Annotated in this window: 58 protein-coding genes and 1 riboswitch (2 of these 59 cut by a window edge); of the genes, 30 read left to right on the top strand and 28 right to left on the bottom strand. The window is 66.0% G+C overall.

Translation table 11 applies throughout. The annotated features are described in order from the left end of the window. The 4 genes in view from scnC to HYG77_RS12205 are tightly spaced (at most 23 nt apart) and all read right to left on the bottom strand, a layout consistent with a single transcriptional unit that may run on beyond the window. Positions 1-549, bottom strand: partial view of a thiocyanate hydrolase subunit gamma gene (gene scnC / locus HYG77_RS12220; RefSeq protein ID WP_109326480.1) — the 5' portion only. 135 nt of this gene lie to the left of the window's left edge; 549 of the gene's 684 nt are visible here — the first part of the coding sequence; it begins with the start codon at positions 547-549; its stop codon lies off the left edge, out of view. Continuing rightward, positions 546-845: an SH3-like domain-containing protein gene (locus tag HYG77_RS40665; protein ID WP_109326481.1), complete on the bottom strand. Its 300-nt coding sequence runs from the start codon at positions 843-845 to the stop codon at positions 546-548. Before HYG77_RS40665 ends, scnC begins: the two co-directional genes overlap by 4 nt. Then, complete coding sequence (locus HYG77_RS40660; protein WP_109326484.1) at positions 842-1,285, bottom strand: SH3-like domain-containing protein; 444 nt, start codon at positions 1,283-1,285, stop codon at positions 842-844. Before HYG77_RS40660 ends, HYG77_RS40665 begins: the two co-directional genes overlap by 4 nt. 23 nt (positions 1,286-1,308) lie before the next feature. Continuing rightward, positions 1,309-1,503 carry a CbtB-domain containing protein gene (locus tag HYG77_RS12205; protein WP_109326485.1) on the bottom strand — a complete coding sequence of 65 codons (195 nt, stop codon included), beginning with the start codon at positions 1,501-1,503 and terminating at the stop codon, positions 1,309-1,311. 243 nt (positions 1,504-1,746) lie between these two features. Between HYG77_RS12205 and HYG77_RS12200 the strand changes: the two genes are divergently transcribed. Continuing rightward, positions 1,747-2,427 carry a DsbA family oxidoreductase gene (locus tag HYG77_RS12200; RefSeq protein ID WP_109326486.1) on the top strand — a complete coding sequence of 227 codons (681 nt, stop codon included), beginning with the start codon at positions 1,747-1,749 and terminating at the stop codon, positions 2,425-2,427. 115 nt (positions 2,428-2,542) lie between these two features. Continuing rightward, the gene (locus HYG77_RS12195; RefSeq protein WP_109326487.1) at positions 2,543-3,484 is read left to right on the top strand and encodes a DUF5996 family protein; all 942 of its coding nucleotides are present in this window, start codon (positions 2,543-2,545) and stop codon (positions 3,482-3,484) included. A 16-nt stretch (positions 3,485-3,500) separates the two neighbouring features. Here HYG77_RS12195 and HYG77_RS12190 read toward each other — a convergent pair whose 3' ends face one another. The 3 genes from HYG77_RS12190 to mhuD form a co-directional block, all read right to left on the bottom strand. After that, positions 3,501-4,280, bottom strand: a complete 780-nt coding sequence (locus HYG77_RS12190; RefSeq protein WP_109326488.1) for a CbtA family protein — start codon at positions 4,278-4,280, stop codon at positions 3,501-3,503. 17 nt (positions 4,281-4,297) lie between these two features. Beyond that, entirely contained in the window at positions 4,298-4,492 is a 195-nt protein-coding gene (locus tag HYG77_RS12185; protein ID WP_109326489.1) for a CbtB domain-containing protein, read from the bottom strand. Between the two features lie 22 nt (positions 4,493-4,514). Further along, positions 4,515-4,667: riboswitch (cobalamin riboswitch) on the bottom strand. 61 nt (positions 4,668-4,728) lie between these two features. After that, positions 4,729-5,043, bottom strand: coding sequence for a mycobilin-forming heme oxygenase MhuD (mhuD, locus tag HYG77_RS12180; RefSeq protein WP_109326490.1), 315 nt, complete (start codon positions 5,041-5,043; stop codon positions 4,729-4,731). 33 nt (positions 5,044-5,076) lie between these two features. Here mhuD and HYG77_RS12175 point away from each other — a divergent pair, with 33 nt between their 5' ends. Next, a complete protein-coding gene (locus HYG77_RS12175) occupies positions 5,077-5,832 on the top strand; it encodes an alpha/beta hydrolase (RefSeq protein WP_244461292.1) in 756 nt (251 codons plus the stop codon). A gap of 92 nt (positions 5,833-5,924) precedes the next feature. Here the strand turns inward: HYG77_RS12175 and HYG77_RS12170 are convergent, their stop codons facing one another. Beyond that, positions 5,925-6,803: an A/G-specific adenine glycosylase gene (locus tag HYG77_RS12170; RefSeq protein ID WP_109326497.1), complete on the bottom strand. Its 879-nt coding sequence runs from the start codon at positions 6,801-6,803 to the stop codon at positions 5,925-5,927. Positions 6,804-6,902: 99 nt separating this feature from the next. Here HYG77_RS12170 and HYG77_RS12165 point away from each other — a divergent pair, with 99 nt between their 5' ends. Further along, on the top strand, positions 6,903-7,529 hold the full coding sequence (locus tag HYG77_RS12165; protein WP_109334835.1) for a carbonic anhydrase: 627 nt from the start codon (positions 6,903-6,905) through the stop codon (positions 7,527-7,529). Positions 7,530-7,588: 59 nt separating this feature from the next. Next, a complete protein-coding gene (locus HYG77_RS12160; protein ID WP_109326500.1) occupies positions 7,589-8,359 on the top strand; it encodes a hypothetical protein in 771 nt (256 codons plus the stop codon). A gap of 5 nt (positions 8,360-8,364) precedes the next feature. On the opposite strand, the gene HYG77_RS12155 is transcribed toward HYG77_RS12160, so the two are convergent. Genes HYG77_RS12155 through HYG77_RS12145 form a run of 3 tightly spaced genes read right to left on the bottom strand, consistent with a single transcriptional unit; the run spans position 8,365 to position 12,245 of the window. Then, complete coding sequence (locus tag HYG77_RS12155) at positions 8,365-9,312, bottom strand: asparaginase (protein ID WP_109326501.1); 948 nt, start codon at positions 9,310-9,312, stop codon at positions 8,365-8,367. Continuing rightward, positions 9,313-10,803, bottom strand: coding sequence for an amino acid permease (locus HYG77_RS12150; protein WP_208962790.1), 1,491 nt, complete (start codon positions 10,801-10,803; stop codon positions 9,313-9,315). Next, positions 10,800-12,245: an aspartate ammonia-lyase gene (locus HYG77_RS12145; protein ID WP_109326504.1), complete on the bottom strand. Its 1,446-nt coding sequence runs from the start codon at positions 12,243-12,245 to the stop codon at positions 10,800-10,802. Before HYG77_RS12145 ends, HYG77_RS12150 begins: the two co-directional genes overlap by 4 nt. Before the next feature lie 194 nt (positions 12,246-12,439). Between HYG77_RS12145 and HYG77_RS12140 the strand changes: the two genes are divergently transcribed. Further along, complete coding sequence (locus HYG77_RS12140) at positions 12,440-13,159, top strand: FadR/GntR family transcriptional regulator (protein ID WP_208962789.1); 720 nt, start codon at positions 12,440-12,442, stop codon at positions 13,157-13,159. A gap of 37 nt (positions 13,160-13,196) precedes the next feature. On the opposite strand, the gene disA is transcribed toward HYG77_RS12140, so the two are convergent. Next, entirely contained in the window at positions 13,197-14,282 is a 1,086-nt protein-coding gene (disA, locus tag HYG77_RS12135) for a DNA integrity scanning diadenylate cyclase DisA (RefSeq protein WP_109326508.1), read from the bottom strand. An 87-nt stretch (positions 14,283-14,369) separates the two neighbouring features. Here disA and HYG77_RS12130 point away from each other — a divergent pair, with 87 nt between their 5' ends. Beyond that, positions 14,370-14,933 (top strand): PaaI family thioesterase, encoded by a 564-nt coding sequence (locus HYG77_RS12130; protein WP_208962788.1) that lies wholly within the window; start codon positions 14,370-14,372, stop codon positions 14,931-14,933. A gap of 4 nt (positions 14,934-14,937) precedes the next feature. Here the strand turns inward: HYG77_RS12130 and radA are convergent, their stop codons facing one another. Then, positions 14,938-16,323, bottom strand: a complete 1,386-nt coding sequence (gene radA / locus HYG77_RS12125; protein ID WP_208962787.1) for a DNA repair protein RadA — start codon at positions 16,321-16,323, stop codon at positions 14,938-14,940. Positions 16,324-16,370: 47 nt separating this feature from the next. Further along, positions 16,371-17,006 carry a copper chaperone PCu(A)C gene (locus HYG77_RS12120; protein ID WP_109326515.1) on the bottom strand — a complete coding sequence of 212 codons (636 nt, stop codon included), beginning with the start codon at positions 17,004-17,006 and terminating at the stop codon, positions 16,371-16,373. A 263-nt stretch (positions 17,007-17,269) separates the two neighbouring features. Here HYG77_RS12120 and carD point away from each other — a divergent pair, with 263 nt between their 5' ends. Genes carD through rlmB form a run of 5 tightly spaced genes read left to right on the top strand, consistent with a single transcriptional unit; the run spans position 17,270 to position 21,309 of the window. Continuing rightward, positions 17,270-17,758, top strand: coding sequence for an RNA polymerase-binding transcription factor CarD (carD, locus tag HYG77_RS12115; protein WP_109326516.1), 489 nt, complete (start codon positions 17,270-17,272; stop codon positions 17,756-17,758). 17 nt (positions 17,759-17,775) lie between these two features. Next, entirely contained in the window at positions 17,776-18,456 is a 681-nt protein-coding gene (ispD, locus tag HYG77_RS12110; protein ID WP_109326517.1) for a 2-C-methyl-D-erythritol 4-phosphate cytidylyltransferase, read from the top strand. Continuing rightward, a complete protein-coding gene (ispF, locus tag HYG77_RS12105) occupies positions 18,456-18,932 on the top strand; it encodes a 2-C-methyl-D-erythritol 2,4-cyclodiphosphate synthase (protein ID WP_109326518.1) in 477 nt (158 codons plus the stop codon). The genes ispD and ispF overlap by 1 nt, the downstream gene beginning before the upstream one ends. Before the next feature lie 11 nt (positions 18,933-18,943). Further along, complete coding sequence (gene cysS, locus HYG77_RS12100) at positions 18,944-20,338, top strand: cysteine--tRNA ligase (RefSeq protein WP_109326519.1); 1,395 nt, start codon at positions 18,944-18,946, stop codon at positions 20,336-20,338. A 2-nt stretch (positions 20,339-20,340) separates the two neighbouring features. Next, positions 20,341-21,309, top strand: a complete 969-nt coding sequence (gene rlmB / locus HYG77_RS12095; protein ID WP_109326520.1) for a 23S rRNA (guanosine(2251)-2'-O)-methyltransferase RlmB — start codon at positions 20,341-20,343, stop codon at positions 21,307-21,309. A 64-nt stretch (positions 21,310-21,373) separates the two neighbouring features. Here rlmB and HYG77_RS12090 read toward each other — a convergent pair whose 3' ends face one another. The 3 genes from HYG77_RS12090 to HYG77_RS12080 are packed head-to-tail and all read right to left on the bottom strand — an operon-like array spanning position 21,374 to position 23,688. Next, positions 21,374-22,255, bottom strand: a complete 882-nt coding sequence (locus tag HYG77_RS12090; protein ID WP_208962786.1) for a biotin-dependent carboxyltransferase family protein — start codon at positions 22,253-22,255, stop codon at positions 21,374-21,376. Between the two features lie 54 nt (positions 22,256-22,309). Then, a complete protein-coding gene (locus tag HYG77_RS12085) occupies positions 22,310-22,930 on the bottom strand; it encodes an allophanate hydrolase subunit 1 (RefSeq protein WP_208962785.1) in 621 nt (206 codons plus the stop codon). After that, positions 22,930-23,688 (bottom strand): 5-oxoprolinase subunit PxpA, encoded by a 759-nt coding sequence (locus HYG77_RS12080; RefSeq protein WP_208962784.1) that lies wholly within the window; start codon positions 23,686-23,688, stop codon positions 22,930-22,932. The genes HYG77_RS12085 and HYG77_RS12080 overlap by 1 nt, the downstream gene beginning before the upstream one ends. Before the next feature lie 128 nt (positions 23,689-23,816). On the opposite strand from HYG77_RS12080, the gene HYG77_RS12075 reads away from it, so the two are divergent. The 4 genes from HYG77_RS12075 to HYG77_RS12060 are packed head-to-tail and all read left to right on the top strand — an operon-like array spanning position 23,817 to position 26,725. After that, the gene (locus tag HYG77_RS12075) at positions 23,817-24,974 is read left to right on the top strand and encodes a hypothetical protein (RefSeq protein ID WP_208962783.1); all 1,158 of its coding nucleotides are present in this window, start codon (positions 23,817-23,819) and stop codon (positions 24,972-24,974) included. A 2-nt stretch (positions 24,975-24,976) separates the two neighbouring features. Continuing rightward, positions 24,977-25,729, top strand: coding sequence for an ESX secretion-associated protein EspG (locus tag HYG77_RS12070; RefSeq protein ID WP_244461291.1), 753 nt, complete (start codon positions 24,977-24,979; stop codon positions 25,727-25,729). A gap of 49 nt (positions 25,730-25,778) precedes the next feature. Continuing rightward, positions 25,779-26,192: a hypothetical protein gene (locus HYG77_RS12065; protein ID WP_109326525.1), complete on the top strand. Its 414-nt coding sequence runs from the start codon at positions 25,779-25,781 to the stop codon at positions 26,190-26,192. Positions 26,193-26,215: 23 nt separating this feature from the next. Further along, positions 26,216-26,725, top strand: coding sequence for a DUF3558 family protein (locus HYG77_RS12060; RefSeq protein ID WP_204164871.1), 510 nt, complete (start codon positions 26,216-26,218; stop codon positions 26,723-26,725). A gap of 74 nt (positions 26,726-26,799) precedes the next feature. Here HYG77_RS12060 and HYG77_RS12055 read toward each other — a convergent pair whose 3' ends face one another. Genes HYG77_RS12055 through HYG77_RS12045 form a run of 3 tightly spaced genes read right to left on the bottom strand, consistent with a single transcriptional unit; the run spans position 26,800 to position 29,559 of the window. Next, positions 26,800-27,684 carry a metal ABC transporter permease gene (locus HYG77_RS12055; protein ID WP_109326527.1) on the bottom strand — a complete coding sequence of 295 codons (885 nt, stop codon included), beginning with the start codon at positions 27,682-27,684 and terminating at the stop codon, positions 26,800-26,802. Beyond that, positions 27,681-28,562 (bottom strand): metal ABC transporter ATP-binding protein, encoded by an 882-nt coding sequence (locus HYG77_RS12050; protein ID WP_208962781.1) that lies wholly within the window; start codon positions 28,560-28,562, stop codon positions 27,681-27,683. Before HYG77_RS12050 ends, HYG77_RS12055 begins: the two co-directional genes overlap by 4 nt. 13 nt (positions 28,563-28,575) lie before the next feature. Beyond that, the gene (locus tag HYG77_RS12045; RefSeq protein ID WP_208962780.1) at positions 28,576-29,559 is read right to left on the bottom strand and encodes a zinc ABC transporter substrate-binding protein; all 984 of its coding nucleotides are present in this window, start codon (positions 29,557-29,559) and stop codon (positions 28,576-28,578) included. A gap of 137 nt (positions 29,560-29,696) precedes the next feature. Between HYG77_RS12045 and HYG77_RS12040 the strand changes: the two genes are divergently transcribed. Further along, the gene (locus HYG77_RS12040) at positions 29,697-30,785 is read left to right on the top strand and encodes a substrate-binding domain-containing protein (RefSeq protein WP_208962779.1); all 1,089 of its coding nucleotides are present in this window, start codon (positions 29,697-29,699) and stop codon (positions 30,783-30,785) included. A gap of 18 nt (positions 30,786-30,803) precedes the next feature. Here HYG77_RS12040 and otsB read toward each other — a convergent pair whose 3' ends face one another. Beyond that, on the bottom strand, positions 30,804-33,344 hold the full coding sequence (gene otsB / locus HYG77_RS12035) for a trehalose-phosphatase (RefSeq protein WP_109326537.1): 2,541 nt from the start codon (positions 33,342-33,344) through the stop codon (positions 30,804-30,806). 68 nt (positions 33,345-33,412) lie between these two features. Then, complete coding sequence (gene kstR / locus HYG77_RS12030) at positions 33,413-34,051, bottom strand: cholesterol catabolism transcriptional regulator KstR (RefSeq protein WP_109326538.1); 639 nt, start codon at positions 34,049-34,051, stop codon at positions 33,413-33,415. Positions 34,052-34,144: 93 nt separating this feature from the next. Between kstR and HYG77_RS12025 the strand changes: the two genes are divergently transcribed. From HYG77_RS12025 to HYG77_RS12000, 6 genes are all read left to right on the top strand, one after another. Beyond that, positions 34,145-36,307 carry an acyl-CoA dehydrogenase gene (locus HYG77_RS12025; RefSeq protein WP_208962778.1) on the top strand — a complete coding sequence of 721 codons (2,163 nt, stop codon included), beginning with the start codon at positions 34,145-34,147 and terminating at the stop codon, positions 36,305-36,307. 82 nt (positions 36,308-36,389) lie between these two features. Next, positions 36,390-37,430, top strand: coding sequence for an acyl-CoA dehydrogenase family protein (locus HYG77_RS12020; RefSeq protein WP_208962777.1), 1,041 nt, complete (start codon positions 36,390-36,392; stop codon positions 37,428-37,430). Then, positions 37,415-38,566: an acyl-CoA dehydrogenase family protein gene (locus tag HYG77_RS12015; RefSeq protein ID WP_208962776.1), complete on the top strand. Its 1,152-nt coding sequence runs from the start codon at positions 37,415-37,417 to the stop codon at positions 38,564-38,566. Before HYG77_RS12020 ends, HYG77_RS12015 begins: the two co-directional genes overlap by 16 nt. 14 nt (positions 38,567-38,580) lie before the next feature. Next, on the top strand, positions 38,581-39,588 hold the full coding sequence (locus HYG77_RS12010; RefSeq protein ID WP_208962775.1) for a bifunctional MaoC family dehydratase N-terminal/OB-fold nucleic acid binding domain-containing protein: 1,008 nt from the start codon (positions 38,581-38,583) through the stop codon (positions 39,586-39,588). Next, the gene (locus HYG77_RS12005) at positions 39,588-40,010 is read left to right on the top strand and encodes a MaoC family dehydratase (RefSeq protein WP_208962774.1); all 423 of its coding nucleotides are present in this window, start codon (positions 39,588-39,590) and stop codon (positions 40,008-40,010) included. The genes HYG77_RS12010 and HYG77_RS12005 overlap by 1 nt, the downstream gene beginning before the upstream one ends. Then, entirely contained in the window at positions 40,007-41,176 is a 1,170-nt protein-coding gene (locus tag HYG77_RS12000) for a lipid-transfer protein (protein ID WP_208962773.1), read from the top strand. The genes HYG77_RS12005 and HYG77_RS12000 overlap by 4 nt, the downstream gene beginning before the upstream one ends. Here the strand turns inward: HYG77_RS12000 and HYG77_RS11995 are convergent. Together HYG77_RS11995 and HYG77_RS11990 are read right to left on the bottom strand one after the other, a co-directional pair. Beyond that, complete coding sequence (locus HYG77_RS11995; protein ID WP_208962772.1) at positions 41,127-42,257, bottom strand: NAD(P)-binding domain-containing protein; 1,131 nt, start codon at positions 42,255-42,257, stop codon at positions 41,127-41,129. The two genes, HYG77_RS12000 and HYG77_RS11995, sit on opposite strands and share 50 nt — an antisense overlap. 112 nt (positions 42,258-42,369) lie before the next feature. After that, positions 42,370-44,016: a helix-turn-helix transcriptional regulator gene (locus HYG77_RS11990; protein WP_208962771.1), complete on the bottom strand. Its 1,647-nt coding sequence runs from the start codon at positions 44,014-44,016 to the stop codon at positions 42,370-42,372. Positions 44,017-44,238: 222 nt separating this feature from the next. Between HYG77_RS11990 and HYG77_RS11985 the strand changes: the two genes are divergently transcribed. Then, on the top strand, positions 44,239-45,195 hold the full coding sequence (locus tag HYG77_RS11985) for an ATP-binding cassette domain-containing protein (RefSeq protein WP_208962770.1): 957 nt from the start codon (positions 44,239-44,241) through the stop codon (positions 45,193-45,195). Positions 45,196-45,218: 23 nt separating this feature from the next. Continuing rightward, a complete protein-coding gene (locus tag HYG77_RS11980; protein ID WP_109334838.1) occupies positions 45,219-46,013 on the top strand; it encodes an ABC transporter permease in 795 nt (264 codons plus the stop codon). A gap of 122 nt (positions 46,014-46,135) precedes the next feature. Here HYG77_RS11980 and HYG77_RS11975 read toward each other — a convergent pair whose 3' ends face one another. Next, positions 46,136-46,708 carry a nucleotidyltransferase family protein gene (locus HYG77_RS11975; RefSeq protein ID WP_208962769.1) on the bottom strand — a complete coding sequence of 191 codons (573 nt, stop codon included), beginning with the start codon at positions 46,706-46,708 and terminating at the stop codon, positions 46,136-46,138. A 218-nt stretch (positions 46,709-46,926) separates the two neighbouring features. Here HYG77_RS11975 and HYG77_RS11970 point away from each other — a divergent pair, with 218 nt between their 5' ends. The 4 genes from HYG77_RS11970 to HYG77_RS11955 all read left to right on the top strand — a co-directional run bounded on the left by HYG77_RS11970 (position 46,927) and on the right by HYG77_RS11955 (position 50,174). Further along, positions 46,927-47,868, top strand: coding sequence for an alpha/beta fold hydrolase (locus HYG77_RS11970; protein WP_109326577.1), 942 nt, complete (start codon positions 46,927-46,929; stop codon positions 47,866-47,868). Positions 47,869-47,962: 94 nt separating this feature from the next. Further along, complete coding sequence (locus tag HYG77_RS11965) at positions 47,963-48,436, top strand: Rrf2 family transcriptional regulator (protein ID WP_109326599.1); 474 nt, start codon at positions 47,963-47,965, stop codon at positions 48,434-48,436. A 1-nt stretch (position 48,437) separates the two neighbouring features. Continuing rightward, the gene (locus HYG77_RS11960; RefSeq protein ID WP_208962768.1) at positions 48,438-49,661 is read left to right on the top strand and encodes a globin domain-containing protein; all 1,224 of its coding nucleotides are present in this window, start codon (positions 48,438-48,440) and stop codon (positions 49,659-49,661) included. 87 nt (positions 49,662-49,748) lie between these two features. Next, positions 49,749-50,174 carry a hypothetical protein gene (locus HYG77_RS11955; RefSeq protein WP_208962767.1) on the top strand — a complete coding sequence of 142 codons (426 nt, stop codon included), beginning with the start codon at positions 49,749-49,751 and terminating at the stop codon, positions 50,172-50,174. 22 nt (positions 50,175-50,196) lie between these two features. Here the strand turns inward: HYG77_RS11955 and HYG77_RS11950 are convergent, their stop codons facing one another. Continuing rightward, a complete protein-coding gene (locus tag HYG77_RS11950) occupies positions 50,197-51,114 on the bottom strand; it encodes a LysR family transcriptional regulator (protein WP_208962766.1) in 918 nt (305 codons plus the stop codon). A 152-nt stretch (positions 51,115-51,266) separates the two neighbouring features. On the opposite strand from HYG77_RS11950, the gene HYG77_RS11945 reads away from it, so the two are divergent. After that, positions 51,267-52,565 carry an NAD(P)/FAD-dependent oxidoreductase gene (locus tag HYG77_RS11945; RefSeq protein WP_109326606.1) on the top strand — a complete coding sequence of 433 codons (1,299 nt, stop codon included), beginning with the start codon at positions 51,267-51,269 and terminating at the stop codon, positions 52,563-52,565. Positions 52,566-52,568: 3 nt separating this feature from the next. On the opposite strand, the gene HYG77_RS11940 is transcribed toward HYG77_RS11945, so the two are convergent. Further along, a complete protein-coding gene (locus HYG77_RS11940; protein ID WP_109326607.1) occupies positions 52,569-53,975 on the bottom strand; it encodes a guanine deaminase in 1,407 nt (468 codons plus the stop codon). Between the two features lie 121 nt (positions 53,976-54,096). Then, positions 54,097-56,162, bottom strand: the 3' portion of a protein-coding gene (locus HYG77_RS11935) for a molybdopterin cofactor-binding domain-containing protein (RefSeq protein ID WP_208962765.1). It continues 670 nt past the right edge of the window; only the last 2,066 of its 2,736 coding nucleotides appear in the window; its start codon lies beyond the right edge, outside the window; its stop codon occupies positions 54,097-54,099.

The following is a 56,162-nucleotide window of genomic DNA, read 5'->3' as shown; positions in this document are numbered from 1 at the left end:
CATCGGCATCACCATGAACCGGGACTTCTGATTCGAGTCGTGGACGCGCACTTCCACATCGGGCGGAAAGTGCAAGCCGAACTCTGCTATGACTTCCCGGGGCCAGCGGACCATCCGGCGCCGGTAGTTGGGCGTGCGGTACCAATCGGGTGACATGCCCAGAACGGGCCGCGGGTAGCAGGAACACAGCGTGCAAACGATGACGTTGTGCACCTTCGGCGTGTTTTCCAGCACATAGAAGTAGGTGTAGTCGCTCGGTGTCCCGGACCCGGTCGGATCGCGCCAGTCGATTCCGACTTCCTTGCACGTCTCGGTTCCGTCGGCCAACAGCCGCTTCTTGAATTCCGGGTCGACCCATGCCTTGGCGACGAGCTTGGACCCTCCGGAGGGCCCGACGGATTCGGCCCACTCCGAGAATCTGCGATGGTCCTCATGGGAGAACAGGCCGTGCTCGATGGACAGTTCGCGGATCGCCGTTTCGAGGATCTCGAATTCGCTGATCTCTTCCGACGCTTGGATCGGGGTGTGGTCGTCGTGCGAATGCGTCATGTCTCAGCCTCCCCTGCAAGCTCGAGCCAGCGCTCGGAGCATTCGGTTTCCAAAGTGTCGACGTCGAAGCCGGTGTAGCGAGGCCACAGGTCGGTCTGCTTGAAACGCACTACATAGAACGGTTCCGTTCGTCCGTCGTCCACCCTTCCCCACGCCTCGTCTTCGGGTATCACCCATTCCGGTCGATATTCGACGATCACGCCGGTGTGCCCGCGGATGAACGCTTGAGTTCTGGTGTGGAACATCGACGTCGCGTCCCGGACGGTGACCCGATCGCCGATCCGGAACTTACTCACGACGGACTCCCACCTGCTCGTTGGTCACTCGACCGCCGGCGAACCTCGTCGATCTTCGCGGAGAGTTCGTCAGGGGTGATGAGGCCTTTGTTGATCAGTGTCTTGGCCGCCACCGTGATCCACCGGGCGTAGTACGGCAGACCGAAATAGAGCGTTGCACCCAGGTCGTTCTCGGCACGACGGCGCTCTTCCGAATTCCACACACCCCGCCATCCGAGGCATTCACAAGTGACGTAGGTGCGCATCTCCCAGTCTTCTTCCACCTTCTCCTCGTACGGAACGGGAAGAGCGGGCTGGCCGCCGACATCGTGTAGAACATGCCGTAACGCGTCGAAGGCAGCGTTGGAAAGGTAATAGGGCGAATCCATTTCGGCGTGGTGGACTGGTGTGAATTCGGCTACGCGATTGGCCTGTGCTTCGAATTCCGCTCTAGGGTTCATCTCCGGCTCCGGTCCTGGTGGAACTAGTGGCAGGGAAGTCCCAGTAGGTGGCGTCCGTCGTGCATCAGTTCGTGCAGGTACATGCCACTTCGAGAGATCACGCCCTGGTCGAACCCGACCAGGTAGAGCATGAGGAGGGAAAGAAGGACGACTCCGACGGTCATCGACACGACTCCGAGAGTTTCGACAGTCCTGCCCGGCGAAGCGACGTACACCATGATTTCCCCTGAATGAGTGCGGGTTCGAGAACTACGTCCACTGCCGATCATCCGGGCATTGCGGCGAGCGCCCCTCGATCAGCGGCACGACCGTTTCGACGTTACTCCCGGTACCGAAGACCGACTACTGTCCCGGCGGGCCGAATCCCGGGTGCGCAAATGCGGCGCGGCGGACCAAGACAAACCCAACTTCTGAGGTCGACGTCACGGAACAGAAAGCGGCTTCGAACTGTTTTCCGAACTGTGACGACACAACTCGACGACTCCGCTCGTACCATCGAGATCGAAATCTGGTCGGACGTGGCGTGCCCGTGGTGTTACATCGGCAGGCACCGCTTCCTCGATGCCCTCTCGGACTTCGAGGAGCGTGAGCGGGTGCGGGTGCGGGTGCGGGTGACGTGGCGGGCGTATCAGCTGTCGCCGGAAACACCGGCAGGGGAGCGTCGCAGCGAGCTCGACGCCCTCGTACAGAGCAAAGGTCTGCCCGCAGAACAGGTGCGTCAGATGTTCGAACACGTGTCGCGTACTGCCGCAGAGGAAGGGCTCAGGCTTGACTTCGACACCGTGATCGCCGCCAACACGTTCGACGCGCACCGTCTGATTCACCTCGCGGGCGACTCGCGCGACGCGGTGGTGGAGGCGCTGTTCCGCGCGCACTTCCGTGAGGGCGCGGTGATCGACGATCGGGCGGTTCTGGTCGACATCGCATCGAGTACCGGTCTCGACCCTGATGTCGTGCGGAAGCAGCTGGACTCCGACGTCGGCGCGGATGCCGTACGCGCCGACCTCGACACTGCACGACAGTTGCAGGTATCGGCGGTGCCGTTCTTCGTCGCAGACCGCCGAATCGCGGTGTCGGGTGCTCAACCGAAAGATGTGTTTCTTCAGCTGCTGACACAGGCGAGCGCAGCGTCGGTGGACTGACGACTCCGGTGTCCGCGCAGTGGGGTCCGCCCCTACCCGGGTGTCGGTGCGACGCGCTTGCCATCGCCTTGGCCGAAGAGCACATTGAAATGCACGTCATCGGCAGGGAGGCACTGTGCGCGAGCAGACACGATCCAGAGACACATGGGCTGCGTTGAAAGTGGAGGACTGGACCTCGACACGGGACACCCTGCACATGTGGACGCAGATAGTCGGGAAGATCCGCTTGGCCCACGCACCGTTGATCAACCACTGGTGGCAGGTCCCGCTGTACGTCAGCCCCCGCGGTCTCACGACGTCGACAGTCCCGTACGGCACCGACTGCTTCGATATCGAATTCGACTTCGCCGACCATCGACTGGTGATCCGCACGAGCACGGGCGGCAGCGGGACGGTTGCCCTCGAACCGAAGTCGGTGGCCGACTTCTACACAGAGACGATGGACACGCTGGCCGAACTGGGTGTGGCGACCACCATTCGGGCCCGGCCCAACGAGGTGAACCCAGCCGTCCCGTTCGCGGAGGACACCCAACACTGCTCGTACGACGGTGAGTCGGTGTACCGGTTTTGGCGACAGCTCGTGCAGGCGGACCGGGTGTTGCACGAGTTCCGTTCGCATTTCATCGGTAAGGTCAGTCCCGTGCACTTTTTTTGGGGTGCGCTCGACCTGGCCTGCACCCGGTTCTCCGGGAAAACCGCGCCCACTCACCCTGGGGGAGCGCCGAACTGCGGAGACTGGGTGATGGTCGAGGGCTACTCGCACGAGCTGAGCAGCTGCGGTTTCTGGCCCGGTGGTGGCGCCGAAGGCGCGTTCTATGCGTACGCCTACCCGGAACCGGATGGCTTCGCCGACTACCCGGTCGGGCCCGACGGAGCCCTCTACAGCGGAGAGTTCCGGCAATTCTTGCTGCCGTATGAGGCCGTGCGAACTGCAGACGATCCGGATCTGGCACTGCTGACGTTCCTGCACAGCACCTACGACGCGGCTGCCGAACTGGGTGGCTGGGACCGGGCCGCCCTGGAGGCGGACCCGGCCCGATGGGACAAATTCCGTTGACGCCCTGAAAGGCGGGTCAGCCGGCGTTCGCCGACGCGGGCGCCTGCGCCCGGCTGGCACGCTCGGTGAGGAAGGCGAACACGAGACCGAGAGCGAGCCAGAGGGTTGCCTGGGTGGCGAGGGATGCGAGGCGGAAATCCCACAGCAGGCCGGCCGGGAAGTCGTCGCCCACCTCGTCGACGGTAGGCAGAATCAGATATCCGACCGTGACCACGACCAGGAATGCGGCCACCGGGGCCGCGATGCGCGTCGACAGGAATTCCTGAGCAGCTACCGCCTTCGCCGCGAATACCGACGCGACCACGGCGAGCAGACCCAGCACCACCACGGCGAGCCACAGCCAGGTGCGACTGGTGATGGTCTCGGGATCGCCGACGGCCGGCGGATTGGCCGGGTACTTGAAGAACGGAACGGCTTCGATCGCCAGCCACCCGAGTGACGCGAGCACCATACCGAGCACCGGACCCGAAAGCGTGGTCACCCTGCGCGCGTAGTGCGCGACGACGGCAAATATCGCCCCGAGCGCCAGTCCGGCGAGTGACGTCGCGAGGAACAGACCGAACCGCTGTCCGTTGCGACTGACCAGGGCTTCTTCCTCGTCGTGCGAATGGCCAGCCGGTGCACTCGATTCCGCCCCGTGCGAGTGGTCGGCGCTGCCCGCTTCCTCGATCGCGATGGCGGCGTCGATGTGCGATTCGCCGAGGACGAATGCCACGCCGCCGGCGAGGATTCCGGCAATCAACCCTGCAAGCAGACCGCGAATCAGTAACTTCCCGAAGGACTCGCTCAGTGTCATGTTCGCGGACGACTCGTTCAGTGGCACGGCAGGCCCAGCAGGTGGCGCCCGTCATGCATCAGTTCGTGCATGTACATGCCACTGCGCGAAATCGCGCCCTGGTCGAATCCCACGAGGTAGAGAGCAAGCATCGCGAAAAGTACGATCGCGAACGAGATGACGGCGAGCCGGGTCGAATCGACCGATGCGCCGGGTGCGTAGACGAGTGCCATGGTTCCTCCTGGGATGTCGCGTCCCCTAGGTTCATGCGATGGCCGCAGTATCTGGCTGTCGAGGTGGTTCCCGCATCTTGCCGTGGCCTAGCTGAGGGACTACTCCGATTTACAGTGGCGCGACCGCTCCGGTTTTGCACCGGATTCCTGCCGAACCATCGCTTTGTCTTGCGAACTTTCGCACCCGGCGGGCCGCCGTGTCAATGTTCGCCTCGAGGTTCGTGTCGAGCAGGTCCTCAGCGGTCGGCCGCTGCCGAGACGTCGAGAACCACCTCGAACTCGAGCAGAGACGCGCCGGACGCCACCGGCTTCTGCCGCTCACCAGCGTGCGCTTCCCGTGCAGGGCCGTCGCGCCACGCCTCGAATGCCTCTTCGCTCTCCCACTGGGTGACGACGAAGTAGCGGTTCTCGCCCTTGACCGGGCGCAGAAGCTGGAACCCGAGAAAGCCTGGGGAATTCTCGACGGCATGCGCGCGTCCTGCGAAGCGCTTCTCCAGTTCGGGGCCCGCACCCTCGGGAACTTCGATTGCATTGATCTTCACCACTGCCATGCTTGGGGAGGGTACTCCGCTAGCGTCGCAGTCGTGGTGGGTGAGAGTGCGTTGCACGACGAGGGCGGCACCGGACGACCGATTCTGCTGCTGCACGGGTTGATGGGCAGTGCGCGGACGTGGCGCAGGCAGGTTCCGTGGCTGCGCGAACACGGCCACGTCTACACGTTCGACGCTGCAGGCCACGGCCGTCCCGCCCCGCGCGTGCTGTCGACGGAAGCATTCGTCGAAGACCTGGCGGCGACATTGAGTCCGGTCGCCGAGCCGCTGGTCGTCATCGGGCATTCGATGGGCGCCTTGCACGCGTGGTGCCTGGCCGCCGAGTTCCCGGAGAAGGTCGCCGCTCTCGTTCTCGAAGACATGGCGCCTGATTTTCGTGGCCGTACCGCCGACGACTGGGCGGCGATGATCTCGAACTGGCCGCAACCGTTCGAGACGCGAGAGGCGCTCGTCGAGTATTTCGGACCTGTCGCGGGTCAGTACTTCCTCGACTCGTTCGAGCAGCGAGACGACGGCTGGTACCTGCACGGCGAGGTCGAGACGTTCCGCGACATCTCCGCCGAGTGGGGTGACCGGCACTTCTGGGCTCAGTGGGCCTCGATCACGGTGCCGGCGCTGCTGATCGAGGGCGAGTACACCATCACCCCCGAGGGGCAGATGCGGAAGATGGCAGAGCGGCATCCCCACGCCGAATACGTCCGCATCGAGGAAGCCGGGCACCTCGTCCACGACGATCAGCCGGAGCAGTACCGGAAAGTGGTCGAGGAATTCCTGCACGAACTGACCTGAGCGCACGGTTGCGCAGAGGTTTGTCAGCTGCGGACGTAATCGTGGAGGTTTCCAGCAATCTTCTCAGCGTCTGTGCCCGATCGTGAGGGCACCTAGCTTCCCTCACCCGCGAGGGCGAAGAGGCCGTCGTCGGTCTGCTCCACCAAGCCGTCGAGCAGTAACGAGTGCAGAGCACGATCACGCTGACCGGGGTCGTCGAGCCACACCTGGTCGAGGCGAACCCGCTCGACCGGACGCGAACTGTCGCGCAACACCGCCATGAGCTTGCCGCGAACCTGACGGTCCGTGCCCGCAAACTTCTGCACCTTCCTGCGTTCACCGGTGTGCGCTGGTCGCCCAGCGTCCATCCAGGCGCAACTCGGCAGCGGACACCGCGAGCATTCGGGGGAGCGTGCGGTGCAGATCGTCGCACCGAGTTCCATGAGTGCCGCAGAGAACGTGGCGGCGCGGGCGCGGGTCCGGGGCAGCAGCGCGGACACGTCCGCCAGGTCGCGCACCGTCGACGGGTTGCCGGGCTCCGCGTTGCCGTGCACAGCGCGCGCCACCACCCGTCGAACATTGGTGTCGACGACGGGGACACGCTGCCCGTAGGCGAAGCACGCCACTGCGCGAGCGGTGTACGCGCCGATCCCGGGAAGCCCGAGGAGGGTGTCGACGTCGCTCGGGACCACGTCACCGTGCTGGGTGGCCAGCACTTCGGAACACTGGTGCAGTCGCAGCGCTCGCCGCGGATAACCGAGCTTTCCCCACGCGCGCAAGACGTCGGCCTGGCTCGACGCCGCCATCAGGGACGGGACGGGCCAGCGCTGCACCCATTGCTCCCAGATGGGAGCAACGCGGACGACGGGTGTCTGCTGCAGCATGATCTCGCTCATCAGAATGTGCCAGGCGGTCACACCCTCGCGACGCCACGGCAAATCCCTGGCCTCGGCGTCGTACCACCTGATCAGCGCAGACGAGTCCACGGTCACTTCTTCTCACAAGTCCCTTCGCCGCAGTGCCAACCGGAATTTCCGTCGACGTAATGCTCCCGCAGAGCCGGTGCAACAGGAGGGGTGCACAATATGCTCATGCCTAACTCCAACCCGGTTTCTGCATGGAAGTCCCTACGCCAGGGTAACGAGCGGTTCGTCAACGGCACCTCGCTCCATCCCAGCCAGGGCGTCGCCGATCGCGCGAAGCTCGTCGGCGGCCAGCACCCCACGGCCGTCCTGTTCGGATGCGGAGACTCCCGCGTCGCCGCCGAGATCATCTTCGACCAGGGGCTCGGCGACATGTTCGTCGTCCGCACCGCAGGCCACGTCCTCGACGACGCGGTTCTCGGGTCGATCGAGTATGCCGTCGGGGTGCTCAACGTGCCGCTCATCGTCGTGCTCGGTCACGACAGCTGTGGCGCCGTCAAGGCGACGCTCGACGCCCTCGACGACGGCAACATCCCCCCCGGATTCATCCGCAGCATCGTCGAACGTGTGGCGCCGTCGATCCTGAAGGGACGCCGCGAGGGCCTCAGTACCGTCGACGAACTCGAAGGTCGCCATGTGGTGGAGACCGGTGCGCTGCTCATGCAGCGGTCGCGCATCATCGCGGAGAAGGTGGAGAGCGGCGCGTGCGCCATCGCCGGTGTCACGTACAAGCTGTCCGACGGCCGCACCCACCTGCAGGGCGCCGTCGGAGACATCGGTGAGCTCACGGACTGACCGCGACACGCCGCACCCGCTGAGCCGTACCCGCACGCTGCCGAACTACCGTTGACGTCGTGCTGGAACCGAATGGACCGTTGCCCCCCGAGATTTACTGGCGCCGCAGGGCGCTGGCGATCGGCGGCGCCATCGTCGTGCTGCTCTTGGTGGTCTGGTTGATCAGTTCCCTCCGCGGTGGGGACGATTCCGAGACCGACCCCGCGGCAGCCAGCTCGTCGTTGACCACGCCGGTGTCGATTTCACCGACTGCCTCGGGTTCGCCGTCGAGTGGTGGTTCCGGCGGCTCGGGTGGGGGCGGCGGAGCTGCCGCGGCCGGCGATGAAGGGTCCGGCACGGCAAGTGCCTCGGGCTCCTCGACCAGTGGAGCATCGAGCAGTGCCGGGTCGACGAGTGCAGCGGTCAGCGGTCAGACTGTTGCAGCCGGCCAGTGCCCGGACCAATCCCTGGCCATCAAAGTCGCTGCCGACAAGCCGACATACCTTCCTGGGGAAGAGCCGAGTTTCACGACGGTCATCACCAACATCGGCACCACGTCGTGCCAGCGCGACCTCGGTAGCAGCCTGCAGCAGGTGCTGGTGTACACGATCGACGGCAGCGTCCGGCTGTGGTCCAACATCGACTGCTTCCCGCAGTCCGCGGCCGACCTGCGCACCCTCGCCCCCGGCGAGCAGGCTCAGTTCACGGTGAAGTGGTCTGCCAAGACATCCGCACCGGATTGCCTCACCCAACCGGAACCGCAGCGCGATCCGGTGGGTCCCGGCGCATACACCGTGGTGGGGCAGCTGGGACAGCTGCGTAGTGCGCCGGAACCGTTCAACCTGAGCTGACCGGACTACAGCTCGATCCGGGACCGGCGATCGAATTCCTTCTCCAGGCCGGTCTGGTCAGGGTCGGCGAGCAGTGCCGCGAGAAGAATGCGGGCCTGTCCGGCTCTGAGGTCGGTCGAGAAGAGGGCCCCGGCCGCGATGAGATCGGAGCCGCCTCCACCTCCGCCGTAAGTGGGGGAGATCGACCCGAACGGAACGCGGGTGGATACGGCGACCGGCACACCCGCCGCGACGGATTCGCGTACCGCCTCGACGATTCCGGGGTTCGCGTTGCCGGATCCGAGCGCATCGAGAACCAAGCCGTGCGCGCCGGTGCTCCGGCACGCGTCGAACTGCACACGATCCGTGCCAGGGTAGATCGCGACGACGTCGACACGGACGCCGGAGATCGGACGCCAGGGCAGTGGCTCGGGCCGGTGGCGGTGCATCGGGGTGCGGACGGACCGGAACGCATCGAGCGCGGTCGTGTCCGCCTTGCGGACCCCCGGAACCGGATGAAGCTTTCCGCCGAAGGAAATCAACACTCCCAGTCCACGCATGGCCGGATCGGTGGCGGCCGACAATGCGGCCGAGAGGTTGGCCTGCGCGTCCGACTCGGGATGATCGAAGGTGCGTTGTGCCCCGGTGAAGACGACCGGCCGGGGATCGGCGTGATGCAGATCCACCAGAAACGCGGTTTCCTCCATGGTGTCGGTTCCGTGGAGAACGACCACCCCGGCGACAGTGGGGTCGCGGAGTTCCGCTGCGATTGCCTCGCGTACCCGATCCATGTCGGCGAAGGTCATACACGAGCTGTCCTTCGACAGGACATCGGTGACGCGGACCTCGGTGGCCGCCCGCTCGGCTCCGGTCGCGAGCAGATCCGGGCCGGTGACGACGGGACGGCTCACACCGTCCTCGCCGCGTCGGCTCGCGATGGTGCCCCCGGTGGTGACGACGGCGACTGTAGGCACTTACTGTCCTCCCTGCGAGGCGGTCGGGTAGTCATCGGTGGACATGCTGTCATCTCGTGCGGCGGCCAGGTCGCGGATGCGGTTTCTGCAGGCGTACCAGCCGATCACCAGGAGCGGGGCGATGATGGCGATCGATCCGACGGTCCACGTTCCGACGGGGTGGTCGAAAGCCATCAGCACGACTACGCCGACGAGGAACGCCAACGTCAGAAGGCCGGTGTAGGGGGCGCCGAACATCCGGAAACTCGGCCGTACGAGGCGCCCCTCCTTCGCGAACTTCCAGAGTTTCAACTGGCACAACACGATCACGGCCCAGGCGCTGATGATCCCGAGGGCGGCCAGGTTGAGGACGATCTCGAACGCCTGAGTGGGAACGATCGCATTGAGTCCGACACCGAGCAGGATGACGAATCCCGTGAGAGCGATGCCGCCGTAGGGGACGCCCGCCTTGTTCATCCTCGCCGCGAACGCGGGCGCCGACCCCGCCATGGCCATCGAGTGCAGTATTCGTCCGGTCGAATACAGTCCGGCATTGAGTGAGGACAATGCGGCGGTGAGTACGACGAGATTCATGATCGCGTCTGCGCCTTCGACGTTGATCGTTCCGAAGAAGGTAACGAACGGGCTTTCGCCGGCGTGATATTCCATGTAGGGGAGAAGCAGCGCCAGTAACAGGACGGATCCGACGTAGAAAACGAGAATCCGGAGGATCACCGTGTTGATCGCCTTGGGGATTACCTTCTCCGGATTCTTGGTTTCCCCGGCCGTGGTACCGACCAATTCGATGGATGCGTAGGCGAATACGACGCCCTGAATCACCACGATTGCGGGCAGGATGCCGTTGGGGAACCACCCGCCGTTGTCGGAGATCATGCTGAAGCCGGAGGTGTGGCCCTCGATGGGGGTACCGAACAAGACGAAGTAGACCCCGAAGCAGAGGAATGCGGCCAGCGCCACGACTTTGATGAGCGCGAACCAGAATTCCAATTCACCGAACACGCGTACCGACACCATGTTCAGTGTCAAAACGAGCGCTACTGCCGCCAAGGCGAATACCCATTGGTCGACGTCCCCCAGCGGCGCCCAGTATTTCTTGAAGAAGTTCATGTAGAGCGCTACTGCAGTGACGTCGACGACCGCGGTCATCGCCCAGTTCAGCCAGTAGAGCCAGCCGGCGGCGAACGCCATCTTCTCGCCGAAAAATTCGCGCGAGTACGAGACGAACGAACCCGACGTGGGACGGTGCATCACCAGCTCGCCCAGTGCCCGCAGAATCAGGAAGGCGAAAAATCCGCAGAGGGCGTAGACGAGAACAAGGGCGGGTCCTGCTTGATGAAGGCGTCCACCGGCGCCCATGAACAGACCGGTGCCGATCGCACCACCGATGGCGATCATCTGAATCTGTCGAGGGCCGAGGGCCTTTCGATACCCCAGATCTTCCTCGACGAAGATGTCGTGTGTCTGACTCGGGCCGTCTTTTTCGATCGTCATGACACCACTCCAGCGGTCGTCGGAACGGGAGCCTGAGTTGCCGTACCAGCCCTCAGGTTGGCGAGGTGCTCCGGACTGAGTAGTCGATCGAGTTCGTCTCGGTCGAGCAGTCCCGCATCGATCACGAGGTCGGCGACCCTACGACCGGACACCAGCGCTTCCTGCGCGATACGGGTCGACGCGGTATAGCCGATGTACGGATTGAGCGCGGTGACGAGTCCGATCGAGTCTTCGACCCGGGCACGCAGAAGTTCGGTGTTGGCGGTGATCCCGAGAACGCACTTGTCGGCCAGGATGCGGCAGGCGGCGGCCAGATGCCGCATTCCGTCCGACAGCGAATGCACGATGATCGGTTCGAAGGCGTTGAGTTGCAGCTGGCCGGATTCGGCGGCCATCGTGATGGTGACGTCATGACCGATGACCTCGTAGGCCACCTGGTTGAGCACTTCCGGAATCACGGGATTGACCTTGCCGGGCATGATCGAAGATCCCGCCTGCACCGGCGGCAGATTGATCTCGTTGAGTCCCGCCCGCGGACCGGAGGACAGGAGACGAAGGTCGTTGCAGACCTTCGACAACTTCACCGCGATCCTCTTCAGGACGCCGGACAGGTGCACGAACTGGCCCACATCCTGGGTAGCCTCCACCAGGTCGGTGGCGAGAACGAGGGGAAGCCCGGTGAGTTCGCGCAGCTTGTCGCACGCGGCCTCGGCGTACCCGGCGGGGGCGTTGAGACCGGTCCCGATTGCGGTGGCTCCGAGATTGATCTCGTGGACCAGAAGCGCTGCTTCCCCGAGTCGTGCGCGGTCCTCGTCGATCATCACCGAGTAGGTGGCGAATTCCTGTCCGAGTGTCATCGGGACCGCATCCTGAAGTTGGGTGCGGCCCATCTTCACCGTGCCGGCGAACTCGACGGCCTTCGAACCGAATGCCTCCTGCAGGACCCGCAGGGCGTCGAGCAGATCCTCGATCGTCAGGATCGTGGCGATGTTGACTGCCGTGGGATAGACGTCGTTGGTCGATTGGCTGAGGTTGACGTGCTCGTTGGGGTGCAGGTGCTGGTACTCGCCGCGATCGTAACCGAGAATTTCGAGCGCCCGGTTGGCAATGACCTCGTTGGCGTTCATGTTGGTCGACGTCCCGGCGCCACCCTGGATCACATCGACGACGAACTGCTCGTGCCAGCGGCCCTCGACAATTTCGCGGCAGGCCTGGCCGATCGCCTCGGCGCGGCGGTGGTCGAGAATGCCCAGCTTCTCGTTGGCGCTCGATGCCGCCCATTTGACGAAGGCGAGTCCGCGAATCAACGAGGGGTTCGTCGAGATCGGCCGACCGGTGATCGGGAAGTTCTCCACCGCACGGAGCGTGTGAATCCCCCAGTACGACTCTGCGGGCACCTGGCGGTCCCCGAGTAGGTCGTGTTCTGTTCTCGTTTCGAGCACTTGACTTCATTCCTCACGTGGATTCGCGCTAGCAGTGGTCCCGCGGCGCTCGGAGAGGCAGTCGGTAGACCTGACCACCTACCTGCCTGCCAGGCTGTCAGACAGGTGACATTGTTACGTGGCTCACTTGCGGTCGTCAACCCCTCGATTCGCGCAGGTTGACGCATTTGCCTGGTCGTGAGAAGAATATTGCCATGAACCTGTCAGACAGCTGGGCAGCCAAGCGTCCCGTGACCGCGCGGGTCAGCGCCGCCGAAGCTGTTCTCGCGGACCTGCGCGCCGCAATCACCTCGGGTGAGTTGGCGGTCGGGGAGCGGCTCCCGTCGGAAGCGTCGTTGGCGACGCGGCACGGGGTCAGTCGTTCGGTCATCCGCGAGGCCCTGCGGTCGTGTCATGCGCTGGGTCTGACCGAGACCAAATCGGGTCTGGGCACGTTCGTCATCAGTGATTCGATCGCGCGCGACCTCGACTTCGGGAACTACGCCGCCAACGAGCTCGTCGAGGCGCGCCCTCATGTGGAGATCCCCGCTGCCGGATGGGCGGCGCAGCGGCACTCTGCCGAGGATCTTGCCGCATTGCGCGGCTTGGCCGGTCAGATGCGCGACGAGGACGACCCCTTGGTGTGGGTGTCCCTGGACGCCCAGTTCCACGCGCTGATCGCCCGGACCAGTCGCAATCGTGTGTTCGAGTCGGTCGTCGTCGATATTCGTGAAGCGCTGACCCGGCAGTCGGAAACGCTCAACCTGGTCGCCGGCCGGCAGCGGAGGTCGAACGACGAGCACGACCGGATAGTCGACGGGATCGAGTCCAGGAGCTACGACGTGGCCGCCAAGGCCATGGCGGAACACCTCGATGCCGTGCGTGTCGCACTGGAATCCGTTGTCGGCGAGGCCTATTCGGCGGATCGATCGTAGGAGGTAGTTCGGCTCGTACGTTCCGGTCGGGCGAAAACTAGTCGTAGGGACCGGAAATCGACGTTTCGGCGAGCCTGGACAGGCCCTCCCTGATGTGTCGAGCCCACAAGCCGCCGATCCCCTCCACCGACTGCAGGTCGGCGGCCGTTGCGGCAAGCAGCGACTGCAGAGTCCCGAACGAGCCGACGAGCCGGTGAATTTGGTTGAACTGCAAGCGGGGAACTCGGGTGAGAACGCGATAACCACGTGGACTCATGGGAGCCTCGAGCGCTTCGATCGTTCCCGGGTATCCGAACGCGCGAGCCAGAGTCGTCAGGTCCAGCAGGTCGGCGTCGGTGATCTTGTCGAGGGCAGTCAACGACTTCTCGACATCGGGTGCAGGGGCGGGTCCCGAACCGGCGAGATAGTCGCGGACGATCAATTCCCGTGCCACATCGTTGTCGCCGACGAGCTCTTCGAGTTGGAGGGCGAGCTGTCGGCCGTCGGTGCCCAGTTCGAGTACATCCTGCTCGATCTCCACAGACACGCGGCGCACCATCTCGAGCCGCTGCACCACGGTGAGCGCGTCGCGGAGGGTGACGAAATCCTCGATCTCGACGACCGACAACTGACGGGTGACCTCGTCGAGGCGCGCCTTGTACCGCTCGAGGGTGGCCACCGCCTGATTGGCCCGGGACAAGATGGTGGCAGACCCGTCGATGACGTGGCGTATTCCGCCGACGTACACGCTGACGATGCTCATCGACTGGCTCACCGACACCACGGGATATCCCGTCTGCATCGCCGTGCGTTCGGCGGCGCGGTGCCGGGTGCCGGACTCGACGGTGGGAATCTTGTGGTCGGGAACCAGCTGGACGTTGGCGCGGACGATGCGCGAACCGTCCGTGGACAGGACCACGGCGCCGTCCATCTTCGACAGCTCACGCAGCCGGGTGGGAGCGAACTCGACGTCGAGCTCGAAGCCGCCGTCGCAGATTTCTTCCATCTGCTCGTCGTAACCGAGGACGATCAGTGCGCCCGTGCGGCCACGGAGAATACGTTCGAGGCCGTCCCGAAGCGCCGTTCCAGGAGCCAGTCGGGCAATGGTTTCGCGCAGCGCAGACGACGACTCTGCATCGTTCATCGCGAAACACTCCCCGCTGAGGTAGACGTCACTTTGTACAGGGCCGTCGGGGAATAGGGCCCGGACCCGCGTTTAGATTACCTATCCATGAGTAGTACCTGGACTTTGCCCGACGACCTGACCCTGCCGGAACCGGTCGGCACCTTCCCCGCTGCAGGTCAGCCCGTGCCGCATCACTGGAGTCGGTGCTTCGGATGCGGCGACCAGTCGCCGGCCGGTATGTCCATGAGCTTCACCGCCGGGGAGAACCTCGAGGTGTGGGGACGTCTCGAGGTGGCCCCTCGCTATCAGGGCGGTCCGGGAGTTATCCACGGCGGCATCCTGTCGACGGCGTTCGACGAGGCGCTGGGCATGGCGTGTCGGGCGACCGTGGACGGTCCGGTGGTGACCGGTCATCTGGAGATCGACTTCGCGCGGCCCATTCCGCTGGGCTCGGTGCTGGAATTTCACGCGCGCATCGACGGAACGATCCGCCGCAAGGTCTACGCCAGTGCGGAGGCGCGCATCGTCGAGGGGCCGAATGCTGACCCCGACGTGGTAGTGGCCACATCGCGGGGGTTGTTCCTCACCGTCACGGCCGAACACTTCGAGAAGACCAAAACCTTCGTGGACGGGGTTCCCGACATGCCGTTCGGCACGTCGTCGATCTAGTTGTCTAAATACGCAGGGAAGCGATGGCCGCTCCGAGATTCCCGACCTCGGTGACTTTCATTCCGGGAGGGGCCGCACCGGAGTCGAGGGGAACGAGGGCCCGGTTGAATCCGAGTCGGGCCGCTTCGGCGAGCCGGCGCCCGACACCGGGAACCCGCCGGACCTCACCTGCCAGCCCGACTTCGCCGAGGATCACCAGCCCGTCGGGAACGGGCTTGTCCTTGACCGCGGAGGCGACGGCGAGTGCCAGCGCCAGGTCTGCGGACGGTTCGGTCATCCGCATGCCGCCGACCGTAGCCGCGTAGACGTCGTTCTTGGCGATCGGCACTCCGCACCGGCGGTCCAGCACGGCCAGCACCATGGCCACACGTGCGCTGTCGAGCCCGCTCACCGCGCGCCGGGGTGCGGGCATGGACGTCGCGGCCACGAGCGCCTGGACCTCGCCGAGCAAGGGCCGCTTGCCGTCCATCATGACCGTGACGGCGGTACCGGGCACGGCTTCGGCGCGGTGGTGCAAAAAAAGTCCCGACGGGTCGCTGATGCCGGCGATGCCGTCTTCCCGGAGTTCGAAGCATCCCACCTCGTCGGCGGCACCGAAGCGGTTCTTGACCCCGCGCACCATGCGGAGTGTGGAGTGCTTGTCGCCCTCGAAGTGCAGGACCACGTCCACGAGGTGTTCGAGTGACCGCGGACCCGCGACGGCGCCGTCCTTCGTGACGTGGCCGATCAGCAGCACCGGGACACCGCTGGCTTTCGCGAGCGAGGTGAGCGCACTGGTGACGGCCTTGACCTGGGTGACGCCGCCGACGACACCGTCGACGTCCGCGGCAAGCATGGTCTGCACGCTGTCGACGATCAGCAGGGTGGGACGTACCTGTTCGACGTGACCGAGGATGGTCGCGAGGTCGGATTCGGCGGCGAGATAGACCCGCTCGTGCACCGCGCCCGTCCGGTCGGCACGTAGCCGTACCTGACCGGCGGACTCTTCACCCGTGACGTAGAGCGATCGGTCGTCCGGGCCCCGCCGCGCCCACTGGTGTACGACCTCGAGAAGAAGCGTTGACTTGCCGACGCCTGGTTCGCCCGCGAGGAGAACAACCGACCCGGGGACCACGCCACCGCCGAGGACGCGATCGAGTTCACCGATTCCGGTGGGTTTGGCCCGAGTGGACGTGCTGTCGATCTTCGTGATGGGAGTCGCCGGCGTGGACGGGAGAACGGCCCCCGCCCCGGCCTTCGCGAGCGAGGCGCCCGGACGACTCGCCACCGGCGCGAGGATCGGAGCCTCGTCCATCGATCCCCAGCTGCCGCACTCGGGACAGCGGCCGACCCATTTGGGCACGGTGCACTGACACGACGAACACCGGAAACTGGACTTGAGTTTGGCCACCGACGCAGCCTAGAGAGCCGGTCCGACAGACCGGCCCCGGGCGGCTGTCAGTGCCCGCCGCCGCCTTCGGCCTGCGTGCCCGCGGACTTGTCGGACACGTGACGCTCGGTTTCGTGACCGGCGTCGACGGGAACGGACACCGTGACCTCACCGGCCTTCTCGAACGTGAAGGTGACGGGGAAGGTGAGGCCGGGGCGCACACCCTCCTTCAGATCGTCCAGCGTGACCAGGACGACATCGCTCGGAACCTCGGCGGCCTGGTCACGCTCTTGCTCGGCATGACCACCCTCCACAGCGTCCTGCGCGACGTCTCCGGCTACGAGCGCCGTCTGCGGGGGAATCTCCTGGCCGCCGGCAGCATCACGAATGGTGACGGTCTCGGCGACGTCGGTGCTGATCTTGGTCAGCTTGTCGGCGGCATCTTCGTTGTTGTTGATCGCGGTGAACGCGAGGACCGCTTTTCCGCCGGCCTCGATGCTGTACTCGTCCGAGTTGGGGTACACGACGTGCACGTTGCGCAGAGCGATCGATCCGAGGTCGGCGCCGTTGCCGTTGACCGCGGCGACCTGACTCGAGGTCTGGGTGATCTGTCCCGCACCGCAAGCGGACAGCGTGAGGGCCACGCCGGCAGCAAGAGCAACGGCGGTCGCGACTCGGCGAGTCGGCTTGTCGAGAGCAGTCACGGGTTGTCCTCCAGTGTCAGGTTCGCACTCCAACTAGGCAGAGTAGTAGTTCCCTCGTACGGCCCGGTCGCTGGGTACTCACAATGGTTGTCTGCGTGCACTTTCGGCCTCGAAGAACTGCCAGTTCGGAGCCCGTGAGATGCACGTATCGCAGGCGCTGTCAACCCCTACGATCAGGCCTCGGTGCCCCTGACCTGCACCGTTGATGCGACCTGGAACCGGTCACGTGTTAAACTCGAAAGATCGAAAGGGGCACGGGACAGATGATTTTTAAGGTCGGAGACACCGTCGTATACCCCCATCACGGTGCGGCGCTGATCGAAGCTATCGAAATCCGCACCATCAAGGGTGAGCAGAAGGAATATCTCGTTCTCAAGGTTGCTCAGGGCGATCTCACCGTACGGGTTCCCGCAGACAACGCAGAGTATGTAGGCGTACGTGACGTAGTCGGTCAGGAAGGCCTCGACAAGGTCTTCCAGGTCTTGCGGGCACCGCACACCGAAGAACCCACCAACTGGTCTCGCCGCTACAAGGCGAATCTCGAAAAGCTCGCGTCGGGTGACGTGAACAAGGTCGCCGAGGTCGTTCGTGACCTGTGGCGTCGCGAGCAGGACCGCGGCCTGTCCGCGGGGGAGAAGCGCATGCTCGCGAAGGCCCGGCAGATTCTTGTCGGAGAGCTGGCGTTGGCCGAAGGTACCGACAGCGACAAGGCCGAGACAATCCTCGACGAGGTCCTCGCGGCCGCGTCCTAGACAGCCGCGACGTCGCAGTGACCGAAGACCGAGGTCCTGTAGTCGCGCTGGTTCCCGCCGCTGGTCAAGGAGTGCGTCTGGGCGAGATGACGCCCAAGGCATTCGTTGATCTCGGTGGGAAGACCATGCTTGTACGCGCGGTCGACGGGCTCCTCCAGTCGGGGGCTGTCGACCGCGTCGTCGTGATCGTGCCGGAAGAGCTCGTCGATTCCACGCGCGGCACTCTGCCTGATGGAGTCGTCGTCGTGCCCGGCGGCAGCGAACGGACAGATTCGGTGCGCGCGGGCCTCGCTGTCGCGGACGACGCAGAATACGTGCTCGTCCACGATGCTGCGCGTGCGCTCACGCCCCCGTCGCTCATTGCCCGGGTCGTTGCGGAACTGCGCTGCGGGCGCAGCGCCGTCATTCCCGTCCTCCCGGTGACGGACACGATCAAGACCGTCGACGTTCTCGGGGCGGTGACCGGAACACCCGAACGCTCCGAACTGCGGGCGGTCCAGACGCCACAGGGCTTCGTCGCACCACTGCTCCGGCGTGCCTACGCCGCCGCGGATGGCATCGCGACCGACGATGCCGGCCTGGTGGAGCGCCTGGGTGAGCAGGTTCGCAGCATCGTCGGAGAACCCACAGCATTCAAAATCACCACACCGCTGGATCTCGTGCTGGCCCGCGCGCTGGTGGAAGAGGGAGTGAACTAGTGCGCGTCGGCATCGGTACGGACGTCCATCCGATCGAGCAGGGACGGCCGTGCTGGATGGCCGGTCTTCTGTTCGAGGGCGAGGACGGGTGCGCCGGTCACTCGGACGGCGATGTCGCGGTCCACGCACTGTGTGACGCATTGCTGTCGGCCGCGGGGCTCGGTGACCTGGGTTCGGTTTTCGGCACGGGCAGGCCGGAATGGTCGGGAGTGAGCGGCGCCGCAATGCTCGCCGAGGTGCGACGACTCCTCGGCGAGGAAGAATTCGGTGTCGCCAATGCCGCCGTCCAGGTGATCGGGAATCGGCCGAAGATCGGCCCGCGCAGAGACGAAGCGCAAAAGGTGTTGAGTGACATTCTGGGCGCACCGGTTTCGGTGTCCGCGACCACCACGGACGGTCTCGGACTCACTGGGCGGGGCGAGGGGATCGCCGCGGTGGCCACCGCGTTGGTCATCTCTACTCAAAGCGCCAGGTAAGATCGCTGGTCGTGACCCTGCGCCTATTCGACACCGAGACGCGGGCCATGCGTGACTTCGTTCCGCTGGCCCCTGGACACGCATCGGTGTATCTGTGTGGAGCCACGGTGCAGGGCGACCCCCATATCGGGCACGTGCGCAGTGGCGTCGCCTTCGACGTACTGCGACGCTGGTTACTCGCCCACGACTTCGACGTGGCGTTCGTGCGCAACGTCACCGATATCGACGACAAGATCCTGAACAAGGCCGCCGAAGCCGGGCGCCCCTGGTGGGAATGGGCCGCCACATTCGAGCGATCCTTCACCTGGGCGTATCAGCAGCTCGGAGTCCTTCCGCCGTCGATCGAGCCACGGGCTACCGGGCACGTCACCCAAATGGTCGAGATGATGCAGCGACTGATCGACAACGGTCACGCGTACGCCTCGGGGGGTGACGTCTACTTCGACGTGCGCAGCTACGCGAGCTACGGCAGCCTGTCCGGGCACAAGCTCGACGATGTGCACCAAGGCGAGAGTGCCGGCGAATGCAAGCGGGATCCCCGTGACTTCACGCTGTGGAAAGCGGCCAAGCCCGGTGAGCCGTCGTGGCCGACGCCGTGGGGTCGTGGCCGCCCGGGATGGCACCTCGAGTGCTCGGCAATGGCCGAGTTCTACCTCGGTGCCGAGTTCGATATTCACTGCGGCGGACTCGACCTCGTCTTCCCTCACCACGAGAACGAGATCGCACAGGCCAAGTGCGCCGGCGACGGTTTCGCGCAGTACTGGTTGCACAACGGCTGGGTCACCATGGGTGGCGAGAAGATGTCGAAGTCGCTCGGCAACGTGCTCTCCGTGCCGAACGTGCTGAACAAGGTTCGGCCGCAGGAACTTCGGTACTACCTCGGCAGCGCCCACTACCGGTCGATGCTCGAGTACTCCGACACCGCTCTCGACGAGGGGGCCGCGGCGTTCCGCCGGGTCGAATCATTCGTGAACCGGACCTGTGAGCGTGCCGGTGAGGTCCCCGTCGGTCGTTGGACGGAGGCGTTCGGTCGTGCTCTCGATGACGATCTCGCCGTCCCGGCCGCGCTCGCCGACGTACACGGCCGTGTGCGTGAGGGCAACATCGCTCTCGAAGGTGGAGACCTCGAGGGTGCCCGCGAGATCGCGTCGCAGGTGCGGGCCATGATGGGAATTCTCGGTGTGGACCCCCTCGATCCGCACTGGACTCAGGACACCGCGGATGCGTCCGCGGCAACCGACGCCCTGGACGTACTGGTCCGGGCCGAACTCGAGCGCAGGCAGAGTGCCCGGGCCGAGAAGAACTGGGCTGTGGCCGACGAGGTGCGTGACCGCCTCATCCGGGCGGGCATCGAGGTCACCGATACCCCCAACGGGCCCGAGTGGTCTCTCAAGGCAGGACAGTAGTAATGGCTGGAAATTCGAGCAGGCGCGGAGCCGTCCGCAAGTCGGGTACGAAGAAGGGGCAGGTCGCCGGTTCCGGTGGCCAGCGTCGCAGGGGACTCGAGGGACGGGGCGCCACTCCGCCCGCCGAGGCTCGCACCAAACATCCCGCGGCCAAGCGGGCAGCCAGGGCCAGTCGTGAGGCCGAAAAGCAGCCGGGTCGCGGCAGGCAGACCGCCGGGCGCAAGGTCCTCGACGGACCCGAAACCGTGCTGGGCCGCAATCCGGTCGTCGAGTGCCTGCGCGCCGGTGTCCCGGCGACCGCACTGTATGTCGCGGTCGGCACCGAGAGCGACGACCGTTTGAAGGAATCGGTGCAGCGGGCCGCCGACGCCGGCATTTCCATCCTCGAGGTTCCGCGAACCGATCTCGACCGGCTCAGCGCCAACGGCCTGCACCAGGGAATCGCGTTGCAGGTGCCGCCGTACCGTTACGCGCACCCCGACGATCTCCTCGCGGAGGCCCGTAAGCATCAAGAGGCGCCGTTGCTCGTGGCCCTCGACAACATCACCGATCCGCGCAACCTCGGTGCCGTCGTTCGATCGGTGGCTGCGTTCGGCGGACACGGTGTGGTGATCCCGGAGCGCCGTAGCGCAGCGGTGACCGCGGTGGCCTGGCGGACGAGTGCGGGAGCGGCGGCCCGGCTGCCGATCGCCCGCGCCACCAATCTGACTCGTACGCTGAAGGATTGGGCATCCAAGGGTGTACAGGTCGTCGGTCTCGACGCGGGCGGTGACACCACTCTCGACGACTTCGACGGCAGCGGTCCCGTCGTGGTCGTGGTCGGCTCGGAGGGCAAGGGCCTGTCGCGTCTGGTTCGAGAGAACTGCGACGCCATCCTGAGCATTCCCATGGCTGGGCCCGTCGAGTCGCTCAACGCTTCCGTCGCCGCAGGCGTCGTACTCGCCGACATCGCGCGTCGCCGCCGGAGCTAGCCGGAACACGAACACCGAAGTGTCGTGGGCTCCGGCCGCCGTAGCTGTGTGACACTCGTGAGGGTCATCGCGGGATCGTCGGCGCGACCATCCGATGGAAGCGCATTCGGTGGCCGGGGCGCAATTGTGCGGCCATCGGCAGGTCGTCCTCGACGACGACCGCGATCACGGGATACCCACCCGTGACGGGATGATCGGCGAGGAACAGGATCGGCCGGCCGTCGGGCGGCACCTGCAAGGCTCCCGCCACCATCGCCTCACTCGGCAGTTCACGGGTAATCGCTCGATGCAGAGGTCCCGGCCCGGAGAGACGTGCGCCCACGCGGTTGGTGTCGGAGCTCACCGTCCAGGTTTCCCGCAGGAGCGCGTCGATCGATGCCTTGGTGAACCAGTCGTCGCGGGGTCCCAGTCGAACTCGCATCATCAACGGATTCTCGGGAGCTGCGGGCGGGGGCGCGAATTCGTCGGCGGGCCAGTCGGTGCAATCCGCTCCGACCAGGATTCGATCACCCTCGGCCACCGGGTCCGGGCCGAGATCCGACAGCGTGTCTCTCGAGCGGCTGCCCATCACCGGCGGAACATCGACACCCCCGCGCACCGCGAGGTAGCTACGTAGACCTTCCGACGCGTACGCGACTTCGAGCAGATCACCGGACTCGAGGTGCAGCATCGTGTAGTCGGGCTGCGGTCGTGAGTTGACGGTGACGGGCGCGCGCGCACCGGTGACCGCAACCGACACGGTGCCCGCGACGCGCACGGCGAGGCCGCCCAGTGTGATTTCCAGAGTGGCGGCCCCGGACCTGTTGCCTACGAGCCGGTTTGCGCAGTCGTGGGCGACGCGGTCGGCAGCGCCGGACTCACCGACTCCCACCGAGGCGTATCCGGGCCTGCCCCGATCCTGCACGATGGTGAAGGGTCCGGTGCGCACAACCTCGAGCCAAGCCATGGGCCGATTGTCTCGCACCACCACCCCCCGTGAGTACTTATTAACAAGGGGTGGTTAAGAAGTACTCACGGGCGCGAAGTGCACAACGACCCCGGGCCTCAGGAGCGCGGGGGGACTCCGCTGAGCATCCCAGATGCGCTCGTCCGTGCTGCCGATGAGCTGCCACCCGCCGGGAGAGTTTCGCGGATAAATCCCCGTGAACTCACCGGCGAGGCCGACAGCACCGGCCGGAACGGACGTTCGCGGCGTGGATCGCCGGGGAACGTGTAACTCGGGCGCACCTCCGGTGAGGTAGCCGAATCCCGGCGCGAACCCCGAGAAGGCCACCGTCCAGGGTGTGCCGGTATGCGCCTCGATCACCCCGTCGACCCCGAGGCCGGTCAGCTCGGCCACCTCCTCGAGGTCGGGCCCGTCGTAGCGGACGCTGATCTGTAGGTGCTCCGACGTGTCCTCGGGTGCGCCCGTTCGCGGTTCGGTGGTCCGCAACCATCGGACGACGCGGTCGCGGCTCGTTGCGGCACGATCGAATCTGACGAGGATGGTGCGGGCGGCCGGAATGATCTCGCCGACCCCCGGCGGCCTGGCCTCGTCGAGGGCACGGAAATGGGCGAGGACGGTGTCGAGGTCTTCGAACTCGGCCAGGACCGCAGCATCTCCGACGTCGAGTACCCGCATCAGACGAACGGTTCCACTGTGATGCCCTCGGCATCGAGCAACTGCCGGATGGACGCGGCCATCTCCACGGCCGCGGGAGTGTCGCCGTGTACGCAGACGGATTCCGGTGCGATCGCCAGCAGGGTGCCGTCGACGGCTTCGAGTGTGGAGTCGAGCGCCAACCGGCGTACCCGCTCGGCAACGACCGCCGGATCGTGAAGGACGGACCCAGCTGTCGTGCGCGGTACCAGCGTGCCCTCGGGTGTGTAGGCGCGGTCGGCGAAGGCCTCGGCGACGGTCCGCAGGCCAGCGGTCTCCGCTTCCTCCAGGAACACCGAACCGGGCAGGCCGAGGACCGGGAGAGTGTCGTCGTAGGCACGGATTGCGGCGACCACCGCGCGCGCCTGCTCACGATGATGGACGATCGCGTTGTACAGCGCGCCGTGCGGTTTCACATACGCCACCGCCGAACCGCACACCTGCGCGAGCCCGTCCAGGGCGCCGATCTGATAGACGACGTCGGCGGTGAGGTCGCGGGGTGCGACGTCGATGAATCGTCGTCCGAAGCCGGCGAGATCGCGGTAACCGACCTGCGCGCCGATACGCACGGTCAGGTCGGCCGCCGATCTGCACGTGGACAGCAGCGTCGTGGGGTCACCGGCATGGAAACCACACGCCACGTTTGCACTGGTCACGAGTTTCAACATCGCGAGGTCGTCGCCGAGAGTCCACGCCCCGAAACTCTCGCCGAGATCACTGTTCAGATCGATGGCCGGCACATATTCGATACTAGGGTTCTCGCCCCCGTCTTGTAGATTCTCTGGCGGGGGCGGGTGGAACCGATGTGGGTCCTGCTGCGTCGAAACAAATAAGTGTGTTCGGCAGTGCGCTGATCGGGAGGGGACTCGTGGCTGATCCGGAGTACATCAAAGACCCGGAGAATTTTCACTCCGACGGATGGGACCACGCACGCATCATGAATGCCGTCGCTGGCATGGACGGAAATCAGATCAGTGCCGTCGCCCGGGCATGGACCGAATTGGGTTCGGCAGCAGACGAAACCATCATCGCCTTCAGTGACGCCGTCAAGAAACAGATCCGCGAGAGTTGGCAGGGCGCCGCGGCCTCTGCCGCGTACGCCGAAACGGAGCGTTACGCCGGCTCCGCACCTGAGGCGCGCGACCAACTACACGGTGTTGCGGGCGCGCTGACTCCGCTCATCGACACCGTCACGGCTCTTCGCGGCAGAGTGCCTCAGACGGTGGGCACCGGGCTCTGGGACAAGCTGACACCGTGGGATACCGATACGGAAGACGAGGTCTACCGCCGCGAAGGTGAAGCGCGGGACGCGATGGCCACCGTCTACAACCCGGGCCTCGCCACCTCGGACGGCTCCGTGCCCGAGTTCACGAAACCGGAAAGCAGGGTCGACGTCCCCTCGGGTCCGTCCGGTCCCGGTGTCGACCACGGAAGCAGTGCCCCGAATTCGAGCGATCGGATTGGTGGACCGAGCGCAGTGCAGCCGCTTTCCGGCGAGGCTCCCGCGGGCGAATCCACCGCTGCGGACAGCGCACCCACCGCAGATGGCACTGAGCAGAATGCGGCAACCGCGCCGACAGCGGCCACAGCACCGGCCACGACGGCCCCGGCCTCCGCGACGGGTGATCAGGCGCAGAGCCGGACGGGTATGCCGCACGGTGTCGATTCGTCCACGGGCGGTGGCTCGCGAGCAGGTGGTGTGGGCGGCGGTGGCGCGGGTGGCGCTCTCGGGGTCGGGTCCGGCGGACTGGGCGGCAGTAGCGCGGGCGGCGGACGATCGGGTTCGGTCGCGGAGGCGGGTGGAAAACCAGGTGTCGCTGGGGTCGCCGGTAGCGGGCGCGCCGGTTCCGGTGTGCGTGGAACCGGGCCGATGGGCGCCGGGATGATGGGCGGGGGAGCCGGAGGAGCCAGGGGCACCGGCGAGGACAAGGAGCACAAGACCCCCGACTACCTGATCACACTCGACAACGGCAACGAGTTGATCGGCAAGCTGCCCCTCGTGTCACCGCCGGTGATAGGTGCATGAGCATGCGCAATTGGCAGGTGCGACCGGAGCTTTTCGACGCACTGTGGTCCGGTACCGGGCAGGACCGCATGCCCTACCCGTTTCGGATCGTCAGCTCGCACGCCGGGCTCAATGCATATGTCGCAGAGCAGAACCGGATACGAGAAGCATTCGGGGGAGCAGAGCACGACGATGTGCGCGCGGCGTTGGAGATGCTTGCCGAACCCGACGTGTATGTCGAGGTCTCCGGTTCCACCGCCCACGAGGCGCCGATCCGAATCATCGGCGCGCAGCACCGACAATGGTCGGTGATCGCGACACAACTCCCCGGCCGGGCCCCGCAGGTCGGTGGCGACGTGGTGATCGGGACCGGCGCGGCGGGGCAACTGGGCGCCCAGCTGATCGGCCTCATCCCACCGAACGCCGCCGGCCGCCGCCGATTCCAGCGGCGCGACGACGACGGCACCCACTTCTCGCAAGGAATCTTGCAGGACGTCAATTGGGTGGCCCTCGCCCGACTCGAAACCGCCGTGCAGAAGGGATACGCGGGCCGCGGCAAGATCCGAGTCTTCCGCGGTCCCCGCTACGGCGCCGGCAGGGACATCGGAGTTCTGCACTGGATCGACATCGCGGGCGACGGACGCTATGCAATCGGCCCACACGATCCCGGCGCAGCCAACCCGGCAGGACCTCGTGAACTCGTATCGGCGCTCGACACCCTGATCCGAGTCGGTGCCACCCAGCGAGCAGGCTCGACGACCGCCCGCGGTTGGTAGATTTGCCACGACGTGCAGGGTGGGGACGACAACCAAGGGGGACACGAACATGGCTGGTCCGGACGCACCGGAAGCCGGATGGAAGGCTTTCACCGAGAACGTGGTCGGGGGTGGCAGGCTCGAACTGGACCCCGCCGGCATCGAGCAGTGCATCAAGCTGTGTCAGGAGCATGCTGATCGGATGAGACTCCTCGGAGGCAGAGCCCGCCGAGAACTTCGCGCTTCGAATCTCGGATTGGGGGAGCAGGACATCGAGTCGGCAAAGCAGCTTGCACGAAAGTTCGATGAGAAGGCGATCGGCGGAGATGACATCGAGTTTGCGAACACGGCCGTGGGCTTGTTTCTGGCTCACGAGACCTACGCGTCGGATATGAAGTCGATGTTCGAGGCTGTCTTGGCGCGTTACAGAGAGCAGGACGCTGCAACAGCAGCGCGATTGGGATCCGTCGGTGTGCAACTGTGAGGGGTTTCGCGGACTGCGCAACAGTGGGAGCGCTCAGTGTGCTTTCGGTGGTCGGCGTCGTCGCATGCTCGCAGCCGGTTGACGGGGAGCCCGCCGGAGAGCCTGCTATCGAGATCGCCTACCAGCCATGCGACGACTTCTCGCCCGAAGCACTCGCCACGGCGGGAATCGACGCGGCTCCGCCCGACCGGATGCCGAATCGAAATAACCCGCCGAATCATGCGTGCGGATTTTTGTCGCGAGACCCCTATTACGTCGCTGTCGTCTCCGCGATCGGTGCACCCTTCAGCGGTGTCGCGAGTGACGACCGCTTCACCGTCCTGAGTGAGACGACGATTGGCGGCCGCCCGGCGCTGGTGTCGGATTTCCGTGGTGGGAGTGCGTGCACGGTGTCGGTGGCGATCGAGCCGGGGATTCTCGAGTTCATGATCGGGTACAGCGAGTTGGAGGATTTCACGACCGTCGACGCTGCGTGTGATCAGGCGACGAAGGTGGCGACGACGCTGGCGCCGTATTTCCCCGACCACCTGTAGGCCGCACTGTACTGAGGCGCCACTCGTCGACCTGTGAGGGCCGATTCGGCCGTCGAGGCGCGGGGAGTGGCGGCTCAGTGCGTGTGCGCGGCGACGCGTCCCGTGTTCTTCCGACGCCTGGAGCCACCGAGGCGGCAGATCAGGTAAATCACGAAGGAGATTGTCGTCACGAAACTCGAGACGGGGACTCCGGGGGCCAGGGACAGCAGAATGCCGCCCACTGCCGCGAGTTCCGCGAAGACGATCGACAGAATGGTCGCTTTCACCGGGCTCGCCGTGACGAAGGCGGCAGCCGCCGCGGGCGTGATGAGCAGAGCCATCACGAGCAACGCCCCGACGATCTGCACGCCGAGGGCCGCGGTGATGCCGACGAGCACGGCGAACACGATCGACAGTGCACGCACCGGCACCCCGCGCGCCTCGGCGACGTCGGGGTCAGTGCTGGCGAACAGTAGAGGCCGGTAGATGAGGGCGAGAACCCCGATCACCACGACAGCGCAGAGCAGCAGCAGCGCAAGCCCACTGTTTCCGGGCGCCACGATCTGACCGATCAGCAAAGAGAAGCTCGTGCCGGTACGGCCTTCGTACGACCAGATGAACAGCACGGACAGGCCCAGACCGAAGGCCATGATCACGCCGATCACCGAGTCGCGGTCGCGCGCCTTCGCTCCGAGTAAGCCGAACAAGATCGCAGCCACGACGGAACCGACGATGGCGCCCGCACCCACACTGATACCGACGAGCAGTGCGGCCGACGCACCGGTCAGCGACAGCTCGCTGGTCCCGTGAACCGCGAACGACATCTGCCTGCTCACGATCAGGGGCCCGATGACGCCTGCCAGCAAACCGAGGATGGCGCCGGCGATCAATGCCTGCTGGACGAAGTCGTACTGCAAGAGGTCGATGGTGGCGGACACATCGAACAGGTGCGACATCGCATCGGTGAACTTGTTGCTCATGCGTGTTCCTCGCACGTGTGATGCACACCTTCGCCGGGGCGAAGTCCGCCGGCGCTGCCGAGTGCGTCGATGGCGTCGCCGGTGCCGATCACGATGAGACGTCCCCGCACGTGCAGGACCTCGACTTCGGTGCGATACAGCTCGGACAGCACCTCGGAGGTCATCACCTCGTCGGGTGTGCCGATTCGGAATTGGCCGTCGACGAGGTACAGCACCCGGTCGACCAGCGGCAGAATGGGATTGATTTCGTGGGTGACGAACAACACCGCGGTGTCGTGCGTGCGTCGCCGCCGATCGATGAGGCTCGACACGAGACTCTGATTGGCCAGGTCCAAACTGAGGAGAGGTTCGTCGCACAGCAGTATCTGCGGATCTCCGACGAGTGCCTGAGCGATCCGTAACCGCTGCTGCTCCCCACCGGACAGCGAACCGACGGGTGCGTCGGCGTAACTTTCGGCACCGACCTCGGCGATCGCTGAGTCCACGATCGCCCGGCGATGTCCCCGGCGCAGCAGCCCGGTTCCCCAACGGTGGCCGTCGACACCGAGACCGACGAGGTCACGTCCCCGGAGGGGAAGCCCGTCGTCGAGCGACTTCTGCTGCGGGATGTACCCGACGTTCGAGTTTCCGGCTCGGGCCGGTGATCCCGCGATCCTCGCAGTCCCGGAATCGAGGCCCAGCTGCCCGAGCAACACCTTGAGCAGTGACGTCTTGCCGGAGCCGTTGGGTCCGAGGACGGCGACGAACTCGCCGGGCTCGACGGTGAGATCGAGATGCTGCCACAAAGTGCGTGCGCCGAAAGACAGTCGCGCCCCCGTCAGTTCGACTGCGGGGATGCGACTGCTGTGTTCGGTGTTCGTCGAAGAGAGTTCCGTCACAAGCCGATCAGTTCTATTGCAGCGCCTTGGCGAGGGCCTGGGCGGTGTTGGTCTGCCACTGAATGTAGTCCAACCCCTCCGGCAGGGTTTCGGTTACCTCGACGACGGGGACGCCTGCGGCCTCCGCGGTGGCCCTCACGTCCTCGGTGACCTTGTCCTGTGTCTGGGTGTTGTAGACGACGGCCTTCACCTGCTTGTCGGTGATCAACTGGCGCGTGGCTGCGATAGCGGCGGGTGCGGGATCGTTGCCGTTCTCGATGGCACTGGTGAAGTCGGCGTGGGTGACGTCGTTCAATGCCGCCGACTCGACGAGGTAATGCGCGATGGGCTCGGTCTGGGCGATCGGCGCGTCCTTGTGTGCGGCCGCGATGCCGTCGGTGACAGCAGTAATTTCCGCGAGCCGGCCGTGGAAGGTTTCGGCATTCGCCGTGTAGACGTCGGCGTTGTCGGGGTCGAGTTGGCCGAGCTTCTCCGCGATGGCATGTGCGGTCGCGTCGACGGTCGCGACGTCGTACCAGACGTGCTCGTTCACCTCGCCGTGTTCGTGAACGTCGCCTTCGTGGCCGGCCTCTTCGCCTGCGTGTCCGGCCTCTTCACCTTCGTGTCCGGTCTCGCCTGCGTGTGCACCGGCTCCGAAGAGTTCGAATGCGTTGACCGAGAGCTGTTCGCCGTTGCCGGTGTTGATGATGTCATCGACGAAGTGGTCGTATCCGCCGCCGTTGTAGACGATGAGGGACGCGTCGGTGAGCTTGGCCGCGTCGGTGGGGCTCGCCTCGAAGGAATGCGGATCCGAGGACGGCTCGGTGATGATCGAGCTCACCTCGACCTTGTCGCCGGCAACTGCCTGCGCGACGCTGCCCCACACGTTCGTCGACGCGACGACTGTCAAGGCGCCATCGCTCGACGTGTCGGAGCTGCACGCAGTGAGGGTGAGGGCAGCGGCGAAGGACAGCCCGACGGCGACCGTTGCGACACGAAAGCCTGAGGAAGCGCGCACAGAAAACTCCTGACAGAAGACGAGCTAAATGCTATTGGAAACCGTTACCGTTGCACTTTAGCGGATACGTCCCTGGTAGTGCACTTTCGGCCGAGCCCCGCCGAACCGTCGAACACTTCGGGTACTAACGTCCCCCTATGCCCAGGTCTCGACAGCCGCGCCGCCAAGCCACGCTGGCGTCGCTCGCGGCCGAGCTCAATATCTCGCGAACGACGGTGTCCAACGCCTACAACAGGCCGGACCAACTTTCCGCGGAACTCCGCGACCGGGTACTGCAAGCTGCGAAACGCCGCGGCTATCCGGGGCCGGATCCGGTGGCTCGTTCGTTGCGCACACGTAAGGCGGGTGCTGTGGGGCTCCTGCTGACCGAGGCGCTCAGCTATTCCTTCCGTGACCCGGCGGCGATGAGCTTCCTGTCCGGGCTCGCCGAGTCGTGTGAGTCGGCGGGGCAAGGCCTGCTTCTGATCCCGGCCGGGCCGGGGCGTGACGACGCCGACGCCGCGGCCGTCGTGCAGCAGGCCGGTGTCGACGGGTTCGTCGTCTACTCGGTGGCGGACGACGATCCGTACCTCGCGGCGGTGTGCGAGAGGCACCTCCCCGTTGTGATCTGCGATCAGCCCCGGGAGATACCGGGAGCATCACTCGTGGGAATCGACGATCGGGCCGCGATGCGGGCGCTCACCGACTACCTCATCGGGCTCGGGCACCGCGACTTCGGGGTGCTCAGCATGCGGTTGGGCCGCGACCGCTCGGATGGGATCGCCGATGCGGAACGGTTGCGCTCGCCGAACTTCCATGTGCAGCGCGAGCGCATCGGTGGAGTTCGCGACGCGATGTCCGATGCCGGCCTGAACCCGGAGACGCTCACCGTCGTCGAGCGTTTCGAGCACACCGGACGATCCGGTCACGCAGCCGCCGCCCAAGCGCTCGGCGCGAATCCGTACATCACCGCCCTCGTCTGCACCACCGACGTGCTGGCGCTCGGCGCCGTGGACTGGGCGCGCTGGCAAGGTATCGACGTTCCCGGCCAACTGTCGATCACCGGATTCGACGGCGTCGGCGAAGCGCTCCGCGAGGGAATCACCACCGTGCGGCAGCCTCAGGAAGACAAGGGCAGGCGCGCCGGCGCCCTGCTGATGTCTCCGTCGCACTCCGGCGTCGCAACGGTCGAAATGCTCGACACCGAGCTGTCGCGCGGATCCACCGCCGGCCCCGCACCTCGCTGAGGCGGCCCTACGGCCTGCTCACGCCAACAGTTGTGCGCAGCGGAGCAGACCGAGGTGGCTGTATGCCTGCGGGTGGTTGCCGAGCGAGCGTTCCGCGACGGGGTCGTACTCCTCGCTGAGAAGCCCCGTCGGTCCCGCCACGTCGACGAGCTGTGCGAACAAGGCCTCCGCCTGTGATCGCTGACCGATCAGCAGGTAGGCCTCCACCAGCCACGCCGCGCAGAGATGGAACCCGCCCTCGGTGCCCGGCAAGCCGTCGTCGTGGTGGTACCGGTACACCGTCGAACCGCTGCGCAGTTCCGCTTCGGTGGCCGTGACGGTGGCGGCGAACCGCTCGTCGTGCGGGTCGATCAGCCCGGACAGCCCGATGTGCAGTGTGGCGGCATCGAGGTCGGTGCCGTCGTAGGCGGCGGTGTACGAGCGGACCTCGTCCTTCCACCCCTTCTCGCGCACCTCGTCCGCGATTTTGTCCCGCAACGGCGTCCACCCCGGTTCGATGGGGCGGCCGAAGTGCTTCGCCAGCGCCACCGCCCGGTCGACGGTCACCCAGCCCATCACCTTCGAGTACACGTGATGGCGCGGGTTGTCGCGGATCTCCCAGATGCCGTGGTCCGGTTCGAACCATCGGCGCTCGACGGCCGCGACCATCGCGCACACCAGTTCCCAGTCGCGATCGTTCAACGCCACCGCGACGCCCTGCTTCTCGCGGGCATGCGACAGATCGGCGATCAATTCGACGATGGGACCGAACACGTCGAGCTGGACCTGCTGATTGGCCGCGTTGCCGATGCGCACCGGCCGCGACCCGGCATACCCGGGCAGTGAGTCGATCACGGCCTCCGGAGGAAGTCCGGTGCCGTGGAGGGTGTAGAGCGGATGCAGACGCTCGGGGCCGGGAATGGTCTCCAGCACGTCGTGCACCCAGTCCAGGAAACCCTCGGCTTCGCTCAGCGAGCCGAGGCTGACCAGTGCGGACGCGGTGAGCGCGGCGTCGCGGAGCCAGCAGTAGCGGTAGTCCCAGTTGCGGACGCCACCGATTTCCTCCGGCAACGAGGTGGTGGCCGCAGCCATGATGGATCCCGAATCGACGTGGACCAGACCGCGCAGGGTCAGCGCCGAGCGCTTCATCAGATCGGGCTTCAGTGTGGGCAGGGTCAGCCCCTTCGCCCAGTCCGACCAGTACGCTTCTGACGCGGCGCGGCGTTCCTCTTCCGGTGTGTGCGACGGGCCGATGTCCTCGGTGCCACACCGCAGTTCCAGAACGACGTCACCTTCGGACGGGTCGACGACGGCGTGGGCCGTCTGCTGATTCCCGTCGGAGGTCACGTTCCACCGCACGCCCGGCGAGCGCAGGACGATCGGCTCGTTGGTGCCGTGCACGCGCAATCCTTCGGCGACCGCCTCGAGAATCACCTGACCCTGGCCGAACTCGGGCCGCGGTGCGAATGTGACGACTGCGGCCGCCTGTCCACTGATCACCCGGGTCAGATCGGTGCGACCGGGACACACGTCGTGCGGCAGGTAGTCGGTGACCGAGAGGCTGGCCCACCGTGTCTGCACCGTCATGGTGCTGTCGACGTAGCGCTGGCTCAGCGGCAGGGCGCTGCGGTGCGGGCCGACACTGAAGTGGCCGGCTTCCGGTCCGCCGAGCAAATGCGCGAAAACGGAGGCGGAGTCGGGTTCGGGGTGGCACAGCCAGGTGAGGGTCGCATCCGGGGTGACGAGGGCGACGGTCCGTGGGCTGGCGAGCATGGTGAGCCGCTCGATCGGTGGGGCATGCGCGCCCGACAGCCAGGTGCGACGCTCCTCGAGCAGGAACGCGAGGGCGGTCGCGACCTCTTCGGTGGTGTCTACCCGGAACTCGGCGAGGCTGTCGCCCGCCCCGACCTTGACGCCGACGTCGGGGCCCTGTAGCCGCGAGAACGCTTTCTCGTCGGTGACGTCGTCGCCCACGAAGACGGCGGCGGTGGCACCTTCCTGATGGCGGATCAGGTCGAGGGCGTGGCCCTTGTCGGTGGCGACCACGGCCAGTTCGATCACCGACTTGCCTTCGGTCACCTGCACGCCCACCCGCTGCGCGGCGTCGGCGCGGACGGCGGCCAGTGCCTTCTCGCCGTGCTCGGGGTCGGCATTACGGACGTGCAGTGCCACGCTGGCAGGCTTGGTCTCCACCCCGGTGCCGGGATGCAGTTGGGAGATCTGTCGCAGATCCTCGGTGATCTCGGCGAGCAGCTGGCGCGCGTCGGCGTCGATGGCGTGGATGAATCCGATATCGAATTCCGATCCGTGACTGCCGACGAGCTGAACCTCGGCGGGCAGGCGGGACAGCGCCGCGAGATCCTTCAGCGCCCGACCCGAGATGACGGCCGCCGTCGTTCCTGCCAGGCCGGCGAGACCTCGGAGGGCTCGCACCGATTCGGCGTGCGGAAATGCTCTTTCGGGGTCGGACACGATGGGGGCCATCGTGCCGTCGTAGTCGGAGGCCACGAGGAGGCGAGGCGTCCTCGCGACCCGGGAGAGGGCACGACGGAGTTCGATGGGCAGATCTTGAGCGCTCACGCGTTCAAATCTAGGTGATGCAGCGGCGGAGAGCGCATTGTCGCTTCCGGATGTGCGCGGTTCGTCCCTTATTCGGGTCTGCGGCTTCCGTCACCGAGGAGCAGTTCGACGGTGAGTTCCAGCCGATTCGCCACATCTGTGGCAGAGGAACGGCGTGTGAGCCAGGCCACCAGATTCGACAACCAGACGTCGGAGATGACGCGAGCGACGGCCAGCTGGTCCTCGGTGGGCTCGGTGTCGGTCATGGCCCGCGCGAACAATCGGTCCATGAGCTTGCCCACCTGATCGACCTCGGCGGCGGCGGAGGCGTCGGCGAACATGAACGCGCGAGTCATCGCCTCGGTCAGCAGCGGGTCACGCTGCATGGCGCGAGTGATCTGGCTGAGAATGAGCTGCATGCGCTCGAGGGGATTGCTGCCTGGCGGATTCTTGCCCCGCGAATCGATGCGCTCGAACTCGCGCGCCAGCGCCGAGACCAGCAGGTGCACCTTGGATGGGAAGTAGCGGTACAGGGTCCCGACCGCAACGTCCGCGCGTTCCGCGACCGCGCGCATCTGCACGGCTTCGTATCCGCCCTTGGAGGCCAGGGCCAGGGTGGCGTCGAGGATCCGCTTGCGCCGTTCCTTCTGCGCGTTGGAACTGAGATCGTCCTCGCCCAGCGTCGCCGCAGCGACTGTCGTGGGACGGGATCGAGAGCTGGTCGTCATACCTGTTTTCCTTCGCGCCTTGACTCATGGCCAGGTGACATATTAGAACACGTTCTAGACGAATGTGTCATTCAGGAGAGGCGGAAACCCGTTGTGACTATCGCCACCACCGAGGAACAGAGGGCTGCAGCGGGTTCGATCCAGGCGTGGGCGCGGTCCACGGACCCGCTCGTCACAGTACGCCAGGGACCAGCGGATTCGTGGCGCACGTCCTGGTCGTCCTTCGCGTCGCTCGGGATCTTCTCCGTTGCCGTACCCGATGCGGTCGGTGGCTCGGGCGCGGAGATCGTCGACCTCGCCGCGATGATCGAGCAGGCTGCAACTGAACTCGTCCCGGGTCCTGTTCTGCCCACCGCGCTGGCGGCTCTGGTCGTCGGGCGCAGCTCCGGCGCGGCCGCGAAGACCTGGTCCGAAAATCTCGCCGACGGGAAGATTCCGTGCGCGGTCGCTCTCGGCAGTCCGCCGGTGAACGCCACCCTCGCCGACGACGGGGGGCTGGTGATCACCGGAGACGCCGGTTTCGCGATCGGTGCCGACTCGGGAATGTCGGTGCTGCTGGCGGCCGACGCCGGCGACGGCGTCGTGTGGTGCCTGGTCGACGGCGAGTCCGCCGGACTCGAGGTGGCTCCCGCCGACACGATCGACAAGAGCCGGCCGCTCGCCCGCATCCGGTGCACAGGCGTTGCCGTCGCACCGGACCGCGTGATCACCGGGCTGCGGGAGGGGCTGGTCCGGGATCTCGCGGCCACGCTGGCTGCGGCGGAGGCGTCGGGGGTCGCGCGCTGGTGCCTGCGCACCGCGGTGGACTACGCCAAGATTCGCGAGCAGTTCGGTAAACCCATCGGCTCGTTCCAGGCGATCAAACACCTGTGCGCCGAGATGCTGTGCCGCGTCGAAGCGTCGAGTGCCGCGGCCTGGGACGCCGCGGTGGCGGCCGAAGGCGCGTGGGACGCAGACGGCGGTGAACTGCCCATCGCCGCTTCCGTCGCTGCGGCGGTCACACTCGACGCCGCGGTGGAGACCGCCAAGGACTGCATCCAGGTGCTCGGCGGGATCGGCTTTACCTGGGAACACGACGCCCACTTCTATCTGCGCCGGTCGACGTCGCTGCGACAGTTGCTCGGTGGGTCGACGAGGTGGCGCGCGAGGGTAGCCGAACTCACCCGTGGCGGCGCCCGCAGGCACCTGTCCCTCGATCTCTCGGAACTCGCCGACGAGCGGGCCCGGATCCGGGCCGAGGTGACTGAACTGGTCGCGCTGCCCGACTCCGAGCGTCGCGCCGCACTCGCCGAGTCGGGCTACCTTGCGCCGCACTGGCCCGAACCGTACGGGCGAGGAGCGCGGGCCGCCGAACAGATCCTCATCGAGCAGGAGTTGGCCGCTGTCGGTGTGGCACGGCCGGACCTGGTGATCGGGTGGTGGGCGGTGCCCACCATTCTCGAGCACGGAAGTCCGGAGCAGATCGAGCGATTCGCGATGCCCACTCTGCGCGGCGACATCATCTGGTGCCAGCTGTTCAGTGAGCCGGGGGCCGGTTCCGACCTGGCGGCCCTGCGCACGTCCGCCGTGAAGGTCGAGGGCGGATGGACACTGTCGGGCCAGAAGGTGTGGACCTCGCGGGCTCACGAGGCGGACTGGGCGATCTGCCTCGCCCGCACCGACCGTGATGCGCCGAAACACAAGGGCATCACTTACTTTCTCGTCGATATGACAAGCCCGGGAATCACGATTTCACCGCTTCGCGAGATCACCGGCGACGCCCTGTTCAACGAGGTCTATCTGGAAGACGTGTTCGTGCCCGACGATCTCGTGGTCGGCAATCTCGGTGACGGCTGGAAGCTGGCCCGCACCACCCTGGCCAACGAGCGAGTCGCGATGGGCGGGGGGTCGTCGCTGGGCGCGGCAATGGAAGAGCTGCTGACGCTCGCAGGTGAAGGCGATCTGGTGACGGACGATCGGCTCGGCCGATTGATCGCAGGCGCGCTCGTCGGGTCCGTGCTCGAACTGCGCACCACCCTTCGGCAGCTCGACGGCCAGGATCCTGGAGCGGAGTCGAGCGTGCGCAAGCTGGTGGGTGTCCGCCAGCGCCAGGAAGTGGCGGAATTCGCCATGGAACTCGGCGGCGTCGACGGCTGGGTGGAAGGTCCGCTCTCGCGTGAGTTCCTCAACACACGATGCTTGTCCATCGCCGGCGGCACGACGCAGATTCTTCTGACCGTCGCGGCGGAACGCATTCTCGGACTGCCCCGATCCTGAGCACCTCCCGCGATGGCCTTTCGCGAGTTCCGCGATGGTGATACAACTAGAACACGTTCTAAATCGAAAGTGGGAATGCCAGGTGGACTTCACCCGAGACGAGACTCAGGAGGCGATCGCCCAGGTTGCGACGGGACTTCTGGACCGCGACCTCGAGGGCGACGCTCTGTGGCGCGCCTTTGCCGAGGCCGACCTGCTCACACTCGCGTTACCCGAACGTCTCGGTGGGGAGGGCCTCTCGGTCACCGACGTCGGTGCGCTGCTCACCGAGGTCGGGCGCAGTGCGGCGGTCGTCCCCGCCCTCGCGACGCTGGGTTTCGGGGTGCTGCCCCTCGTTGCGCTCGGTGACGAGAGGCAACAGGACGAGTTGCTGAGCGGGCTCGCGGACGGACGAACCTTCACCGCGGCGCTCGCCGAGCCCGGGAGGCCGTTCCCGGCGCCGCCGTCGGTGACCGCGGTGGCGGAGGGGAGCGACTACCTCGTCACCGGATGCGTCGTGGCCGTCCCCTATGCCGAAGGTGCCCACCGCATCCTCGTGCCGACCGACGTCGGCGTCGTGCTGGTGCAGCCAGGGTCGGACGGGGTGTCGTTGACTCCCACACCCTCGTCGTCCGGCGGTCCCGAATTCGCCGTCACCTTCGACGGAGCGCGGGGTGAACTCCTCGCCGGTGGACCGGAAGCGGTCCAGCAGTTCTATCGGATCGCCCTCGCCTCCATCGGTGCCGTGGCCGACGGGTTACTCTCGGGAGCAACACTTCTGGCGGGTGAGCATCTCGCCACCCGGCATCAGTTCGGCAAGCCGTTGGCGACGTTCCAGGCGGTCGCCCAGCAGATCGCCGACGTCTATGTCACCTCCCGCACCTTGCACGTGTCCGCACTGTCGGCATCGTGGCGGGTGTCGCAGGGGCTCGACGCTCAGGACGACCTCGATGTGATGGCGTACTGGATCGCCGCGGAGGTTCCCGCAGCCATGCAGGTGCTGCACCACCTCCACGGCGGAATCGGCGTCGACGTCACCTATCCGCTGCACCGCTACTACTCGACTGCCAAAGATCTGGCGCGCCTCGTCGGCGGCGCCTCGTACCGACTCGACCTCGTGGGGGCCCGGTGTTCATCGATCTGACCGACGAGCAGCGAGAGTTGCAAGCGGAACTACGGCGTTACTTCTCGGGCCTCGTCACGCCTGCCGAGGCCACGATCATGCGCACCGAACGGCACGGCCCCACCTACCGTGAGGTGATCCGGCGGATGGGCAAGGACGGCTGGCTCGGCGTGGGCTGGCCGGTGGAATTCGGCGGCCGGGGATTCGGCGAGATCGAACAGCAGATTTTCGTGAACGAGGCGACGCGCGCGGACATTCCACTTCCGGCGGTCACCTTGCAAACGGTGGGCCCCACCCTCCAGAAGTACGGAACGGACGAGCAGAAACGCAAGTTCCTCCCGGCAATCCTCGCAGGCGAAGTGCATTTCGCGATCGGTTATACCGAACCCGAGGCCGGCACCGACCTCGCGGCTCTGCGGACCACGGCCGTCCGGGTGGGCGACGAATACATCGTGAACGGCCAGAAAATTTTCACCACGGGGGGCCACGACGCCGACTACCTGTGGCTCGCGGTCCGGACGGGTTCGGCGGATTCGCGTCACCGCGGGATCTCGATCCTGATCATGGATACGAAGGATCCGGGCTACAGCTGGACACCGATCATCACCTGCGACGGGGCCCATCACGTCAACGCCACCTACTACTCCGATGTTCGAGTACCGGTGAATATGCTTGTGGGTGAGGAGAACCAGGGGTGGAGGCTGATCACGACCCAGCTCAACCACGAGCGGGTCATGCTGGGGCCGGCGGGCCGCGTGGGTGGCCTCTACGACCGCATTCGCGACTGGGTGGTCGCCCACGGTCTGCTCTCCGAGCCCGACGTGCGGCGTGCGCTCGGAGAGATCCACGCAACGTATCGGCTGAACGAACTGCTCAACTGGCAGGTCGCCTCGAGTGACGCGGAGGCGATCGACATTGCCGATGCTTCGGCAACGAAAGTGTTTGCCACCGAGCGGATCCAGCGCATCGGAAGGCTCGTGGAGGAGATCATCGGACGCTACGGTGACCCGTCAGACCCGGATACGGCCCACCTGATGACCTGGCTCGACATGCAGACGAAGCGAAACCTGGTCATCACCTTCGGTGGGGGAGTCAACGAGGTGATGCGCGAACTGATCGCGACGGCAGGCCTGAAGCTTCCCCGAGTACCGCGATAGGAGCGCCGCGCATCATGAGTGCCGAACAGATCCTCGCTGCAGCCGAGAAGGTCCGATCCGCCGGTCCCAGCGCACCGCGGCCCGGGCGGGACCCGGTCAACCTACCGATGATTCGCAACTGGGTAGAGGCGATCGGCGACCGGAACCCCATCTACGTCGACGAGGACGCCGCGCGGGCCGCAGGCCACGACAGTATCGTCGCCCCACCGGCGATGGCGCAGGTATGGACCATGCAGGGGCTGAACGCCGAACGCCAGCCCGACGACCCGCTGGGCCGCATGACGACCATCCTCGACGACGCCGGGTACACGTCCGTCGTCGCCACCAACTGCGATCAGACCTACCACCGCTACCTGAAGGTCGGTGAGGAGGTCACCATCTCCACGACGCTGGAAGACGTCGTGGGACCGAAGAAGACGGGCCTCGGCGAGGGGTGGTTCTTCACCACCCGCAGCCGGTGGACAGTCGCGGACGACGAGGGCGCCGACGAGCTGGTCGCCGAGATGCTTTTCCGCATCCTGAAGTTCGCCCCGAAACCCGCTGAACCGGTGGCACCTTCGGCGAACGGTCAGAGCGCGTCCTTCGACGACCTGGACCCATCGAAGATGATGCGGCCCAGCGCATCTCAGGATACCCAATTCTTCTGGGACGGTGTCGCCGCGCACGAATTGCGTATCCAGAAGCGGGCGGACGGGTCCCTGCAGCATCCGCCGGTACCGGCGCTGTGGAAGGACAAGGCGGAGTCGACGGACTACCTCGTGGCCTCCGGCCGCGGCACCGTGTTCAGTTTCGTCGTTCATCACGCGCCGAAAGTGCCGGGACGCTCACTGCCTTTCGTGGTGGCCCTCGTCGAACTCGAGGAGGGTGTCCGCATGCTCGGTGAACTGCGCGGCATGGAGCCGTCCGCGGTGAGCGTCGGAATGCCCGTGGAGGCGATCTACCTCGACTTTCCCGGCGACGACGACACCGGTGGGGCGCCGTGGACCCTGTACGCGTGGCAGCCTGCGACGAAGGAGCACTGATGACCTCTACTCTCGACGTCACGGTCGGCACCACCCTGCCGGAGCTCGCGATTGCAGGCGATCCCACGTTCGTGGTGTCGTCCGCGCTGGCCACCCGCGATTTTCAGGACGTCCACCACGACCGCGATCTGGCGCAGAAGCGAGGGTCGAAGGACATCTTCGTGAACATCCTCACCGACACCGGTCTGGTGCAGCGGTTCGTGACCGACTGGGCAGGTCCGACCGCCGTCATCAAGTCGATCGCGCTCCGGCTCGGAGTTCCGTGGTACGCCTACGACACCTTGACGCTCAGCGGAACAGTGGCCGCGATCGACGAAGGTGTCGTCAGCCTCGACGTGGTCGGCAAGAACTCGCTCGGTAACCACATCACGTCGCAGGTGACGCTCGTGCTGAACGGAACCACGAACGGAGCCGGGGCATGACGGGATTGTCGGGGAAGGCTGTCATCGCCGGCATCGGCGCCACCGATTTCTCGAAGGATTCCGGACGCAGCGAATTGCGGTTGGCGGCCGAGGCCGTGCTCGCGGCACTGGACGACGCCGGCCTGACACCGGCCGACGTCGACGGGCTCACCTCGTTCACCATGGACACCAATACCGAGGCGGCCGTGGCCCGTTCGGTCGGAATCCCGGACCTGAAATTCTTCAGCCGCATCCACTACGGCGGCGGAGCGGCGTGTGCGACCGTGCAGCAGGCTGCGATGGCCGTGGCGACCGGGGTCGCTGACGTGGTGGTGGCGTACCGGGCATTCAACGAGCGTTCCGGAATGCGGTTCGGCCAGGTGAATTCGGGTCTGGTGCAGCAGGTGAATTCCTCGGGGACCGACAACGCGTTCTCGTACCCGCACGGCCTGTCCACTCCGGCCGCATTCGTCGCGATGGTGGCCCAGCGCTACATGCACGAGTACGGCGCGACGAGTGCCGACTTCGGCCGGATCGCCGTCACCGACCGGAAGCACGCGGCCAACAACCCGCAGGCCTTCTTCTACGGCAAACCGATCACCCTCGAGGATCACCAGAACTCCCGGTTCATCGCCGAACCCCTGCACCTCCTCGACTGCTGTCAGGAGTCCGACGGCGGCATCGCGATTGTCGTCACCTCGCCCGAGCGAGCCAGGAATTTGAGGCAGAAACCCGCTGTGATCGCGGCAGCAGCCCAGGGGAGCGGCAGCGACCAGTACATCATGACGAGCTATTACCGGCCCGAACTCGCGGGATTACCGGAAATGGCACTGGTGGGCAGGCAGCTGTGGGAACAGGCCGGGCTCGGGCCGCAGGACATCGATATGGCGGTGCTCTACGACCACTTCACTCCCTACGTATTGATGCAGCTCGAGGAACTCGGGTTCTGCGGTCGCGGAGAGGCCAAGGACTTCATCGCCGACGGTGCCATCGACATCGGCGGCCGGCTACCGCTCAACACTCACGGCGGCCAGCTCGGCGAGGCCTACATCCACGGGATGAACGGCATCGCCGAGGGCGTCCGGCAGATCCGCGGCACGTCGGTGAACCAGGTGAAGGACGTGCAGCACGTGCTCGTCACCGCGGGGACGGGTGTCCCGACGTCAGGTCTGGTGCTGACGGCCTGACCTCCGGCCTGTTACTCCGCCGCGCAATGTGTTTCGCGACGTACTCGGCATCTCTGCCGACACCGCCGGTGAGCATCGAGGCGAACGCCCGGAGGAACGGGAGACCCACGAAGTACAGTCCGGGATGGTCCGGCGAGACACCGCGGGCTTGCTCGGGCCATCCGTCGGCGCCGGTCACCGGGATCCGGATCCACGAGGTGTCCTTGGTGAAACCCGTGCACCAGATAATGTTTCGGACGTCCAACTCGGTTCCGTCGTCGAGGACGGGCCTGCCGTCGCGCACGCCCGTGACTTTCGCGGGGAAGTGTTCTACCCCGGCATCGGCAAGGTCGGCTCGCTTGACCCGTAGGAGTGGGCCGCCCCCGGACCGGACGTGCGGTCGCATCTTCCGTCCCATCGGAGTGCGTTCCGTGAGAATGTGATTGGCCATGAACCACATGATCGGGATCGCGATGTGCGCGGCGCGTCCCTCGATGTCGAACGGCACCTCGCCGCGGACAGGGCCGCAGATCGTGGTCCGATGTGCTCGAGAAACCTCCAACGCGATGTCCGCGCCGGAGTGGCTGCACCCGACCACCAGCACGGGTCCGTCCTGCAACTGGGCGGGGTTGCGGTAGTCGCTGGAGTGCAGTTGCCTGATCCGGGGGTCGAGTTGCTCGGCGAGATCCGGGATCACGGGTGTCTGCCAGGTGCCGGACGCGACCACGACATTGGTGGCCTCGAAAGTCTGGGCCCCGGCTGTAACGACGTACCCGTCGCCGCCCCGCGAAAGTCCGTCCACCGTGACACCGGTGCGAACGGGGAGGGAAAATCTGCCCGCATACGCCTCGAAGTAGTCGGCCACCTCGTCTTTGCCGGGCCATGTCCACGAACGTGCGGGAATGCCCCAACCGGGCAGGCCGTCGTATTTGGCTGGGCTGTATAGACGGAGCGAGTCGAACCGCTCCCGCCACACGTCACCCACCCGGTCGTGGGCGTCGAGAATGACGAACCGCTGCTTGCGCCTGGCGAGGTGGTATCCGGTCGCGAGACCGGCCTGCCCGGCGCCGATCACGATCGTGTCGAACTGTTCTGTAGTCATGGTCATTGCCTCTTCGTCGAGGGTGGAAATCGTCAGCTACGACGCTATGACCGCACCCGGCCGGGGGGCTTCGGGAGAATGATGCAGCATTCTCCACCCGGCATGGGTAGTTCTATGCAGACGGCTCCACGAGACGATGCTCGTAGGCATACGCGGTCGCAGCGGAGCGGGAAGAGATTCCCAGTTTGAGGAAGATGTTGCTCAGATGCCGGGCCACCGTCTTCTCGCTGAGGAACAGGTCCTCGGCGACGGCGCGATTCGTCTTCCCCGCGGCCACGAGGCGGAGCACATTCAGCTCACGGGGAGTCAGGGGCGAAGCCGAGGATTCGGTTCCGACTTCCGTCCGTACCCGTTCCAGATCGGGAGCAGCGGCCAGGTCGCGGTAGATCGCGGCGGCGAGATCGAACTCCATCCGCGCGGTGTCCACGTCGCCGAGCTCGCGGCACGCCCGCCCGATCAGCTCCCGCACGCGTGCCGCCTCGTACGGCGCCCCGATCAGGTTCCACCGTTCCCACGCCTCGCGGAGGACGGCCACTGCGTTCTGAGCCTGGGATTCCGCGAGCAGAACCGACCCCGACGCCTGCGCGGCCACGGCGTGGAGGTAGGGGATGTCGAGGCGTGCGGCGAGCGTGTCGAGTGCTGCTGCGGCGGCGCGGGCCGATGCGACGTCGTGCGCGGCGAGCATGATCTCGACGCATGCCGGGAGGAGTCGTGCCTGCTCGAGTGGGTCGAGCGTCTCGTCCACCTCACGCCGAATGCAGGCCACCGCGCTGCCGACCCGGCCCTGCATCATTCGCAGCAGGGCAAGCCCGGGCCGCGGCGGCCTACCCCACTTGTTCGCTTCCGTGTACAGCTTTTCGGCCTGCGCGAACTCACCGCGCAGTCGATGGAGCTCAGCCATCAGATAGCTGGCGGACCCCACGGCGGCGTGCACCGTCGGCTGGGTGAGTCTTCGGTGTGCACGCCGGGCCGCCTCCATGGATTCCGCCCACGCGCCCTGCAGTTGCAGGATCTCGGCACGGTGGACGAGGCATTGGCCGCGGTAGGGCACCAGGTCCGGCTGCGCCGAACACCACCGGGTCAGTGCGGCAGTCCATTCCTGCGAGCGGCGCAGGTCGAAAATGCGCTGGCACTGCTCGATCACAGCGCAATACACGATTCCGGTGACGATGGGAGACACCTCCTCGGACGTCACCAGGATCATGGCCTCGTCGAAGGCCGCAACGCCGTCGAGGTGGCGGCCCAGCACGATCAGCGCATGGCCCGTCCCGAGCGCGCCCAGCGAGATGAGGTCGGGATTGGCGAACCGTTCACCGATGACTGCTGCGGTGGAGAACACCTCCCGCGCTGCGGCGCCGTCTCCCTCGGCCAGGCGCTGGAGTCCCAGGGGGACCAGGAGGTAGCCGCGTTCGGGGCAGTCGACACCCGTGGTGTCCAGTAGCTTCTGTGCCCTGCCCAACCAGCCGCCACCGCGAACCTGCTCACCTCTGAGGGACAGGGCGAGTCCGAGCCAGAATGCGCAGCGCGCCGCGCTCACGGGATCGCTGCTGCGTCCCCACTGGTTCACGGCCCGCGTCCAGAACTCGGTAGCGGCGTCGTCCTCACCGATCAGATAGGCAGCGACCGCGAGTCGCTCGAGATCCGTACCCCCGAGCGGTTCCTGCCGATCGGCGTTCGACAGTTGGGTATAGGCGACGCTCCAGTCTTGCCGGGTGTAGGCCTCGCGGCCGGTCCGGAGCGCCGACGTGTCGTCGGACATCACCTTCTCCTGCCGGTTTCGCAGTGTTGTGGAGGCGCTCGCATCCAGATTACCGCCGCGCTCGCTGCCCTCGCTGCCCTCGCGTGGTCGCTGTGGAGTCGTTGCATCGCGCCTGAAGACGGGTTCTGGTCCGCAGACCAGGCGGCGGGGGCCTATATTCCCTGCACCCTGTCGGCGCCTCGAGTCACACTGGGTTCACACGCCGAGGAACGGGGAGTTCTGATGGTCGACGCGATCGCAGCCGAGGGGCTGGTGAAACGGTACGGAAAGGTCACCGCGCTCGGCGGTGTAGATCTCGCGGTCCGCGCGGGAAGCGTCATGGCCCTGCTTGGGCCGAACGGTGCAGGCAAGACCACCGCGGTACGCGTCTTCACTACCCTTCTCGTCCCGGACGAAGGATGGGCCCGGGTGGCGGGTCTCGACGTCATCCACGACGCCCGGGCTCTTCGGTCGCGGATCGGTGCGTCCGGCCAGTACGCAGCGGTCGACGAATACCTCACCGGTTTCGAGAACCTCGAGATGGTGGGCAGGCTCTACCACCTCGGTGCCAAGCGAAGCAAAGCCCGGGCCCGCGAGTTGCTCGAACAGTTCGATCTGGTGGAAGCCGGGGACCGGCCCGTGAAGGGGTACTCCGGCGGCATGAGACGCCGCCTCGACCTTGCGGGCGCGCTGGTGGCCGAACCGGAGGTTCTTTTCCTCGACGAACCCACCACCGGACTGGATCCCCGGGCCCGACTCGGACTGTGGGACGTCATCGACAGCCTCGTGGCCAAGGGCACCACCCTGCTGCTCACCACCCAGTACATGGAAGAGGCGGAGCGGCTCGCCGATCAGATCGCCGTCATCGACCGCGGCAGCGTGATCGCACGTGGGACCGCCGACGAGCTGAAGGATCGCGTCGGTGGTGAGCGCATCGAACTGACCGTCCGGGAAGGTGCCGATCTCGAGGTGGTGCGAAACGAACTCACACCCCTGGCCGCCGGCCCGATCACCATCGAAGACAACGTCCGCCGGGTCACCGTCCCGGTGTCCGGGGGTTCGGACGCACTGGTCGAGGCCCTGGGCCGGCTGTCCGATCGTGGGGTGAAGGTATTCGACGTCGGGTTGCGCCGGCCCACGCTCGACGACGTGTTCCTCACCCTCACCGGGCACGAGGCCGAGGAGGAGCAAGTCTCATGACCGCACCACCAACCACCGCCCCGATGCACACCGCACTCGCCGACGGTCTCACCATCGCCAAGCGCAACATGATCAAGATCAAACGCGTGCCCGACCTCATCGTCTTCACCACGCTGTCGCCGATCATGTTCGTGCTGCTGTTCGCATACGTATTCGGAAGTGCCATCGAAGTTCCCGGGATGTCGTATCGCGAGTTCCTGATCGCCGGAATCTTCACCCAGACGGTCATCTTCGGGGCGACGTGGACCGGACTCGGCATGGTCGAGGATGTGCAGAAGGGCATCATCGACCGGTTTCGATCGCTCCCGATGGCGCCGTCAGCGGTTCTCCTGGGACGGACGTCCACCGACGTGCTGATCAACATCGTCAGTCTCGTGGTGATGTCGCTGACGGGTCTCGTCATCGGGTGGCGTATCCACTCGAGTGTGGGTGAGGCCGTACTGGGCTACCTGCTTCTCCTGCTGTTCGCTTATGCGCTGTCGTGGGTGATGGCGGTAGTGGGGCTGTGGATCCGCACGCCCGAAGTGTTCAACAATGCCAGCTTCATCGTCATTTTCCCGTTGTCCTTCGTCGCGAACACGTTCGTCGAAACCACCAACCTGCCGGGGCCGCTCAAAGTGATCGCGGAGTGGAACCCGGTGTCCGCACTCACCCAGGCCGTGCGCGAATTGTTCGGAAACACGAACCCTGCCATGGCAGTTCCCGACGCCTGGCCATTGCAGAATCCCGTGATCGCCTCGCTGGCATGGACGGCGGTACTGCTCGTCATCTTCGTTCCGTTCGCGATCCGGCGTTACAAGAAGGCGGTCAGCCGCTGACTGTCGCCGGCTGCCGCTGCTCCCGGTGACTGCCGCTGCTCCCGGTGCACCAACGGGACGCTCGTTGCGTTGGATCGAACGAACGTCCCGTTCGTACAGGGGGAAGGGCCACGGGGCTGCAATTAATCGCGGGAATCGACGTCCCGGCCGGTTCCGAGGTCGGAGCAGTCGACCATCTCGGCTCCGTGAGCGGCGAGGTACTGCCTCGCGCCGGTGTCGCCGGTGAGGCTGTGACGTAGAGCTTCCCAGTGGTCGCGGCCGATGAGGACGGGATGTCCGGGTGCGTCGGTGTAACGAGCTTGCCGCAAGGCCGCTCGTGCGCTGCCCGGCGGAACGGAGGCGATGCGGCGTACAGCGTCGGCGTCCAGGTCGGGCAGATCGACGAGGGTGATGACGACGGCGTCGACGTTGTCGAACGTCTCCGCAACCTCCAAACCTCGTCGCAGCGACGCCGACATGCCCTGCTGCCAGTCTTTCGCCACACCCACGACGACCGGTACGCCGTCGGGTAGCAGACTCTCTGCCTCGTCGGCGCGGGCGCCGAGGACTACGAGGACGGGACGGCATCCGGCCTTCGCGAGAATGCGGACGCCACGCCCCAGCCACGGTTCTCCGTCGACGCCGACGACGAGCGCCTTGGGCATACCCATCCGCGAGCCGCCTCCCGCGGCGAGCAGCATGCCCCCGATCGTCACGGCTGGACGACCGCGGCCCGTTCGGCCGTCGACACCGCGATCGGCTCGCTGTCGGCGTTCTCGGAACTCGGAGGCAAGTACGGCACGCGTTCACGCTACTTCTCCTTCGAGAAGTTGGCTCCGGGGCCTGGAGGAACATCGGTCGTAGACTGACCGGCACCGGCCTCCGGACAGTGAGAGGCGCGACGCCGAGACAACGCATCGAAGGGGATGGACGCATGCTCGATCCGAAACGAGGCGGCTCGCCGGCCGGTCGGACGTTCGCGCGGTCGTGGGGTGGCTCGGGCAGTGTCATCGACATCGACGGACCCGTCCACTGGGTCGAGTACGGCGATCCGGAAGCAGGGTCGCTGCCGGTGGTGATGGTGCACGGCCTCGGTGGGTCCCATCTCAACTGGGTTCGGGTGGCCCCGGCGTTGGCGGAACGGACGCGGGTTCTGACGGTGGATCTCCCCGGTTTCGGACTCAGCCCGGCGGGGAAACGTCAGACGGGGATCCCCGCCAACGTGGCCGTACTTCACCGCTTCCTCACCGAGGTGGTGGGTGGACCGGTGATCCTGATGGGCAATTCCATGGGCGGCATGATTTCGATGTTCGAGGCGTCCGCCCACCCCGACACTGTTGCTGCACTCGTGCTCGTCGACCCGGCGCTTCCTGCGGCGCAGCGGATGCCGCATCCGCGGATCGCTGCGCAGTTCGCGATGTACATGACGCCCTTTGTCGGGGAGCGTTACCTCCAGTATTCGAGCCGGCGGATGACCGACCGTCAGCTGGTCGAGCGGGTCATCGACCTGTGCTTCGCCGATCCCGCACGGGCCTCCGAGGACGTCCTCGAGGCAGCGACCGAGCTGGCGAAGTACCGGCGCGAGCAGCCCTCGCAAGATGCCGCGTTCCTGCAGGCGAGCCGGTCACTGATGCGGGTGATGGCGCGTCCGCAGCGTTACCTGCAGGCCATGCGCGCCCTCGAACAACCGGTTCTCCTGCTCCACGGTGACCGCGACCGCCTGGTTCCGGTCGCCGCGGCGCGCAAGGTCGCTGCCGACAACCCGCGGTGGGACACTGTCGTACTGCCCGGAGTCGGGCACACCCCACAACTCGAGATGCCGGACGCGGTACTCGACCACGTGCTGACCTGGATCGACCGGCACGGGCTCGTCTAGCGTCGTCGCTCCCGTCCGGGTGTCGCCGGCAGCCGGCACGTAACCTCACTCACATAACTCGCATATCGAATGCGAATTAACGTACTTTCAGATCATGCAGCTCACCCGGTTCACCGACCTCGGCTTGCGGGTCGTCATGCGCCTGGCCGTCGCGGCAGAGGGGGACCGTCCGGGGAGCCGTCAGGTCGCCGAGGAATTGGCGGTGTCCTACACGCACGCGACAAAAGTGATCACCCGGCTCGCCGAACTCGGCATCGTCGACGCGCGCCGCGGCCGCGGGGGCGGCCTTGCCATTACCGAACTCGGCCGCACCGCCTCGGTCGGGTGGCTCGCCCGCCGCCTCGAGGGAGACGGGGAGGTGGTCGAATGCGACGGCGCCCAGCCGTGTCCGCTGCGGTCGGGTTGCCGGCTGCGGTCGGCGCTGCGCCGTGCGCAGGAAGCGTTTTTCGCGTCGCTCGACACTGTCACCATCGACGACCTCACCCAATCACCGACCCGCGCCGTCCTGCTCGGACTGCCCCGGCCGGCCGACACAAATTTCCAGTTCTCTTCCGCGATCGGAGAATGACATGCTCTCGCCCACTTCCACGGAAATCATCCGCGCCACGCTGCCCGTGGTCGGTGCCGCCATCGGCGACATCACTAGCCTGTTCTACCGCAGAATGTTTGCCGCCCACCCCGACCTCGAACGCGACCTGTTCAACCGGGGCAACCAGAAGCAGGGTGGTCAGCAGAAAGCGTTGGCGGGGGCGATCGCCGCGTTCGCGGCTCTGCAGCTGGAACCCGATCAGGCTCGCGTCGATTTGATCCTCTCGCGGATCGCGAACAAACATGCCTCGCTGGGAATCGAGCCCGCCCAGTACGCGATCGTGCACACCCATCTGTTCGACGCCATCGTCGAGGTGCTCGGTGACGCCGTCACTCCGGAGGTGGCCGCCGCCTGGGACGAGGTGTACTGGATGATGGCCGAGACCCTGATCGCGATGGAAGCCGGTCTCTACCGCGCAGCAGTGGTCACGCCCGGTGACGTCTGGCGGCAGGTACGTGTCCGTGAGCGCCGCCACGAGTCCGCCGACACCGTCTCCTTCGTGCTTACCTCGGTGGACGGCGTGTCCCTGCCCGCCTTCGCGCCGGGGCAGTATCTGTCGGTGGGGGTTCACCTTTCCGACGGCGCCCGGCAGATCCGCCAGTACAGCCTCTCGTCCGCTCCGTCGCACGAGGATTGGCGGATCACCGTCAAGCGGGTAGACGGGCAGATGCTGTCCGATGGATCGCACTCGCCTGCGGGCGAAGTGTCGAACTTCCTGTACCGCAATGTTTTCGAGCATGACCTGCTGGACGTGACCACCCCGTTCGGTGACCTGGTTCTGCAGGACGACGACGCGCCGCTGCTGCTGATTTCGGCCGGCATCGGGTGCACGCCGATGATGGGCATGCTCAGCCACCTCGCCGACACCGAGGACACCCGCCCGATCTCGGTGCTGCACGCCGACCGCTCACCCAGTAACCACGCCCACCGGGCGGAGTTGACCGAACTCGTCGAGCGGTTGCCGTTCGCGGTCATGCACCGCTGGTACGAGGACCTCGGCGCGCGTCGCCCCGAGGGGGACCTGCGGAAGGGGCGAGCCGACCTCGGGGAGATCACCGTCGCCCCCGGCACCCGGGCCTATCTCTGTGGGCCGCTGCCCTTCATGCTGGGCATGCGCGAAGCCTTGCTCGCGAAAGATGTTGCGGCCGAGAACATTCATTACGAGGTTTTCGGCCCGGACAGCTGGGCGGCCGCCCCTGCATGAGCACTTCACCGGCACGCCTCGGTACACGAGCAGGGTGCGCAGCCGTCTCGTGGCGGGTGAGTTCGACTGCACCGGAAAGGACATCAGATGACTACCGCGCACGCCGTAGCAATCGCCGTGACCTTCGTATGGCTCGGAATGGTGGTGGCGATCTCGTTCGTGGAGGCGCCGCTGAAGTTCCGGGCACCCGGGGACACGGTGCGAGTGGGACTGGGTATCGGGCGGCTCGTCTTCCGCGCTCTCAATTCCATCGAAATGCTTTGGGCGGCAGCACTGGTAGCCGCGATCGTCGTCGACGCCCCACCCGTCCATGTCATAGTCGTGGCGATGGCGGCGGTCGCGGTGCTCGTCGTGCAGTTGGCCGTTGTCCGGCCCAGGCTGACGCGTCGGTCCGACCGGATCCTTGCCGGTGAAGAAGCTCCGCGCTCTCGCGCACACTGGGCGTATGTCGGATTGGAGTCGGTGAAGGTGCTCGCCCTCCTGATCGCCGGAATATTCCTCCTCGGCCAGTAGGTCGCGCGCCGATCCTGGCGGCCTAACTGTCGGCTGGGGATCCGGCGTCGGCAGCTCCCCGTGATCCTGCGATCGACTGCGCGAGCGCACGAAACAAGTGAGTGAGTTCGGGCCGGGTTGCCGTTCCGCTGCGGACTACCCCGCACACCGGGATGCGCAGGAGGTCGTGCGACTCACACATGAAACTGAGCCCGCGCCGGGGAGTCGCGTCGGCGGTGTCGGCGTACAACACGGTCCACGACAGGGGAGTGGTGAGGACGTCGAGGGTGGCCGTGTGGTCGCTGGGAATCGAGGGCCCGAGCTTTACGCGTTGCCCGACCTGCCGGAAGGCGTCCTCGACCACGGTGTGGATCAGCACCTGACTACTGCGCGGCGGCAGCAGTAGCGGATAGGGCGCCAGTTCGCTGAGGTCGACGGTCGAAAACTTGGACAGCGGATGTTGAGCCGAGGTGACGATCACCAGATCTTCGAGGCCGAATTCGATTGTTTCGAGTCCTGGTCTGTCGACGCCGCCGCGGATCAGGGCCAGGTCTGCATCACCGGACGCCACCGCGGTCATGCGGTCGGTGAAATCCTTGATGACGAATTCGATGTCGAGCTGTGGGAACTCCTCGCGCACAAGGGATATCGCCTCCAGGCTTTGGGTGGCGAAGCTCATGCTGGCGCTGATTCGCAGCCGATTGCGGGGGTCGAGTCCCACCGAGAGTGCGCGCGCCTCGAGGCTCATCATTTCTGCCGCGATCGGCATGAGGCGTTCGCCGGCCGCGGTCAGGCGCGTCGCACGGGTGGACCGTTCGAGTAGGGCCGTGCCGAGTTCGTGCTCGAGCTTGGCTATCTGGTGGCTGATCGCCGACTGCGAGATGAAGCATCGCTCCGCCGCTCGGGAAAAACTGCCTTCTTCACCGACCGCGAGGAAGTAGCGCAACTGCCGGAACTCCATGACCCCAGGCTACCGCGCCGACGAGCATTTATGAGCGATCGAGATAACACAATTTCGATTTCCCCAGGTTATTGGCAATCAGGCTCATCGGATCCATAAGGTGGGCTCATACGCAACGCTAAGCACAGGAACGCTGGCAGAGGAGGTTTTCGGTGGATCGCACACAGGTCGTCATCGTGGGATCGGGTTTCGGCGCCCTCGCGGCGGCGAAGAAGCTCGGCAAGGCAGGCACGCCGTTCGTGCTGATTTCCGAGACCACCGAGCACCTCTTCCAGCCACTGCTCTACCAGGTGGCCACGGGTGTGCTCTCGCCCGGCGAGATCGCGCCGTCCATCCGCGCCATCCTCGCCAAGTATCCCAGTGGTGACGTCCGGCTCGGCCGTGTCGTCGACGTCGACCCGGACAAGCGCGAGGTGGTCTACGAGGCAGGCGGGATCCGCCACACCCTCGGCTACGACACTCTGATCGCCGCGACGGGTGCTCGTCAGGCGTACTTCGGCCGCGACGAGTTCGCCGAGGTCACGTACGCCCTCAAGACGGTCGCCGACGCCGACCGGTTGCGCCGCCAGATCGTCCGCTGCTTCGAAGAGGCGCACACCACGTCGGACCCGGAACGTCGTCGGGATCTGCTCCACTTCATCGTGATCGGCGCGGGGCCCACTGGGGTCGAACTGGCAGGTCAGATCAAGGAACTGGCGGGACGTTACTTCGAGAAGTCGCTGCGGGACGTCACCGCCGAGGACGTCACCGTGACCCTCGTCGAGGGTGCGGGGGAGACGCTGCCCGTGTTCGGCGGCAAGCTCAGCAAGTACACGCAGGACTCGCTCGAGCGTGCAGGGGTCGAGGTGGTCCTCGGCACCATGGTCACCGATATCGACGAGCACGGTGCCACCTTGTCGTCGCCCGGTAACGGGTTCGAGAAGCGACTGACGGCGGAGACGATCATCTGGTCGGCCGGCATTCAGGCCAACGACTTCGCGGCGGTGCTCGCGGAACGGACCGGGTGTGAGACCGGCCGCGGCGGTCGACTGCTGGTCGACGAGGACCTCACTGTGGGCCGCTACGACGACATCTATGCCATCGGTGACATGGCTTCGCTGAACAACCTCCCGGCTCAGTCGCCGTTCGCGATGCAGGGTGGCCGTCACGTCGCGGCGATCATCAACGGAAAGCGGGCGGCCGGAACACCCTTCACCTATCGGGACAAGGGCAGCATGGCGATCATCAACCGGTTCCGCGCGATCACCCGCGTCGGCAAGATCGAGTTGACCGGTGTACTCGCCTGGTTCCTATGGCTTGCCGTCCACCTCGTCTACCTGGTCGGATTCCGGAACCGCTACGTGGCAGTGATGTCGTGGTGTGGATCGTTCCTCGGTCATCGGCGCCCGCACTTCCACTACGCGCAGGAGATCGAACCTGCCGACTCGAACGAGCTGGACCGGGCGGCCTAGAACTCAGGACGCCCCGGCCCGCCGGCCCGCGACATAGACCTCGGCGATGGAGGTATCGCGTATCCCCATCAAGAGCGCGAAGAGGGTCTGATCGCGGGCCAGGTCGGGGTCGGCGGCGCGGATGCCATGGCGCAGTAGTCCGTCGAGCGCCGGGGTGCCGGACGGATCGACGACGACGAAGTCGGCCTCCTTACCGACGTCGAAGTTACCGAATCGGTTCTCCATGTCCAAGGCTCTGGCACCGCCGAGGGTACCGATGAACAGCATTTCGGCCGGATGCATCGATACTCCGTCGTCCCCGGGTTCGTTGATGTGCACTTTGAACGCATCGCCGAGCACCCGCGGGATCAACCATTCGTCGCCGCCGCCGAAATCTGTGCCCGCGGAGATGTTGACACCCGAGGCGACCGTCCGCTTCCACGGCATCGTTCCGGATCCCAGGAACAGCTGCGAGACCGGACAGTGCGAGACGGACGTACCGGTCTCGGCCATCCGTTCGAGCTCGACGTCCTGGCAGTGCACGCAGTGCGCGAGGATGGTTCGTCGGCCCAGCAGGCTCTTTCCGCCCACCTGGGAGCCGGGCAGGAACTTCCCGTCGTAAGTGTCCAGGTATGAATTCACCTGGTACACCTCTTTGGTCGAGTCCACCTCTCCGGTTCCCGGGCGATTGTTCTCGTTGAGATGCGAGTGCACATACACCCCGCGGTCCCGCACTTCGTCGTACAGTTCTCCGAGGTTTTTCAGGGTCTCGGTCGTCACCGACAACGAGAACCGAGGGACGATAGCCACATGCAACAGCGCGGTGGCGACATCACCGGTATCCGCGCCGTGCCACTTGTCGATCTCTTCGCGGGTCAGCCGGATGGCGTCCTCTTCGGATGTCATCAGTGGCTGGGCGGTGCCGACACCGACAGTCTGAATGCCGCGGCCGCTGACGATACGCAGACCGGCCTTCTTCGTCTCGGTGAACAGGGCGTCCTGTGCATGCGGAAACGCCGACCCGAACACCATCGCGGCCGTAGTGCCCGCCGAGATGCGACGGTGGGTGAACTCGACGGCCGCTTGCTGCGCGAACTCCGGATCGGCGAACTTCGTTTCCGACGGGAACATGCACAGGGTCAGCCATTCCAGCAGTTGTCCGCCGCCGTAGGAGTCGCCGGCGTAGGTCTGCGGGAAATGGATGTGGGTGTCGACGAACCCCGGCAACAAGAACCCGGGCCGGTGGTCGTGCACGGTGCCGGACTCATATTCCGACGGAATCTCGGTTCGGTCGCCGCAGAACGCGATTCGCCCGGAATCGTCCAGGACCAGTGCGCCGTCGGGAATCGATACGAGAGCGGCCGCGGCTTCGGTCACTGTCGGTGCGCCGGCGATGTGGAAGATATGCCCGAGGTGGATGTGCGTTGCCATGTGATGAACTCCCGTCCAGTAGCGGCCAGTACTCACAATGCCACCGATCCGACCCATATCGTGGCGAAACAGACCGAGCACCCGACCGTACGAACAGGTGCAAGTACACATTCGGGACGGGCTACGGGGCCTCGATGTGACCGACACGGGCCGTGGTCATCTCTCGCCACACCCGTGCCGGAGTCATCGGCAACCGTCGCAAGCGAACGCCGGTGGCGTCGGCAATGGCGTTGGCCAAGGCCGGGGCCACCGGGTTGTACGGCGACTCGCTCATGGATTTGGCGCCCAGTGGACCTAATTGGTCGTAGGTGTCCGCGAAATACACTTCGGTCTCGGGGATATCGGCCAGTTGGGGGATGTGATAGTTCCTCAGCTGAGGTCCCAGGACCGTTCCGGCGCCGTCGAGGCGGATCTCTTCATACAGCGCACTGCCGATCGCCTGAGCTACGCCTCCCTCGACCTGTCCACGGCACTGCTGCGGATTGAGGACGGTCCCTGCGTCGGCGGACTGAACCGACTGCAGAATTCGTACCTCACCGGTGACCGTGTCGACGGCGACCCGGAATGCATGCACGTTGAAGACCACCGAGCGGGGAGTGCCGTCGTGCCGACCCTCGGCTCGAAGAACGCCCTCGGCCGCGAGCTTGTCCCATTCGATCACTTGGGTGCCGATCCGGACGCCCTCCGGTGTCAGCGAGCATTCCGCGTCCTCGGCGACACCGGCGACGCGGCGCGCGGTTCCGGACAGAAGTGCGCGCAGACTGTTGCACGCCTGATCGACTGCCTTTCCGGCAACCACACTTCCGGCCGACCCGAACGCTCCCGTGTCGTGCCCCGTGAAGTCGGTGTCGGACTGGCGGATGATGATTCGATCGGTGGTGGTGCCGAGCGCGGTTGCCGCGAGCTGCGCGTGCACGGTCGTGGTTCCGTTGCCGAATTCGGCGGTTCCTACCCGCACTTCGTAGTGGCCGCCCGCGACGAGAGTGCAGGACGCTTCCGCGAAGTGCCCACGCGGCGGAATGGTTGCGATCATGGACGCCGCCATGCCCTCGCCGACTTTCCACCGCGGGCCCTTTGGTGGGGTAACTCCATTGCCCCGGCGCAGGGCTGCCTCGGCGAGGTCGAGGCATTGGTCGAGCCCGTAGCTCCCGTAGGTGAGGTCGTCGTGCGCCACCTCGGCTTCGACGAAGTCGTCCCCCGGAACGATCACGTTGCGGCGGCGGAAATCGAAGGGGTCGATGCCCAGCTTTCGGGCAAGTTCGTCCAACGCCGACTCGATACCGAAAATGACCTGTCCGAGCCCGTATCCGCGGAAGGCGCCCGACGGCAAGTTGTTGGTGTACACGGCCCGGGCATCGACCCGCTTGTTGGGGGAGCGGTACAGCGCGACGGACTCTCCGCAGCTGTGGAACATCACCCCCGCGGAGTGATTTCCGTAGGCTCCGGCGTCCGACAGCACGTCCACGGCGAGCGCGGTCAGCCTTCCGTCTCCATCGGCCCCGGCCCGCACCGCGACCCGCATGGGATGGCGGCACGGCGCGGTGGTGAACTGGTCCGAGCGGGTGAACTCATACTGCACGGGCTTACCGGTGCGCAAGACCGCAAGCGCGACGAGGTCCTCGACGAGCATTTCTTGTTTGGCGCCGAATCCACCACCGATTCGGGCGGTGAACACCCGGACCCCGGAACGGTCCAGCGCGAAGAGTCGTGCCAGTTCGTCGCGTACGAGGAAGGGAACCTGAGTGCTGCTCCGGAGGGTCAGTCGCCCCTCGTCGTCGAGCCAGCCGATCGCGGAATGCGTCTCCAGATGGACGTGTTGCACGCGCTGCGTCTGCCACGTCCCCTCGACCACCGCGCCCGACGCCCGGGCCGCCGCGAGTCCCGAGTCGACGTCGCCGACCTCACCGTGCAACTCTGCCACCAGATTCCGGGTGGGATCCGCGATGCGCGACTCGGCGCGCTTGTCGGAGTGGAGCAGGGGCGCGCCTGCCCGGTGTGCCAGGTCCGGGTCGAATACAGGCTCCAGAATGTCGTATTCGGCGTCGATCAATTCCGCTGCGCGGCGAGCAATGTCGACCGAGTCGGCGACCACCGCCGCGACACGCTGCCCGACGAACCGCAGCACGGTGTCGAAGACGTAGGTGTCGTCCGGGTCGTCGGTGCGGAGTTCGTGACGTGCGGTGGAGA

Source organism: Rhodococcus sp. ZPP (assembly GCF_017656075.1).
Classification (GTDB): domain Bacteria; phylum Actinomycetota; class Actinomycetes; order Mycobacteriales; family Mycobacteriaceae; genus Rhodococcus_F; species Rhodococcus_F oxybenzonivorans.
The sequence above is the reverse complement of the archived record's forward strand: the minus strand, read 5'-3'. Positions and strand labels throughout refer to the sequence as shown.

Bases quoted from the DNA above. Each gene is read 5' to 3' on its own strand.
- HYG77_RS40660 (WP_109326484.1), bottom strand. From the start codon at position 1,285: ATGAACCCTAGAGCGGAATTCGAAGCACAGGCCAATCGCGTAGCCGAA.
- HYG77_RS12205 (WP_109326485.1), bottom strand. From the start codon at position 1,503: ATGGTGTACGTCGCTTCGCCGGGCAGGACTGTCGAAACTCTCGGAGTC.
- HYG77_RS12190 (WP_109326488.1), bottom strand. From the start codon at position 4,280: ATGACACTGAGCGAGTCCTTCGGGAAGTTACTGATTCGCGGTCTGCTT.
- HYG77_RS12185 (WP_109326489.1), bottom strand. From the start codon at position 4,492: ATGGCACTCGTCTACGCACCCGGCGCATCGGTCGATTCGACCCGGCTC.
- mhuD (WP_109326490.1), bottom strand. From the start codon at position 5,043: ATGGCAGTGGTGAAGATCAATGCAATCGAAGTTCCCGAGGGTGCGGGC.
- HYG77_RS12165 (WP_109334835.1), top strand. From the start codon at position 6,903: ATGCCTAACTCCAACCCGGTTTCTGCATGGAAGTCCCTACGCCAGGGT.
- HYG77_RS12150 (WP_208962790.1), bottom strand. From the start codon at position 10,803: ATGACGATCGAAAAAGACGGCCCGAGTCAGACACACGACATCTTCGTC.
- HYG77_RS12140 (WP_208962789.1), top strand. From the start codon at position 12,440: ATGAACCTGTCAGACAGCTGGGCAGCCAAGCGTCCCGTGACCGCGCGG.
- disA (WP_109326508.1), bottom strand. From the start codon at position 14,282: ATGAACGATGCAGAGTCGTCGTCTGCGCTGCGCGAAACCATTGCCCGA.
- HYG77_RS12130 (WP_208962788.1), top strand. From the start codon at position 14,370: ATGAGTAGTACCTGGACTTTGCCCGACGACCTGACCCTGCCGGAACCG.
- carD (WP_109326516.1), top strand. From the start codon at position 17,270: ATGATTTTTAAGGTCGGAGACACCGTCGTATACCCCCATCACGGTGCG.
- rlmB (WP_109326520.1), top strand. From the start codon at position 20,341: ATGGCTGGAAATTCGAGCAGGCGCGGAGCCGTCCGCAAGTCGGGTACG.
- HYG77_RS12090 (WP_208962786.1), bottom strand. From the start codon at position 22,255: ATGGCTTGGCTCGAGGTTGTGCGCACCGGACCCTTCACCATCGTGCAG.
- HYG77_RS12085 (WP_208962785.1), bottom strand. From the start codon at position 22,930: ATGCGGGTACTCGACGTCGGAGATGCTGCGGTCCTGGCCGAGTTCGAA.
- HYG77_RS12070 (WP_244461291.1), top strand. From the start codon at position 24,977: ATGCGCAATTGGCAGGTGCGACCGGAGCTTTTCGACGCACTGTGGTCC.
- HYG77_RS12065 (WP_109326525.1), top strand. From the start codon at position 25,779: ATGGCTGGTCCGGACGCACCGGAAGCCGGATGGAAGGCTTTCACCGAG.
- HYG77_RS12055 (WP_109326527.1), bottom strand. From the start codon at position 27,684: ATGAGCAACAAGTTCACCGATGCGATGTCGCACCTGTTCGATGTGTCC.
- HYG77_RS12040 (WP_208962779.1), top strand. From the start codon at position 29,697: ATGCCCAGGTCTCGACAGCCGCGCCGCCAAGCCACGCTGGCGTCGCTC.
- kstR (WP_109326538.1), bottom strand. From the start codon at position 34,051: ATGACGACCAGCTCTCGATCCCGTCCCACGACAGTCGCTGCGGCGACG.
- HYG77_RS12010 (WP_208962775.1), top strand. From the start codon at position 38,581: ATGAGTGCCGAACAGATCCTCGCTGCAGCCGAGAAGGTCCGATCCGCC.
- HYG77_RS12005 (WP_208962774.1), top strand. From the start codon at position 39,588: ATGACCTCTACTCTCGACGTCACGGTCGGCACCACCCTGCCGGAGCTC.
- HYG77_RS12000 (WP_208962773.1), top strand. From the start codon at position 40,007: ATGACGGGATTGTCGGGGAAGGCTGTCATCGCCGGCATCGGCGCCACC.
- HYG77_RS11995 (WP_208962772.1), bottom strand. From the start codon at position 42,257: ATGACTACAGAACAGTTCGACACGATCGTGATCGGCGCCGGGCAGGCC.
- HYG77_RS11990 (WP_208962771.1), bottom strand. From the start codon at position 44,016: ATGTCCGACGACACGTCGGCGCTCCGGACCGGCCGCGAGGCCTACACC.
- HYG77_RS11985 (WP_208962770.1), top strand. From the start codon at position 44,239: ATGGTCGACGCGATCGCAGCCGAGGGGCTGGTGAAACGGTACGGAAAG.
- HYG77_RS11980 (WP_109334838.1), top strand. From the start codon at position 45,219: ATGCACACCGCACTCGCCGACGGTCTCACCATCGCCAAGCGCAACATG.
- HYG77_RS11970 (WP_109326577.1), top strand. From the start codon at position 46,927: ATGCTCGATCCGAAACGAGGCGGCTCGCCGGCCGGTCGGACGTTCGCG.
- HYG77_RS11965 (WP_109326599.1), top strand. From the start codon at position 47,963: ATGCAGCTCACCCGGTTCACCGACCTCGGCTTGCGGGTCGTCATGCGC.
- HYG77_RS11960 (WP_208962768.1), top strand. From the start codon at position 48,438: ATGCTCTCGCCCACTTCCACGGAAATCATCCGCGCCACGCTGCCCGTG.
- HYG77_RS11955 (WP_208962767.1), top strand. From the start codon at position 49,749: ATGACTACCGCGCACGCCGTAGCAATCGCCGTGACCTTCGTATGGCTC.
- HYG77_RS11950 (WP_208962766.1), bottom strand. From the start codon at position 51,114: ATGGAGTTCCGGCAGTTGCGCTACTTCCTCGCGGTCGGTGAAGAAGGC.
- HYG77_RS11940 (WP_109326607.1), bottom strand. From the start codon at position 53,975: ATGGCAACGCACATCCACCTCGGGCATATCTTCCACATCGCCGGCGCA.